The 57,671-nt window shown below is 39.2% G+C and carries 59 protein-coding genes, 1 other RNA gene and 2 other annotated features; of the genes, 55 read left to right on the top strand and 5 right to left on the bottom strand.

The window, feature by feature from the left end; genetic code table 11:
* Positions 1-292 precede the first annotated feature (292 nt).
* Positions 293-535 carry a hypothetical protein gene (locus ABHC48_RS12565; RefSeq protein WP_347505587.1) on the top strand — a complete coding sequence of 81 codons (243 nt, stop codon included), beginning with the start codon at positions 293-295 and terminating at the stop codon, positions 533-535.
* Between the two features lie 1,181 nt (positions 536-1,716).
* On the opposite strand, the gene ABHC48_RS12570 is transcribed toward ABHC48_RS12565, so the two are convergent.
* Together ABHC48_RS12570 and ABHC48_RS12575 are read right to left on the bottom strand one after the other, a co-directional pair.
* Positions 1,717-2,565 (bottom strand): zincin-like metallopeptidase domain-containing protein, encoded by an 849-nt coding sequence (locus tag ABHC48_RS12570; RefSeq protein ID WP_347505588.1) that lies wholly within the window; start codon positions 2,563-2,565, stop codon positions 1,717-1,719.
* A 141-nt stretch (positions 2,566-2,706) separates the two neighbouring features.
* Positions 2,707-2,910 carry an antitoxin gene (locus ABHC48_RS12575; protein WP_347505589.1) on the bottom strand — a complete coding sequence of 68 codons (204 nt, stop codon included), beginning with the start codon at positions 2,908-2,910 and terminating at the stop codon, positions 2,707-2,709.
* Between the two features lie 356 nt (positions 2,911-3,266).
* Here ABHC48_RS12575 and ABHC48_RS12580 point away from each other — a divergent pair, with 356 nt between their 5' ends.
* The 17 genes from ABHC48_RS12580 to ABHC48_RS12660 all read left to right on the top strand — a co-directional run bounded on the left by ABHC48_RS12580 (position 3,267) and on the right by ABHC48_RS12660 (position 9,975).
* On the top strand, positions 3,267-3,545 hold the full coding sequence (locus ABHC48_RS12580; protein ID WP_148462937.1) for a hypothetical protein: 279 nt from the start codon (positions 3,267-3,269) through the stop codon (positions 3,543-3,545).
* Positions 3,546-3,590: 45 nt separating this feature from the next.
* Positions 3,591-3,779: a hypothetical protein gene (locus ABHC48_RS12585; RefSeq protein ID WP_148462938.1), complete on the top strand. Its 189-nt coding sequence runs from the start codon at positions 3,591-3,593 to the stop codon at positions 3,777-3,779.
* 101 nt (positions 3,780-3,880) lie between these two features.
* Positions 3,881-4,048: a hypothetical protein gene (locus ABHC48_RS12590; protein WP_347505591.1), complete on the top strand. Its 168-nt coding sequence runs from the start codon at positions 3,881-3,883 to the stop codon at positions 4,046-4,048.
* Between the two features lie 74 nt (positions 4,049-4,122).
* Positions 4,123-4,443 carry a hypothetical protein gene (locus ABHC48_RS12595; RefSeq protein WP_347505592.1) on the top strand — a complete coding sequence of 107 codons (321 nt, stop codon included), beginning with the start codon at positions 4,123-4,125 and terminating at the stop codon, positions 4,441-4,443.
* 179 nt (positions 4,444-4,622) lie between these two features.
* Positions 4,623-4,865, top strand: coding sequence for a hypothetical protein (locus tag ABHC48_RS12600; protein ID WP_347505593.1), 243 nt, complete (start codon positions 4,623-4,625; stop codon positions 4,863-4,865).
* Positions 4,862-5,023 (top strand): hypothetical protein, encoded by a 162-nt coding sequence (locus tag ABHC48_RS12605; RefSeq protein ID WP_173770042.1) that lies wholly within the window; start codon positions 4,862-4,864, stop codon positions 5,021-5,023. Before ABHC48_RS12600 ends, ABHC48_RS12605 begins: the two co-directional genes overlap by 4 nt.
* A 16-nt stretch (positions 5,024-5,039) precedes the next feature.
* Positions 5,040-5,306 carry a hypothetical protein gene (locus ABHC48_RS12610; protein ID WP_347505595.1) on the top strand — a complete coding sequence of 89 codons (267 nt, stop codon included), beginning with the start codon at positions 5,040-5,042 and terminating at the stop codon, positions 5,304-5,306.
* Positions 5,307-5,324: 18 nt separating this feature from the next.
* Positions 5,325-5,480: a hypothetical protein gene (locus ABHC48_RS12615; RefSeq protein WP_347505596.1), complete on the top strand. Its 156-nt coding sequence runs from the start codon at positions 5,325-5,327 to the stop codon at positions 5,478-5,480.
* Positions 5,481-5,594: 114 nt separating this feature from the next.
* On the top strand, positions 5,595-5,846 hold the full coding sequence (locus ABHC48_RS12620; RefSeq protein WP_347505597.1) for a hypothetical protein: 252 nt from the start codon (positions 5,595-5,597) through the stop codon (positions 5,844-5,846).
* Positions 5,837-6,199 carry a hypothetical protein gene (locus ABHC48_RS12625; RefSeq protein WP_347505599.1) on the top strand — a complete coding sequence of 121 codons (363 nt, stop codon included), beginning with the start codon at positions 5,837-5,839 and terminating at the stop codon, positions 6,197-6,199. The genes ABHC48_RS12620 and ABHC48_RS12625 overlap by 10 nt, the downstream gene beginning before the upstream one ends.
* 7 nt (positions 6,200-6,206) lie before the next feature.
* Positions 6,207-6,386 (top strand): hypothetical protein, encoded by a 180-nt coding sequence (locus ABHC48_RS12630; RefSeq protein ID WP_347505600.1) that lies wholly within the window; start codon positions 6,207-6,209, stop codon positions 6,384-6,386.
* Positions 6,383-6,661, top strand: coding sequence for a hypothetical protein (locus tag ABHC48_RS12635; protein ID WP_148462943.1), 279 nt, complete (start codon positions 6,383-6,385; stop codon positions 6,659-6,661). The genes ABHC48_RS12630 and ABHC48_RS12635 overlap by 4 nt, the downstream gene beginning before the upstream one ends.
* Positions 6,658-7,170, top strand: coding sequence for an HNH endonuclease signature motif containing protein (locus ABHC48_RS12640; protein WP_347505601.1), 513 nt, complete (start codon positions 6,658-6,660; stop codon positions 7,168-7,170). Before ABHC48_RS12635 ends, ABHC48_RS12640 begins: the two co-directional genes overlap by 4 nt.
* A gap of 12 nt (positions 7,171-7,182) precedes the next feature.
* Positions 7,183-7,410 (top strand): hypothetical protein, encoded by a 228-nt coding sequence (locus ABHC48_RS12645; protein ID WP_347505603.1) that lies wholly within the window; start codon positions 7,183-7,185, stop codon positions 7,408-7,410.
* 84 nt (positions 7,411-7,494) lie between these two features.
* Entirely contained in the window at positions 7,495-7,731 is a 237-nt protein-coding gene (locus tag ABHC48_RS12650; protein ID WP_195409659.1) for a hypothetical protein, read from the top strand.
* Between the two features lie 176 nt (positions 7,732-7,907).
* Positions 7,908-8,516: a hypothetical protein gene (locus ABHC48_RS12655; protein ID WP_347505605.1), complete on the top strand. Its 609-nt coding sequence runs from the start codon at positions 7,908-7,910 to the stop codon at positions 8,514-8,516.
* A gap of 22 nt (positions 8,517-8,538) precedes the next feature.
* Positions 8,539-9,975, top strand: a complete 1,437-nt coding sequence (locus ABHC48_RS12660; protein WP_347505607.1) for a hypothetical protein — start codon at positions 8,539-8,541, stop codon at positions 9,973-9,975.
* A 100-nt stretch (positions 9,976-10,075) separates the two neighbouring features.
* On the opposite strand, the gene ABHC48_RS12665 is transcribed toward ABHC48_RS12660, so the two are convergent.
* Positions 10,076-11,095: a helix-turn-helix transcriptional regulator gene (locus tag ABHC48_RS12665; RefSeq protein ID WP_347505609.1), complete on the bottom strand. Its 1,020-nt coding sequence runs from the start codon at positions 11,093-11,095 to the stop codon at positions 10,076-10,078.
* Positions 11,096-11,691: 596 nt separating this feature from the next.
* Between ABHC48_RS12665 and ABHC48_RS12670 the strand changes: the two genes are divergently transcribed.
* From ABHC48_RS12670 to ABHC48_RS12720, 11 genes are all read left to right on the top strand, one after another.
* On the top strand, positions 11,692-11,955 hold the full coding sequence (locus ABHC48_RS12670) for a hypothetical protein (protein ID WP_347505611.1): 264 nt from the start codon (positions 11,692-11,694) through the stop codon (positions 11,953-11,955).
* A 66-nt stretch (positions 11,956-12,021) separates the two neighbouring features.
* Complete coding sequence (locus ABHC48_RS12675; protein ID WP_347505612.1) at positions 12,022-12,288, top strand: hypothetical protein; 267 nt, start codon at positions 12,022-12,024, stop codon at positions 12,286-12,288.
* Positions 12,285-13,352: a hypothetical protein gene (locus ABHC48_RS12680; RefSeq protein ID WP_347505613.1), complete on the top strand. Its 1,068-nt coding sequence runs from the start codon at positions 12,285-12,287 to the stop codon at positions 13,350-13,352. Before ABHC48_RS12675 ends, ABHC48_RS12680 begins: the two co-directional genes overlap by 4 nt.
* A gap of 65 nt (positions 13,353-13,417) precedes the next feature.
* Complete coding sequence (locus ABHC48_RS12685; RefSeq protein WP_347505614.1) at positions 13,418-13,606, top strand: hypothetical protein; 189 nt, start codon at positions 13,418-13,420, stop codon at positions 13,604-13,606.
* 67 nt (positions 13,607-13,673) lie between these two features.
* Positions 13,674-14,063, top strand: a complete 390-nt coding sequence (locus ABHC48_RS12690; protein ID WP_347505615.1) for a hypothetical protein — start codon at positions 13,674-13,676, stop codon at positions 14,061-14,063.
* Positions 14,053-14,577 (top strand): hypothetical protein, encoded by a 525-nt coding sequence (locus ABHC48_RS12695; protein WP_347505616.1) that lies wholly within the window; start codon positions 14,053-14,055, stop codon positions 14,575-14,577. The genes ABHC48_RS12690 and ABHC48_RS12695 overlap by 11 nt, the downstream gene beginning before the upstream one ends.
* Before the next feature lie 62 nt (positions 14,578-14,639).
* Complete coding sequence (locus ABHC48_RS12700; RefSeq protein WP_347505618.1) at positions 14,640-15,308, top strand: hypothetical protein; 669 nt, start codon at positions 14,640-14,642, stop codon at positions 15,306-15,308.
* Positions 15,309-15,356: 48 nt separating this feature from the next.
* On the top strand, positions 15,357-15,545 hold the full coding sequence (locus ABHC48_RS12705; protein WP_347505620.1) for a DUF5659 domain-containing protein: 189 nt from the start codon (positions 15,357-15,359) through the stop codon (positions 15,543-15,545).
* 4 nt (positions 15,546-15,549) lie between these two features.
* Positions 15,550-17,115: a DEAD/DEAH box helicase gene (locus ABHC48_RS12710; RefSeq protein WP_347505622.1), complete on the top strand. Its 1,566-nt coding sequence runs from the start codon at positions 15,550-15,552 to the stop codon at positions 17,113-17,115.
* A gap of 733 nt (positions 17,116-17,848) precedes the next feature.
* Positions 17,849-18,055: a hypothetical protein gene (locus tag ABHC48_RS12715; RefSeq protein WP_347505623.1), complete on the top strand. Its 207-nt coding sequence runs from the start codon at positions 17,849-17,851 to the stop codon at positions 18,053-18,055.
* Positions 18,056-18,311: 256 nt separating this feature from the next.
* On the top strand, positions 18,312-18,920 hold the full coding sequence (locus ABHC48_RS12720) for a hypothetical protein (RefSeq protein WP_347505625.1): 609 nt from the start codon (positions 18,312-18,314) through the stop codon (positions 18,918-18,920).
* A 20-nt stretch (positions 18,921-18,940) separates the two neighbouring features.
* Here the strand turns inward: ABHC48_RS12720 and ABHC48_RS12725 are convergent, their stop codons facing one another.
* Entirely contained in the window at positions 18,941-19,111 is a 171-nt protein-coding gene (locus ABHC48_RS12725) for a hypothetical protein (RefSeq protein WP_347505627.1), read from the bottom strand.
* A gap of 242 nt (positions 19,112-19,353) precedes the next feature.
* Between ABHC48_RS12725 and ABHC48_RS12730 the strand changes: the two genes are divergently transcribed.
* Both ABHC48_RS12730 and ABHC48_RS12735 read left to right on the top strand, forming a co-directional pair.
* Entirely contained in the window at positions 19,354-19,839 is a 486-nt protein-coding gene (locus ABHC48_RS12730; RefSeq protein WP_347505628.1) for a hypothetical protein, read from the top strand.
* Between the two features lie 76 nt (positions 19,840-19,915).
* On the top strand, positions 19,916-20,545 hold the full coding sequence (locus ABHC48_RS12735) for a hypothetical protein (protein ID WP_347505629.1): 630 nt from the start codon (positions 19,916-19,918) through the stop codon (positions 20,543-20,545).
* 254 nt (positions 20,546-20,799) lie between these two features.
* Here the strand turns inward: ABHC48_RS12735 and ABHC48_RS12740 are convergent, their stop codons facing one another.
* Positions 20,800-21,069, bottom strand: a complete 270-nt coding sequence (locus ABHC48_RS12740) for a hypothetical protein (protein WP_347505631.1) — start codon at positions 21,067-21,069, stop codon at positions 20,800-20,802.
* A gap of 272 nt (positions 21,070-21,341) precedes the next feature.
* Between ABHC48_RS12740 and ABHC48_RS12745 the strand changes: the two genes are divergently transcribed.
* The 24 genes from ABHC48_RS12745 to lepB all read left to right on the top strand — a co-directional run bounded on the left by ABHC48_RS12745 (position 21,342) and on the right by lepB (position 57,606).
* On the top strand, positions 21,342-22,370 hold the full coding sequence (locus ABHC48_RS12745) for a hypothetical protein (RefSeq protein WP_347505632.1): 1,029 nt from the start codon (positions 21,342-21,344) through the stop codon (positions 22,368-22,370).
* A gap of 6 nt (positions 22,371-22,376) precedes the next feature.
* Positions 22,377-24,272 carry a hypothetical protein gene (locus ABHC48_RS12750; RefSeq protein ID WP_347505634.1) on the top strand — a complete coding sequence of 632 codons (1,896 nt, stop codon included), beginning with the start codon at positions 22,377-22,379 and terminating at the stop codon, positions 24,270-24,272.
* A gap of 234 nt (positions 24,273-24,506) precedes the next feature.
* The gene (locus ABHC48_RS12755) at positions 24,507-24,716 is read left to right on the top strand and encodes a helix-turn-helix transcriptional regulator (RefSeq protein WP_347505636.1); all 210 of its coding nucleotides are present in this window, start codon (positions 24,507-24,509) and stop codon (positions 24,714-24,716) included.
* 3 nt (positions 24,717-24,719) lie between these two features.
* Complete coding sequence (locus ABHC48_RS12760) at positions 24,720-24,911, top strand: hypothetical protein (RefSeq protein WP_347505638.1); 192 nt, start codon at positions 24,720-24,722, stop codon at positions 24,909-24,911.
* Between the two features lies 1 nt (position 24,912).
* The gene (locus ABHC48_RS12765; protein WP_347505640.1) at positions 24,913-25,521 is read left to right on the top strand and encodes a hypothetical protein; all 609 of its coding nucleotides are present in this window, start codon (positions 24,913-24,915) and stop codon (positions 25,519-25,521) included.
* Complete coding sequence (locus tag ABHC48_RS12770) at positions 25,500-25,886, top strand: hypothetical protein (protein ID WP_347505642.1); 387 nt, start codon at positions 25,500-25,502, stop codon at positions 25,884-25,886. Before ABHC48_RS12765 ends, ABHC48_RS12770 begins: the two co-directional genes overlap by 22 nt.
* A gap of 1 nt (position 25,887) precedes the next feature.
* Positions 25,888-27,042 (top strand): hypothetical protein, encoded by a 1,155-nt coding sequence (locus ABHC48_RS12775; protein ID WP_347505643.1) that lies wholly within the window; start codon positions 25,888-25,890, stop codon positions 27,040-27,042.
* Between the two features lie 256 nt (positions 27,043-27,298).
* On the top strand, positions 27,299-36,535 hold the full coding sequence (locus ABHC48_RS12780; RefSeq protein WP_347505644.1) for a phage tail tape measure protein: 9,237 nt from the start codon (positions 27,299-27,301) through the stop codon (positions 36,533-36,535).
* Positions 36,536-36,668: 133 nt separating this feature from the next.
* Positions 36,669-37,946, top strand: a complete 1,278-nt coding sequence (locus ABHC48_RS12785) for a tyrosine-type recombinase/integrase (protein WP_347505646.1) — start codon at positions 36,669-36,671, stop codon at positions 37,944-37,946.
* 194 nt (positions 37,947-38,140) lie between these two features.
* Positions 38,141-38,409, top strand: a binding site (T-box leader).
* A 168-nt stretch (positions 38,410-38,577) separates the two neighbouring features.
* Positions 38,578-40,233: a 2-isopropylmalate synthase gene (locus ABHC48_RS12790; protein ID WP_347505647.1), complete on the top strand. Its 1,656-nt coding sequence runs from the start codon at positions 38,578-38,580 to the stop codon at positions 40,231-40,233.
* A gap of 466 nt (positions 40,234-40,699) precedes the next feature.
* Positions 40,700-41,629, top strand: a complete 930-nt coding sequence (locus ABHC48_RS12795; RefSeq protein ID WP_173715514.1) for a cell wall hydrolase — start codon at positions 40,700-40,702, stop codon at positions 41,627-41,629.
* Between the two features lie 218 nt (positions 41,630-41,847).
* A complete protein-coding gene (gene thrC, locus ABHC48_RS12800; protein ID WP_118578462.1) occupies positions 41,848-43,338 on the top strand; it encodes a threonine synthase in 1,491 nt (496 codons plus the stop codon).
* 74 nt (positions 43,339-43,412) lie between these two features.
* Positions 43,413-43,590, top strand: a non-coding RNA gene (gene ssrS / locus ABHC48_RS12805) — 6S RNA.
* 21 nt (positions 43,591-43,611) lie between these two features.
* On the top strand, positions 43,612-44,670 hold the full coding sequence (locus ABHC48_RS12810; RefSeq protein ID WP_118578461.1) for an aldose epimerase family protein: 1,059 nt from the start codon (positions 43,612-43,614) through the stop codon (positions 44,668-44,670).
* Positions 44,671-44,802: 132 nt separating this feature from the next.
* A complete protein-coding gene (locus ABHC48_RS12815) occupies positions 44,803-45,984 on the top strand; it encodes a SpoIID/LytB domain-containing protein (protein ID WP_347505650.1) in 1,182 nt (393 codons plus the stop codon).
* A 255-nt stretch (positions 45,985-46,239) separates the two neighbouring features.
* On the top strand, positions 46,240-47,235 hold the full coding sequence (locus ABHC48_RS12820) for a YihY/virulence factor BrkB family protein (RefSeq protein ID WP_347505652.1): 996 nt from the start codon (positions 46,240-46,242) through the stop codon (positions 47,233-47,235).
* 42 nt (positions 47,236-47,277) lie between these two features.
* Positions 47,278-47,497, top strand: a binding site (T-box leader).
* A 249-nt stretch (positions 47,498-47,746) separates the two neighbouring features.
* The gene (gene pheS / locus ABHC48_RS12825; protein ID WP_294423236.1) at positions 47,747-48,766 is read left to right on the top strand and encodes a phenylalanine--tRNA ligase subunit alpha; all 1,020 of its coding nucleotides are present in this window, start codon (positions 47,747-47,749) and stop codon (positions 48,764-48,766) included.
* A 90-nt stretch (positions 48,767-48,856) separates the two neighbouring features.
* Positions 48,857-51,274 carry a phenylalanine--tRNA ligase subunit beta gene (gene pheT, locus ABHC48_RS12830; protein ID WP_347505653.1) on the top strand — a complete coding sequence of 806 codons (2,418 nt, stop codon included), beginning with the start codon at positions 48,857-48,859 and terminating at the stop codon, positions 51,272-51,274.
* Positions 51,274-51,885, top strand: a complete 612-nt coding sequence (locus ABHC48_RS12835; RefSeq protein WP_347505655.1) for a histidine phosphatase family protein — start codon at positions 51,274-51,276, stop codon at positions 51,883-51,885. Before pheT ends, ABHC48_RS12835 begins: the two co-directional genes overlap by 1 nt.
* A 352-nt stretch (positions 51,886-52,237) precedes the next feature.
* Positions 52,238-53,860, top strand: coding sequence for a MotA/TolQ/ExbB proton channel family protein (locus tag ABHC48_RS12840; protein WP_173715520.1), 1,623 nt, complete (start codon positions 52,238-52,240; stop codon positions 53,858-53,860).
* A gap of 12 nt (positions 53,861-53,872) precedes the next feature.
* Positions 53,873-54,847: an OmpA family protein gene (locus tag ABHC48_RS12845; protein ID WP_347505657.1), complete on the top strand. Its 975-nt coding sequence runs from the start codon at positions 53,873-53,875 to the stop codon at positions 54,845-54,847.
* Positions 54,848-55,315: 468 nt separating this feature from the next.
* A complete protein-coding gene (locus tag ABHC48_RS12850) occupies positions 55,316-56,191 on the top strand; it encodes a methionyl aminopeptidase (RefSeq protein WP_148462611.1) in 876 nt (291 codons plus the stop codon).
* A 176-nt stretch (positions 56,192-56,367) separates the two neighbouring features.
* Positions 56,368-56,715 (top strand): 50S ribosomal protein L19, encoded by a 348-nt coding sequence (gene rplS, locus ABHC48_RS12855; protein WP_118578454.1) that lies wholly within the window; start codon positions 56,368-56,370, stop codon positions 56,713-56,715.
* Between the two features lie 252 nt (positions 56,716-56,967).
* Entirely contained in the window at positions 56,968-57,606 is a 639-nt protein-coding gene (gene lepB, locus ABHC48_RS12860; protein ID WP_334285451.1) for a signal peptidase I, read from the top strand.
* The last annotated feature ends 65 nt before the right edge of the window (positions 57,607-57,671 follow it).

Raw genomic sequence — 57,671 nt, forward strand, 5'->3', positions numbered from 1 at the left:
TACTTACTCATTGCCACTGCTGTAGGTGGGTCAATTTTCCTCGTTAAAACTGGGTCAGTTTTAAGTATAAATCAACAGACGAAAACGGTCTAAAACGTCCAAAAACACTGATTTTTGCTGAAATCCACATTCAGAATTCCTTATATTTACTGGGGGTTAAAGGGGTGATTTTCCCGATAAAATTCGGTTTTTATCGGTGTGTATTCTGCTGATATTTTTATGCAAATTTATACTCCATAATATCAAATTGTGCTATAATCAGCTTATATTTATGATCGGGAGGAAGGTACAAATGACAGTTGTTGAGCTTGAGAATAAGTTACGTGAAATGAGTGAGATTAAGAATGCAAAGAGAACAACTATGATACATCTTTTTGGTGTACTCTATGCAGATGAAATGAGGATAGCAGGAATATCCCCAGCAGCAGTGATTAAAGCCGCAGGAATACAACCGTCCTATGTGGTTGAAATTAATAAGGGAATAAATCTTGCAAAATACTTGGAGCTGAAACCGGAATATAAAGATCAGTTCTGATGTCTTAATTGTGCAAAAAGAAATCCCCAGACTGCCTATATCTGGGGAAATCCGTGTTGCTACTCATATACTCTGGCAACAGAGGGGAGGTGTCTTTGTTGGATAACTTTACATCTTTCTGTTGCAGTATAGCACATACGGTTCTAAGAATCAATATAAGAAATGGCGTTCCAAGTCCGTTATATCGTATCGGGCTATTTTTCCAGTTAGTGTGCAATTAAACCACATTCACCCCTTACGACAAAACCGAAACAGCGCAAAGATTAAAAGTACCCCCCACCCACCTATATCATACTAAAACACTAGGATATATCAGCAGCAACACACACAAGCCCAATAGACCACACAATCAAAGGATCATACACGACCAACAACATATATCAGAAAAAAGATTCTGCATAGCATCCAGACTGACAATCACAGAAAAAGACATTCCCACAGCCTACCCATATATAGCAGACTGTACAATATCAGCCCAGATCACCCAAACCAGATAACCATACATCCCACAGCAGACAAGAACCATATAACGTTATCATGTCAGAGCGGATCACAGTACAAGTCCCAGATTTTCACATAGTAAATCAGTCTTACCCATACAATCACAGCTCAACACACCATACAGCCAGATTATTACACAACCACATTCCCATTTTGGGAATCTGCTTAAATCTGGTATAACATTCTGCACTACTCAGTAATAAGCCCTACAATCAAACAAGATCCCACTCTTGGCAGAATACCACACATCAAATCATCATATCGCACCACAGCCCCTTTTTCATTCACTAGGATTTTCCCAGTGAGAAGTATCTTCCAATCTGACATAACAATTCGTTCTATCAGCTCATATTACCAGACACAGCTCACACCAGGTACACAGAACACCACACCAGATCACAGCCCGACACAATAAAAGCCATAGGACAATATAAGCCTATGGACTGTATAACTCATGGATCATTACAGATAACACCATGTCATTGTATTGTATATCTCTTGTTACGGTCTGCATCACATCAACAGTCTATCCCATAATATCACACCACATTCACGGCAGATAACACAATCATTTTCTTCTGATCCGACACAGCGCAAGCATAACAGACCAACACAACCGGAAGCTAACACCGGAAACCATAACGCAAAAAAAGAAGCGGTATATTTCAACCGCCTCTTTATCATTCTATACCCAGTATGTAATTGACTGCTTTTTCTGCTTTACTACTTGCAGATACAATAAACTTGTTATCGTTCCTGAGAACCTGAAGCCAACTTTCAATGTATGAAGCACTGTTTTGAAATGTTCCTTTTGTTTCAATTCCAAGATAGTTGAGAATAAAAGCTGAACCAATTTCTGCTACTAATTCCTCTTTGCTGTATGTCTCAGAACCAAATGAAGCAAGGTTACTTGTTTCTAGTCTGTTCAATCTGTTCTTACTGCCACTTGAATGTACCAATTCGTGAAAGGTAGTTCCGTACCATTCCGGCGTGTTCATAAACTGTTCTTTAAGCGGTACAACCACTGTGTCAATTAATGGGGCGTAATATGCTCTATTGCTTTTGCATTCATTGAAAACAAGTTGTTCCCGATCCACATAGTCTTTTATAACTCTGTCTGCTTCCTCAATCGGTTCGATTTTTGTATTGAGCTTTTCTTTCAGTGGCTCAACGCCTTCAACCTGTGAAATATGGAATACATTGTAATACCTAAGAAGTGGTAGCTTCTTCTTTTCAATCTCACCTTTATCATTCTTTTCTTCAACATCAATGATCTTCCAGAAAACTACTATTTCAGCTTTGGCACCTTTTTTAATGTGACCGCCTAAATCTTTCCACTGTTTGAAAGTTGCGTACTCGCCCGGTTTTTCCAATATAGCTTGATTTATAAGGCTATAAGGTTTTTTGCTAACTCTATTGAATGCACCAGACCGAACACCAGTCCAAGGTTTTTGCCATGGAATTGTTCCCTGTTCTAACTGTTTAATGATTCTTTCCGTTACCATTTCATATACATTTAAGCTTGCCATATGCTTGACCTCCTATTATGTGGTGCTGTAGTTCCTTTGTTGAGGTCAATTATATTATATGGGTACCCATATTACAAGACGGAATAATCACTAAAAAAGGTACCCATATTTTGTTTAATTTTATGGGTACCATACAAAACATTATTTTTCGCGTTTTATTTTTTCGTCTATTGCTTCATTTACAAATGCGTTTAGGCTCTTACCTGTTTTAGAAACAAAGTCCTTGATTTCTTCTTTCTTTCCTTTTGGGACTCTTATTCTTAAATCTTCATATTTGGTTTTTCTATATTCTTCTAATGATACATGTTGTCCATCTACAATATATGGTTTTTTATCTTCTGGCATTGGGTTCCTCCGTTCATTAAGCATTTTTTTCATTATAGCATAAAGGGATAATTTTGTACAGAGTGATGGTACCCATACAAAATGCACAAAAAATTATCCGAAAATGGTACCCATAATTGTTAAACATCCCATCTTGCAATATGGGTACCCATATCATATACTAGAGCCATAAACAAAACAGCAACACACAAACGAAGAACACAGCGAAGGGTGAAAACGAAGTAGCACAAGCACACCGGAGACACTAACATAACACCAGATAAGGGTAAGCAAAGACGCATAAGCAGTTGAGATTGGTTTAAGACCTACTGGGGCTGATGTTCTTCCATAAAGATGAATAACAGGAGGAAAAAGATATGTGTACAACAATGAACGAATTAGAAAAGGTCGTGGCAGATTACAGATCACTCAAGGCAATGAAAGAAGAGCTTGACGCACAATTAAAGGATGCAGAGCGTGAGATGATTTCTTACTTAGACAATAACAACAAGCTTTCAGAATCCGGTAAAGATTTCACTATAAAAGTTTCAACTTGCGAGCGCCGAACACTGGACAGTAAACAGCTTGAAGCTGATCTCGGATCACTGGCAGATTATCAGAGGGTTTCCCAGTACCGCAGATTATATGTAAGATAAATTTCTTATCCTTGCGGTGGAGGTCAACCGCAGAAAGGTGAGAACATGAAACTTCAGGATTTAACATTTGAAAGAATTGAACACTATGATCCTTTAAATTCAAGAGCTAAAAAGAACGGTACCGTTTCAGAGTGGGTCGCAAGAAATGATTGGGGTAATGCTGTAGCTTTTGGAAACACTAAAGCAGAATGCTTGCAGGATGCTCGTAGATACATAGCACTTCAGAATAGTTAATCATCAAAGTGGTCACAGCCACTATAAACAGGGCTTCAAGCTGTGAGCGTTGACCGTCAGAAATGGCGGTCAGGTAGTCAAACATAAGGAGGAACAACAACATGAAAGAAACAAAATATATCAGCTATGAAGAGCCGATAAATGGCAGAAGTTTTACATACGAGCAGATGCAAGAAGTGTACAGAGATCTTGCAGACAAAAAAGAATATCAAGATTTTGACTGTTGGTTTACCGATATGTTGAAATCTGGCGTGTTTGAAACAATTTAATAGTAACAAATGGGGCTGTCAATTAGGCAGTCCCGACAATATAAAATCAATCAACCAACAGGAGGAAAACAACAATGATGTATTGCGAGTTTATTGACATTTCCGAATACGGAGAAAACTATATCACCTTCACAGAGTACCAGGATTACGTGGAGCCTATTTACATGGAGTGTGACATGTCCAAACAGGATTTTGTAGCATTACTGAAAGAAACCATGCATCAAATGGTAAGTCCAGTTGTAGAAAGAGCAATCCATAGCTTACCTTTACCGGATAAGTTAGCAATCGCATTTAGTGACGAAGAGCCGGTTGAGCTTCTGGATCACATTGCAAAGATTGACTTTGAAGCGCGAAAACTTGTGTATCAGTATTTGAAGCTGATGTTGACAATCTAGTATTAAATAGCTGTCCTATCGGCTTATCGGGGAGAAAGGTGTAGCCCATGTACAGAGTATCATTTAGTAAGCCTGGTTGTGAATATACCAGATCTTTTGACACGGCGACAGAGCGTGATAAGTTCGCTGAGAGTATGAGAAAAGCTGGATATCATGTTACGACTTGGGAGGTGTAGCACATGAAGGACGCAATAAAGACCTTGTATGAACACTGGATAAACGTACATACCACATCTTTAGATGAACAATCAGCTTTTGAAGCAATCAATAAAGCTGCTAAAGGTCAAGCAGAACATGATCCGCTGTACACAGCCATTGTGGAGTATTCAGAAGTAATCCAGTATGAGGCTTTTAAAGAGGGTGTGCTTACAGCCTTGAGCTTATTGCACCCATTACCAGAACAGGGGGACAATAATATATGAAGGAATACGGTTTATCTGATGAAGAATTAAAAGCACTTGGAGAAAAAACAGTAGCGAGCGGAAAAAATCTATTGTTGGGTGGAAAGTCAGAGCCTAAGCAAGAACCGCAGGAAATGTGGGATGGAGATTTTGATTTCTTGATGGACTTCTGGTTTTAGAAAAGGGGGCAGAACAATGTCAGACTTAGGAAATAAATTAATGGAATCCATGTTTAATGCCTGGTGTGATGATGAATGCAAAGAGTTCACACCGGACCATAACGATTACAGTCATAGCTTACCAGAAATTGTTGATTATATAAGCGAGCTAACCGGAGCTTCCAGAGAGCAGAAATACCGCATTGAACATGAGCTTGAAGATCTTGTAAATCGGACAGAAAAGAACACTTTTGCAGATGGATTTTACATAGCTATGGCGGTAGCAACAGGAAAATTATTTTAATAGCGAGGGGGCAGAACAATGACACAGAACGTAAATATTGCAGTAAAAACAGAATCAGGACAGATAAAGAAAATAAGCCATGGTGTGATCTTCCAGCCTGAGACACAATTCAAGGGTGGATCTGTTAAATGGTTTGATGATTCCAAGTTGCTAAAACCAGAATACAGAAAATAAATAAGCTCGTCATGGCGAGGATAAAAAGGACTTCAGGCCATGAGCGTTGATTGTTGGGACAGATCCTGACAATCAGGTAGTCGGCTAAGTACATAAAGCAGGAGGAATACATAAATGTTAGCAGAAGCAAGGGAACTGTACAATTACACGGTTGGAAATGAACCATTCAGAAGCCAGATCGAAGAGATCAGAGATAATCATACAGATTATGTGATGGCAAAAATCAAGATCAGGAGCATTGTTTTTAGTGCTGATCTTCAGTATGGGAAAGATTACTGTTCACGTGGAAAGTCCTGCTTTACTATCCAGGATATTGATTCTGTATTTGTAAAGATTCTTGGAGATATGTATGACTTATGGTGGTAAGGGAGGATAAGGAAATGGAAGCAGTAAGGGAACCAGAGGTAATTAGACTGTACAGAGAAGACGAGGTTGTAGAGCTTGTAGCTAAATATCTTCTGGCCAACAAGAAACAGGAGCAGGAGAAACAGCATAAGCAGAGAGTAAGGCAGATTGTAAATCGACAGCGTAAACGCCAGCTGATAAGGGAACTGTTGATCTCATTACTGAAGCAGATCGCGGCTATTGTATTCATAGCGTTGTTCCCTTGGCTGATTTGCAAGGTAACCGGTGATCCAGAATACTATGGGATGTATCTTATGGCTGCACCGATTGCGCTAGGAATGATCTGGGACTTACTCAAGGGAAATTGGAGGTAGAAGAAAAATGAGTGATCTTAATAGATACTATGTCAAATTAAAATTAACCTATGAATATGAGGTTATAGCCACTTCATCAGAACAGGCAGAAGAGATTTCCAGAAGAAGATTTGACCACACCCCTAATTTTACTGTTAATGATGTTGAAGTAGAGTTTAAGGATATTGGAGGTAATAAGGCAAAATGAGAAGATTACATTGTGTATTTCAGGACGGATTGATTCTTGGAATCTGGATGTGTCCTGATGAAAGATTCTATTACCATATTGCAGAGGCAGACGCAACAGAACCACTCACAAAAGAAGAGATTTGGGAAATGCTTGATTATGCAGTGGCATTCCATAAGGGAACTGGTACAGTCAACTATTTCTGGGATATGATGGCAGAATTAGTAAAGCCTGAAGATTTACAGATATTAAAGGAACGAGCAGAAGCAATTGTTGAAGGGGGAGCAGACAAATGATAGTTATTACAAACGGAACAGAGTACATATATTTAGACGAAGAGCACCAGATCCAGAAGACAACAGATATAAGTAAAGCAAGGACATTTACATTCCAGGGGTGCAGTATTTTCATAAGGGAAAATGTTAAGGCAACCAAGGGTTTTTATGCCTACGATACGGAAACACAGCGTATCTGTTACAGACGAAAGAAGAAAAAGTGTTTCCCAAAGACCACAAGAATGATGATCTACAATCAGGCAGACGGACGTTGTGTATTATGCGGTAGAAAAATCAAATATGAGGACATGACAATAGACCATGTCAGACCTACGTCATTGGGTGGATCAGATTCAGTGGAAAATCTTCAGTGTACATGTAGAACATGCAACACCTTCAAAGATAAAATGCTCCCGGACACGTTCTTTGATCGGATCAATGAAATCTATCTGTATCAGATGGAAAAGAAGTATGGCAAGAAATTGAAATGGAAACTGGCGAATAAGTTAATTAAGAGTGTGGCACGGTAGGAGGACAAGACAATGTGGACGAGAGAGATTTTAGATTATATAGAGCAAAATAAATGGAAGGATGAAATGGTTCCCGAGCGTTTGAAGTGTTTCTTCACAACATGGACACATGAGTATATGATCGGGAAAAATCAGGACGAATGCGAGAGCTTATTGAAGAGAATTTATGAAAATGCAGAGGTGGCAGGATTTATGGACTACAAAGAGTTTAAGGAATATATGCTTCAGTTTGTAAATTAGGATTGCACAGGAGAGTAGAAATTATCGACTCCCCTATTGAACTAACAGACAGGTAGCAGGACATAATAAAGGAGCAGAAGCACAATGAGCGGAAAACTTGATAGACGAGATGAAGTCCGGTTTATTGCCTATCTGGAAGCAAACCATTATATTCCAGATAATAAAAAAGGCAGTGGAGGTAGCCATTACAAGTACATATCAATACTGACAGGATATCATGTAGAGATCAAGCACAAGCAGAATATTATGATAACCAAAAGGCTGATAAGGGAAGTAAGACAAGATTTAGAGCGAAACGGATACAAATGTATTCCGTACTAGATTTCATAATGTTGTAAAAATATTATATTATCATAGAAAAATCAAACAATTTATGCTATATTTTACTTATAATCATGCAATATGATGAGAATAGTGATATTGAAAATATTTGCATAATTATTAAAAAGGATTGCTTTGAAATTCACAAGTGAACAAGAAAGTTATGAGGTGTGTGTATGGGAAAGGAAAGTTTTACATTAACAGAAAAAGAGGAACGAGAAATAAAAGAATTATTGAAGCTTGCAGATAAGAGTTTATCCACGGATAAAGCAATATTGTTTGATGAAAAAGGATACAATGAGGTATTGGGTTATGATGCTATAAATTCAAGAAGAATAGATGACAGAGAGCTAGTGAAAGTGGAGGCTGTACCTAGTGGGCTGGGAAAGATATTGAGCATATTTGGAGGAGCTGCGGTTACTGAGAGTATAGGAACGGGGGCAGCCGCTTCTTTTGCTACTGGTGCAGGTATTACAATGGGTACGATTGTTTTACCTGTTGGAATTGCCGCTTTTTTGGGAGGAATTACGGTAGGAGCGGTGGCTCATTCTATAGCTTCAAAAAAAGATCCTGAAAGTAAGCGAAAAACTGCAAATTATTGTAAAGAGTTTAGTGAAAAAATGAATGAAATTAATAAGAAACATGAACAAAAAATAAAAGAAATGGAAGAACGTCATATTAAGGATCAAAAGGAAATTTATGAGGATAAAAAGAAGATTGCTGAGTATGAGGCAATATATGCAGCTATGAGAAAGAAATATGGTCCTATGGCAGATCTTTTCTAATAATTAATGAGGGAGATTATTAATGGTAGATCATTTTTATGATGTGCAAAAAATGCTTCAAGATGATGCAGACGATTTACTCAAGCGGTCGGATCAATTATTAGACAAATGGGAAAAGGATCAGGAGAACAATGAGCGTTTGTCGGCGCAGTCAGATAAGGAACTTGCAAAAACTGAAGCTTGGTTAGAATCAATTGGTATTGACGTTGCTTCTATAAAAAAAGAGGCTGCGATAAAAGGAAAAATAGAAGCGGATAAAATGATTGCTAAGAATGAAAAAGAGGTAGCTGCATTTCTTGCAAAAGCTCCGGCAGAAATTGTTACATATGATGATTTGGTAGAGAGAGCTATAAAGCGTGGATATACCAATACCAGCATTCAGGATTTGCTGACGGAAGATGAAATTAGGATTGCAGATGAACGTCTTATTGCAATAAACAAGGAATTTTCCAGGGAAACAAAGCTAACAAAAACGGATATTATATTCCTTGCTACAGCAACGGCCCTTCAGGTTATTCGTCAATATGTACTTGATCCATGGCTCAAAGAACAACGAAAGAATGCAAAGAGTAATGATGAAAAAGCACATGGAAAACAGGATTCTGGCTGGTACTGGGTTGATACAGATAAAATTCTTATTAATACAGTTCCATTTGATGTAAATAGACGTGGAAATTATGAAACAGTGCAGGATTTTTTGAAAGGTCATAAAAATCATAGAGAAGCTACATTGGGACATGATCCTATACTCGGTTGGGTTTTCGGAACAATGAATATTATGACTGGAACAATCACCAATTCAACATTTCAGACCGCACATGTAAAATATGTTCCAGGAAAGGGCAACGTCATTCATTCTATGGCAAGTACTGGTACAATGGTAATGAAAGTACAAGATAGAGTTTTGAATGATGGAAAAGATGGAAAAATTGCATTGGGATATGCGCTATTAAGAGAAGCTATGCACCTAAAATCAGATGTAAATACAACGCATGGTTTACCGTTGCCTCTTATTAATGCAATTAATCCCAAAATGGGAGAAACTTTAGCTAAGTATGGAATTGATGCTGCAAGTGTGGGGACAGAAGTTGCATTTTCTGTATTAATAAATATGATTATTTCAATGGTACATAGAATTATAAAACCTGAAGGAGAGGACGAAAAGTTATACGAAGTCAGAACCAGAAAAATATTGTTGTATTCGAATCTCATAGCGTCTACAAGTAATCTGGTTGCAGTAGGAGTCGGAGCAGCAGTTGGTACAGTAAGTGAAAATCCAGATCTTGTAAAAAAGTCTATAAGTTATCTGGATGTTGGAGGCTTAATTGTTACGATAGCCAGACTCTTTTCTGATGTAAGGTTCATAACGAAGGTCAAAGAAGAATTTATTATGAATAAATTAAATGAACAACTTCGGGATGAAATTGCACAGCTGGACCGTATGTTGGAAGAGATGTAAAAGTATATGTCTAACGCTGGCGAAGATATTCGAAAATAGGGATTGAGAGAGCACAAAAGAGGGCTGCCGTGTTGATCGGTAGCCCATGGGAAGAATACGGCTATTGAATAGTGGAAACCTCACGAAGTAAATGAATTACTCTCATATATGTTGAAATTTGTTCTCGGGTAGGTGGCGATAGGTTGTAGTCATCTTGTAGCAAAATTAGTAATTTAGAGCAGTACATAATTAGATCACAAAAATTATCGCCGTTTTTAATTTCGTTAATATCTGGAAGCTCATTTTTTAAGTTATCAGACACAAGTCTTTTGAGAGATTCCACAATACTTGAATAAAACATATTTAAAAAATTAAAAAGGTTATTATACTGTCCATTTACTAGTTGATCTTTAAGTAGTGATAGTAGATTATAATAATTAGTGTTCACTTGTTGGGCGGTTTGATAATTTTCTTCTTCAAGTTGTTTATTTATATTTTCTTCGATATATAGTTTTTGACGAATATCTTTTCTATTTGCAAAATCATTATATTTTGCAGCTAATGCTGTCAAGTCATTAATGCAAGTACAATATTCATTAGAGTTCTCAGAATCTACCCCAAAAAGTGGAATATTAATTAAAGCTAAACTAAGCTCTGGATTAAAATATACTGATCGGCGAAAAGTTTCCAATGCATTTAATGCAGCTTTTTGGTTCTCTTGGGGCTGATCTGAAATTATTTTGAATAATTGTTGTTTTATGTTTGAAAATTCGCTATTAATTACAAGTTTTAATTGCTCTGGTGAATGAGACTGAGGAATATATTTGTTATGAAGTATATTCGATTCTTGTACTGAATGTAATTGATACCATGATGTATCGGAACTAAGTGGCTGTTGTATAATTTGTTCAATATATGGTATAACAGCGGAATCCTCATTTTTATTTAATAGAATACTATAAATAGACAATAAATCTTCTTTACTTATTTTTTGGGTTTTACCATTTTCAATATTAGGAAGCCAATATTTTGAGTGACCACTTTTTTCAGATAATTCATAAGCGGAGAGGCCATTTTTTTTCCTAAGCTCAACAATATTTTGGCGTAAATTATCAGTAATTAAAAGTTTATCCATTTTCATATAATTCACCTGCTTTCTAATGATGTTAGTGTAATATAAAAAATGAAGAAAGTCAAACAAAGAATAAATAAGTAAAAAAAATACTTATTAAGTATTGACACAAGTTATTAGGTGTGATATTATGCTAGCCATAGAAACAAAAAAAGAGATCAAAGCTCCTGGCAGAGCAATGACCTCTCAATATGCACAGATCATCAAGAATGAAGAATCCATACATAACCTTCGACAAGTTAAGTATAGTCTATTTTTCATTTCGTGACAATCCGAAACGTTTGTTCGAATATTCTGTCATATTACCCAATACATAAACACCTATATTAAATAGGAAGAAACAGCAACAAGCAACACAATCAATACCAGTACCATGACAACTTTATACCTGCATCAGCAACACAGCCCACAGGACTATTTTTATATCTTTCAGTGAGACTGCTTTATTTTTTGCACCCTTTTTTAAGAAAAACAGCAATATGTATTTTACAGAATGTAATTCCTGAGAAATCGGAAGTAGAGAATGAACCAGATCACCATATTTTTTTACACATTGGGTTACAGCTGAGATAAAGGTAGACAAAAACTTAATAGGGAGGAACTTTATGGAATTATCGAGATCAGATTTTCAAATCCTGAACGTGCTGAAAGAACATCAGTGTACGAATTATCAGGAAAGCATGACATTACAGGAGATTATACCAGAGTTACCATTTTCCAGGGTTACTGCTTACAAACGTTTGAAGAAACTATGTGATATGGGATATACCGCAAAGGGCTGTCAGGCGGAGCAAGCCGATACTTATTACATCCTGGACAAGGGTATCAAAGCGGTGGACATAAAGGATATGGCAGACTTGGAAGATTGATACGTCAAAGATAAGTCCTGATAGCATCAAGTAAAAATGAAGATATAGAAAGGAATGATTACATATATGTCAGATACATTGAACAGGTCGGATTACCTAGTTCTAAGCACACTGCATGAACTGGATATGACAGATCAATTTCACGGCATGACAATCGCAGAGCTACTGGAAGAGTCACAGAATGCTCTGGGTACACGAATGACGGTATATCGGATTGCCAGTAAGCTTGTGAAAATGGGATATCTTGCAACAGGTGTATTGGACAACCATGCAAACACGTACTACTTATTAGAAAAAGGTCGCAAATTATTCAAGGAGGATAAAGCAGAATGAAGATCAGAGAGAATTGTTACATGTTAGGGATTGGAAGCACCGGAGGAAAAATCTACAAAGAATTTGTACAGCGTCATTATAAAGGAGTTGCTGCAAATGGTAGCGAACAGGATCACAAAGCGCTTGGAGACGTACCAAACAAATATACCTTACAAGGCTTTGATGGATTCGGTGGACATCGGGAAAGAGCTATGGATTGTCTGGTTGGAAACGAAGATTTCATCAAATTTGTTGAAGGAATCAAAGAAGACATTGTGTTTATTCTCTTTGCCGGAGGAGGTTCTACTGGATCAGGCTGTGCGCCAATTGTTGCAGAAATGCTCCTGGAAGAAAAAGACGAAGAGGGTAATCCGGTGAAGACGGTGTGTCCGGTGATTGCGTTACCTGCATCTGGTGAATCTCTGGCAAAGCATAAGAACGCCTATGAGACGGTGCAGGAGCTTCAGGAGATTGAGGGACTTGGAGCCACATTCTTTTTGAATAATGACAGCAACGAGAACTACGATTATATAAATAAGAATTTTGCAAATATGCTGGATGAATTTCTTTCGAATGAGAGCTACGGCAGACAGAACAATTTTGATGAATCGGAAAGATTGGAAATGCTGAAGGATAGCGGAGCAATGGTTCTGAGCGTAACAGGAGATGGAACAGACAGCAAGATCAAGCTTGAAAAGCTGACCAAGAGTGGAATTTTTGCACCAATCGAGGACAACTACATCTGCGAGAATATCGGTGTCATTCATTCAAAAAATGATAAGTCAGATATTGATTCTGAGGATGTAATTGCAGAGGTCGGAAAACCAGATAATGTGTTTGAAGGTTTCAACGGCAGGAAGACAATCATTGCTGCAAGTGGCTTGGATTATCCGGTATCTCATGTAAAGAAGCTTGGCGAATTGGCTGTAAAAGCTAATGCGGAACGTATGAGAAATAAGAAAAGCACCAGAGCAAAGCTTGGTTCACTGGAATTACCGGAAGTAGATATAACAGAGCAGAAAGAAGAACCTACAAAGAAGAGAATGACAAAGTTGGAACTTCTGAAAAAGAGAAGAGGACAGTAAAGGTTAAGTACATCTTATGTTATGTCAGAGAAAAGTCATGTATCAATGGTGAGGATAAATGGGATATGGAGAAGCAGCATAATGACTTAGTTGTGTTACAAGCTAACGGTTTAATTCATCTGGTCGGCAAATCTGAAAATAGAATGCCAGAATCAAGATTCGTAGGCGGTACAGTTCCATGGTTTGATGACAGCAAACTTTTGAAGACCAACCGAACCGGAAAGTCAGCCAGAGGGTATGAAGTAAACAAATAATCGGATTCAGGCAGTAGATATAAAAGCTACTGCCTGGAAGATCAAAGAAGAGAAGGAGAACATGGATATGAGTAACAAATTAGTGAAGAAAAACAGATTTGAGAACATTACATTTACAGAATTAGGACTTGATGAAGATTTTAATTTCTTAGAGGCACCATGCTGTGGATGCGGTAACAAAATGACTTTTGAAACAGATGATATTCAGCAGTTTTGCGGTGATATGTTGTATGAGGATGAATGTGATTGGTGCGGACTTTTTGTAATTAGATTAAATGGTACAGTTTTGGTGACATTGAAAACAGGATGTACTGAAGAAGATATTAACTTTATGGAAATGAAAGTACCACATGGAAATTATAAAAATATTGGAGATATTTTTGACGAGATGGAATTACATAAGTATGGGCTTCTGGTTGAGGTGAGAAAAGGTGAATATAAAATAATTGAAGAATGAAACAGCTACAAAAATAGAAGTAACCGGTGAACAGGAAAACGGCGGTGGAAAATCTGCCGCCGATAATGATAAGGAGAATATGAAAATGAGTAAGAAGAAAATTGATTTAGAGTATTGGTTTTGTGTTAAAGATGGCTGTGTAACATATGAACTGTATAGAAAGGTTCTTCGGAAAATTAATGGAAAAACTGTAACCATGTTAAGAGATAATATGGGACAAGAAATGCCTATAAAGTACTTCAAAAAAAGTCTGACTGATCGTGAAAAGAAGACAATGGTTAAGCTCTATAAAGAGCTTTACATTGAGGATGCTAAGTTTAGAGCTTTTAAGGATGGAAATATTAAAGAAGCTGATCCTGAGGTCAAGAGATTAAAAACTATAAGTGTGGAAGAATACTACAAGGAAATCCTGGAAGATACACATAATACATATAGCTATTTGTTTGAATATCCACAGACTATTGAAGATACAGAGTTTTTACTTAAATCCGAACAGGAACAATTTCCTATGTAAATAAAAAATAACCCACACGGCGGTAGACTTACCACAATCTACCGCCAGAAAGGAGAGAGTGCATGAAACCACCAAAAGAATACCTGAAGAACCTAAAACACCACACGATCACTAAACAGATGTTATCAGACTGTCTGTTTAGCATAAACAACAGAGCACTCAACAGCCGTGATAATGAATACAAATACACACATTACATTCCTGATCCATACGGCAATGCAAATAAGTACCGCAAAAAGAAACAAGAATACTACGGCATGAAGAAAGTCCTGTTATCAGTCCTGGAACCGTCCCATATCCAAAAGGGTGAAGTTCTACAACGCAAGCGTACATATGATTATGAGGAAGGTTACGAAGATATATTAAAATCTGGAAACTACGTCAACAACAGTGGCTTCTACGATCCAGACAGAAAGGAACACGTTGAGTTCGTGGTGCAGATGATTCCAGAGACAGTCTATTATTTGACATACACACTAAGTAACCGGACATTTCGTGTACCACTGGAAGAATCTGAGATTAAACAGTATCCAGATTTAGAAGTAGTAGATGTAGGACGGATAACGCCAGTATACGGAGATATTACCGCAGATATGTTATCGGTTCAATTTGTGGAGAAGATTCTGCTGCTGATAAAGAACAGAAACTACACGCTGATTTTTGAGAATAACACAGAACAGGAAACAGAAGTAAAAGATGAACTGGCAGCAGAACCGGTTAGTGTTGAATGAAACGGCGGCCATGCTGGAAGAATAATTAAGAATGAGAGGAAAACAAACATGTATAAAGGACCAAAGACAAAAATGTATATTGTACGTTCACTGAATATGGTGAACTGGCTGTGTAGCCACGGATTCAAAATCTTAAAAGTGGAAGATTCTGAGAAAGATGAAAAGTTAAAGGTGTTCTTTTTTGAAGAATCTCCGGCCTTACACCACACAATGATGATGTATCGAAAGGAAGTGTGATTGTATGGCAAACGGCAAAGCAGCAATTAGTCAGTATTTCTCAGAACTTATCGGAGATTCATATAAAACCTGGAAGAATACAAAAATCGTCATGGACGGTGGTACTGGTACTGGAAAAACATTTTTCAATCTCAATATACTTGGAATATACGCAAAAGATCAGAGAAAACGTGTACTTTATTTGTGTAATCGAAAGGGGTTAAAACACCAGATTATCCGTGAAGTACGTGCTTTAGAGTTAAAAGAGACAGTATATGTAATGACATATCAACAGCTGGAAAGTTTTATAAATTCTAATACAATAATTGGTGATTTTGATTACATTATTGCTGATGAATGCCATTATTCCACGAATGATGCAAGATTCAATGATTACACGGATATATCATACAATTTCCTGAAGAACCAGACCGGGAATGTAGTTATCTATGTAAGTGCTACCGCAAAGGTATTTTTTAATCATTTACTGAAAGAGAAAGTTTCACCGGATCATTATTTTAACATTCCTAAGAAATATGACTATGTGAAGAAATTCTACTTCTATCAAAAGAAGGCTTTAGTAAAGAAGGTTGAAGATATTCTGGCACAGGAAGAAGATAGTAAGATTGTGATATTCTGCAATGCCTATGACAGAGTATTGGAATTATATAAGGTGTTCGGAGATAGAGCTTCTTATTGTGCTTCCAAGAATGCAAAAAAATTGCAGGCCATTATAAATGAAAATGTAATCTACGAGCATGAGGATGGAACAGTAACATTTGATAAGAGAATCCTGATTACGACAAAGGTACTGGATAATGGTATTGATATCAAAGATAAAATGGTGAAACACATTTTCAATGAAATTTTTGATGCAGATTCAGCTATTCAGGCATTTGGAAGAAAACGTCCGGTAGATGCAGATGATACTTGTACATTTTACCAGAAACTTTATACCAAACAGGCAATCCAAAGTATGCTGAATACTGACAACAACTATGTGAAGCAGATTGATTTGTTTAAAAATGATTACGACCAGTTTTATAAAATCTACGGAAATAATCGTAGAGTGATGCAAAGAAATCCTATCTTTTACTGTAATTTTGGCAAAAACAAAGCTGATGGTAAACCGGACTATCATCATATGAGATATAACAAATACAAGATGGATATTGAAATTTACGATGACATGAAAAAAACGTCATATGAAGATGTGATTCTAAATTTATTCGGTGATGATATCCGATCCAAGGCTGAGTGGTTGGATATATACATAAATGAGAAGGATGAATTTCTGGATTACCTGCATACTCTGGAAGGAAGATGGTTATTTGCAGAGGATCGCAAGGAGCTTGTGAAGTGGTTTGAGAAAATCGGAGTGAAACTTAGACGTGCAGGAATTAATACTTTGAACGGTGCACTGCAAGATTATTATGGTAACAAGTATAAATTCAGATTCCGGAATAAGCAGCTAGACGAGAATGGAAAACTCACTAAGAAAAATCTAGTGGATAAAAGAAAATTATTGTCGGATGGAACAACTAATCCACATAGAGATAAAACTTATTGGGTATTAGAAGAAATTAACTGAAAATCGTCTTGGGGGGAAGAATGGCATTTTACTAAATATTATAGTGAAGTGTCAATCTTACCCCCAGAAGAAAATATTTGTATTATCAACATATAAGTAATAATTGGATTCAAGATTGTTATGTCATTGAAAAAGCAGCCTGAAATAAAAATGTGCAAAATAGGGTTCAAAAAATGCACATTTTGATTTTTAAACCCTTTATTTTATTGGGATTGTAGGGGCGTTCCCTAAAGAAGAGAGATATGTAATTAATAGATGAAGATAAAACTCAAAAACATCAAAAATGTTAATATTGTTATAATTACATAATAAATCAACAAACAATCAATTTCGAACGAACAAGCTGTGAAGCTTTAGCGGAACAGCTTGTGAAGTGATGACAAGCATCTTTAGATGCGCGGCAGGAATCTGGTGGAACACCAGGCAAGTAAGATAAAAAATACTTAACTTATCTGTCGTTCCGACAGAGGCTGACGCATTCACTACGCCAAAGCTACGTTCATTTGTCATCACTTCTGAATTTTTCGCTAAAGCTTCAAAATTCATTCGTTCTAATCAGATTAACTCTCAAAATAATAAGTTGTAGAAAATAAAAATGTGCAAAATGATGAATAAAAAATGCACATTTGAGTCTGGAAAGCCGCATAAACACTGGGTTTCTGAGCTTTTTTCGTAAAGAAGAGAATAGGGGAATATAATCTGTTGTTCTGTGTGTGCCGGGAAGTAAATTTGTGTGTTTTCACTGAATGATTTATCTGATCTGCAAGGAGCTTCTAAAACTAAGATACCTATACATATTGATTGTTTAGATGGGGAGTCAATTCAGTGGACACCCATATATCAATCTTCTATGACAGGATTAGCGGTAGCAACTATTACTATAGCAATGACTATTTTGCATGAAATCGAGGTAAAAACAGATGATGATTTTCTAGACTGACAATTTAGCACTGCTTGATATTTGGGCGAAATTTGTGTTGAATTGATGGGTATGTGCGCTTACTGAGAAAGTAAGAATTTTGAGCTGCTGACAGAATCATGTTGGACTTTACGGTGCAATTTTCGCTGTGAGATTTTGCAGAATAAATGAAAAACTGAATAAGAAGAACTGTATGTAACTGGATGAATGATCTTTACTAGGAAATTCCCAGTGAAAAATAAACCACAAAAATTTAAGATCAAAGGAGAGTAACATTATGGCAAACAAAAACTTACAAGGAACAATCGAGTATTACATCAAGGGGCAGTACGGACTTATTAAAGGTGAAGACGGTAAAGAGTATTGCTTCGGTAGAAAGGCGGTAACTGCAAGAGCGAAACTTTTCAATGGTGATGTTGTGAGATTCACAGTAGATCAAAAGCACCATATTCTTGCTTCAAAGGTTACATCTTACGTAGCTGTGAGATCAAAGATCAGGAAAGCATTGGCAAATAAAGGATATAGCTTCCAAAGCGAAAAAGGCGGTAAGTGGAGCATCATTGTAAAGAATGGTGATCGGAAGATGGTTCTGGAAGAATACGGACATATGACTTTACCAGAAGTTGCAGAATGGGTGAAAAGTGCTAAGAAACTTACTACGGAGGATATTGATAAGATGTTTGTAAAGAATGATATGAAGAGCAATGTGAAAAATGATGACTGTAAGATTGGTGGACACGTTGTACCGGATGATATGGCAAAGAATTTTGGGGTACCGGATGATGGTACAGATATACCAGTTAAGAAGTCATTGGAAGAAGCTGCTAGTGAAGCAGACGTAAAAGTGGACACAGAAATTATCCATGTCCACCGTTACTTTGCTTGATTTGATGATTGACTAACCTTTTATTTGCTGATCAGCTTTTGGTATTGCTCGTCAATATGCTCTGAACTGATTTCTGGATCATCCTGTTCCAAAGTAGCATTCAGGCAGAGTTGATTGTATACAGCAATTGCTATGAGCTGATCGGCAGAAAGGTTAAACGCTTCCTCATCTGTGATTTCAATGAATTTCATATTTAGTTTTCCTCATCCATTATTTTGTGTTGATACTACATATATTATACGAATGAGACTCGTTGAAATCACACGAAAATTGAAAAAAGTTCGAATTTTTTTGAAAATAAATTATTTTTCTAATGAGAAGTAGTTAAGGATGGGACGAATGATAGGTGAAGCCCCTATTCCATCAATACATATTTGTGGGGATTGGCGAAAGGCTGGTTCCTGAATATTAGAAGTCTGGGAGAAAATACATTATGATGAAAGCTGAAATAAAGAAAAGCAGTCAGGAAATTATTGGATCTTACAAAATGGATGCAACCTACAGAGAACCGGAGTTTGCAGATTTTGTGACACGTAGGGAATTTATCAACAGAACAGGGGTGTTCGTTTCACCGGAGTATTTTTTACATATCTATGAGGACTATAAGAAAGCCGGTGTTTCGCTTAATGAATTTCTGGATCACTTTGAGAAATACAATTTTGAGATTGTAGAAATGCCAATGTCAGGCACATTCAAGTATTGTGTTTCTGATGATAGTGTGAGCGGATGCGGTATGTATAAGGAAGAGAACCATGAAGCAAATGTAGTAGAAGCCTTGAATGCTGCTGTACTGAGCAATTATCACAGTCGGAAGTACGCAGATAGCATTGTTGAAAAATACAAAGATCATATGGACAGAGAAGAAAAGCATGTGCAAGAAAATGTATTACTGAATGCAATAAGCAACGGCGTACATTAATTCTTGATGATGTGGCAGGAGAAATTATCTTCTGTCATTTTCAACAGTAAACTTTGAACAGAAGGAGAAAATTTATATGCAAGAAAATGATAATAATTCACTAGCTGAGACACTGGTAAATTACGAAATGCTTATTGAGATGATCCCTGAGTTGGGAGAAGTTGTTTACACTGGGATGGTAACGTTGGATGCAGCAAAAGCGGTATTCCAGGAGTTGTCAGAAGTAAATCAAATTGATTTCGTGGAATCGTTGGACTGTGTGAAACGGATGTTGCAACAACGTGATAGTAGAATCAAAGAGATGGAGAATGATATTGCTGCAAAGACTGTTGTGGAAACTCCGGCTGATTATATACCCTTGCAGAAAGCTAACAGAGACATGGAACGTCAGAATGAATTTCTCGAAGCAAGGATCAGAAAATTGGATAAGGAGAACGGACAGTTGAAACGTCAGCTTGCAGAGCTTCAGAGAAAGCAAGATCCAGAACAGGAACGTTTGAAGAAGATCCATGAGGCTGTGCAGCTGTTCAGCGGAAAAACAGAAGTCTATCTGAATGATATAGATAAATACGCCTGGTTGCTTGATGATTTGCAGAATATTCCGGAAGAGGATTTGGAAGAATATGTTAGATCAATTAAGGCTGTAAAGAGTTGGGCGGTTAGCATGGACCAGAAAGTTGACGGATTGATGGACAAAGTTGGATGATTTGTGCTGGTGACACTCCGGGAGGATGAATTTTGTCCTCTTAGGGGTGTTTTGACCGGATTTTACTCAAAATTGGCAAAAATGCAAAAATGGCAAATCGTAGAACCCTTATAAAATAAGGGTTTTTCGGGGGTCGATTTTCCAATGAAACTATAATTTTATGGAGATAATTTTCAAGAAAAGTTATAGGTATTTATAGGAGATTTTTTGCGGTAAGAAGCCCAGAGGAAAATGTCTCCCCTGGGCTAATAGTCTTACTTGATGGATTGGAGAAATTCTAAGCAATTTTCTTTGTTGACAGTTGCTCTCAGTTGGACGTAAGGTGTCCAGTTGTCTGTATTATCTGTTGAAATGCTGTAAAATGCTTTTTGCTTCCAGAATTTTAAAAGACCAAGTTTTTCAAACTCAGCTTCATGAGCTTGTATTTCTTGCGTAGAATATTCAGCAAGAGAATTTGGATAGTAGGGATATCGGTTAGGCAAATAAACTTCTTCCAAAAGCAGTCGTGTTAATGTTGTATTCATTGCGTCACCTCCTTTCTTTTGGGTTAGGTTTATTATACAACAGACCAAGGGTATCATTCAGTATCATCAGGTATCAAGTTTTGTTTTTTTATAGATTATATTAAAAGGATGGGGGATGTATCATAAGTACGAAATTGGTAGAAACACAAAATCTAAACATTAATTGGCTGAAGCAGAATGAAGATGGAAGTTATACAAATGAAATTGTTCTATCGGAGTCTAAAGAACAATCCACTAGGAATCTTTCTAGTGAAAGTGAGCTACACCGGATTTTGAAACATATATATAAGAAGGAACACGGTCATATTGAAGTAAATGAAGCTGGTCGGGAGATTATTCCATATCTAATTACATTGGAGATTGGCAAAAACGTAAAGCGGTACGATGTGCTGAAAGAACATGGTGGAATCTTAAAAGTGACCCGGGGTGAGGTGACTACTGAATATGTATCTGAATTTTGCGGTGCTTCTCATTCCAGGACTCAGAAAAATCTATTTGTGGATCGTAGCATTAAAGACAAACTGGATGATATCCTGCTATGCGGAATTCCAAAGAACACAGATTATCCAAAGCCATCCAAATGGAATGCTTACTATGCACTTGTGACAACGAACAGTAAGTCAGTATCAACACCGAATATTGTTGTAATTGACGATTTTGAGAAAGCAGTTATGGAAACTGTAGATGTGGTAAAGGTTACTGGAAGCGGTGAGCAGAAAGAATATCAGGTATTATCGCCTACAGAGAAAGAGATTCCAATATTGCCTTTTGATGGTGCAGGACTTGTTACACCTGAATGTGCGTCAAGGTGGGCTGAAGAGTTAAACTGTAGAAGTAAACGGACCGGCAGAAGATACATTCCGTCATGTTTCCAATTCAGATGTTTGCCAGCGTTGAAGGGTGAAGCTTTTACATTTGATCTGAGAGCGTTTGCCAGAGAAAAAGGAGTAAGCAAGATTATTGATCTTGGCGGTAGAGAATGGGATATATTCACGGATCAGATTGATATGATTGTCACGAAATCTCAGTTTAAATTCTGGAATCTGTATCTGGATAATGTAGGACTATTTGACTGCCAGAAATGGAAGAGTGCTTTTGAGGAAGAAGTACATGGATATAAACGAACTTTCAATATAGCAAAATACGCAGATGCACCAGAAGATTTGAAGAATACAAGTCTATTGAGCTACCAGCCGTTGCAGACACTTAACTTTACTGCGGATGAAGCGGAACAGCTGGTATTGGACAGTGTGAAAGCATATCAGAAAATCACTTTCAGCGTAGATGAATTTTTAAAATAATGTGGTGTGTCTGAAGATGCAGAATATATCAAGCCTTATTACCAAGCATTGCAGTATAATCACAATCTGGCAAATGATGAATATGTCCGGGCAAAGATGCAGAATGATATTAAATGTATGAAGAATGAACTGTTAAGCGGTAAACAAAGAGTCCACGGACACTATGAGGTATTTTGTCCCGATATTTACGGTCTGGCTGAATATGCTTTTAGTCTGGAAGTAAAAGGATTGCTGCCTAATCCATGGACAACCTATTCAAAATACTGGTCTGAGCATGATGTGTCTAAAGTAGATGTAATTCGAAATCCGCATATTGCTATGGAACATAGGGTGTGCCAGGTGGCAACCAGTGCTGAGATGCAAAAGTGGTACAAGTACCAAGAATGTACAATTGTGTCCAGTATATATGATACATTGGCATTGACGTTATCTGGGGCAGATTATGACGGAGATACCGTTTGTACTACAGATTGTCCGCAGATTATTAATGCTGTGAAACGTGAGATTGAATCTGGAAATGGTAATCTGATTGTAAAAGATGGAGAGTCCGGCAAAGAATTAAAGTCAGTGATTATATCAGATGTGCCGGGACTTATGGAAGTTAATGCCAGAGGTTACAAGAATAATATAGGTAGTGTGATCGACAGGGTTACGGATCTATGGACATTATCGGAGCTATATCCCGAATGTCGTAAATATATTAAGATTGGTACAATCGTGGGTGCCGAGACTATAGATTTTGCTAAGACTGGGGAGAATGCATCTTTTCCAGTAGAAGTATTGAAATTTCTGAAGGATAAGAAAAAGGGTTACTGGATGCGCTATCTTGAAAAAAATCTGGCAGCAGCCCAGGACGAAGCTTTGTCTATGAGTAATGCAGAATTTTTTGGTGGTGATCCAGATAAGAAGAAGCGGTTTGTGGATTACGATTGTAACATGAATAGGTTGTGCCACCTTGCTGAACAGAAGATTGCTGAGATTGACAAGCAGACTGAAGTTGTGTCAGAAGAAGACTTTGATTACAGGACTTTGTTATCGGGAAATGTTCATGCGAACAGAGATGTATATAGGAAAGTGCAGATTTTACAGGATAAATATAAAAAGCTGGCTGATGGTATCAGAGCTTCATATAAGAGCAAGGACAAGAACGAAAAAGCCAACATTTCTTTGAGATACAGAATGTTTTATGAGAAGTGCCGTGCAGAGCTTCTGTATATTGTACCGGATATAGACAAGCTGTTGGATATGCTGATCCTAATTTATTATACAAAGAGAGACTTTAGGGATAACCAAAAATCCAAAGACTTATTATGGAATGCATTCCCGGAAGAGATGATTGCTAGAGCAAAGAGTGAGAATATCAATAAACAGGTTGATTTTAAGAAGTTATCAGTGAAGCACCATAAGAACAATCTGGCTGAGAGCAAGAAAAAACGCACAGGAAAAATCACGATTGCTTCAATTGATAGGTCGGATTGTGCTGATAATGAGGTGATCTTTTATAAAGAAGATCGTGAGGAAATCCGCAAACTGATATTGAAACATAAGATTGTGAAGCGTAGTGACAATCAGGTGAAGTATGAAAGATTGATTGCGGTGTTATTGTATCTGAGCCGAAAGATGAATATACAGACATTGACTCTGAGAAATAATTGTCCGGGAGAGTTATCTTATCAGAACATTGCAATATTGGCTGGTGTAAATAATGATTTTATCAAACCTGCGCTGAAGAATCTGAAGGAATGTTGTGCTATTAGTATTGAAACTATGCAGAGTGGTGATCTGAAAATTGATGTATTGTATTATGGCAAACCGTTTGGTGAGATATGGTTCAGTACGGAAGATTATAACCAAGCCGGGGTGAAGATAAGGGATTACTTCAGGCTGGATAAGGCTGCGTGAAAATATTTTTCAGTTATCGTGAAAATGGAAGTTGATTTGTAACATATTTTTTATGTTATCATCAAAGGTCGAAATTTAAGAAGTCGAATCCCTATAATGGAAAAAGAGGAAAACACACAATATCTGGTATGATAATCGAAAAAAACTATATAACATAAGGAAAAAAACTGGAACCAGTGCCTAATAGGGGTGCTGGTTTCTTTGCGTGAAAAAATAACGAAAGGAGCAGAAACAATGAGACTAAATGAGATTGTAACAAGGTATTTAGAAGCTAATGGAATTTCAAAGAAATATCTCTCTGAATGTATCGGCTGTGATTTAGCTGTGACTTACAAATGGTTGAATGGTGAGATTAAGACTTTGCCAGCGGATAAGTTAAAGAAAATTCATAGCTTCTTAAATGGTGAATATTACAAGTCTATTGAGAGTGTGATGGAGGATTAAAGGATGGAGAGAACGGTTAAGTTGGATGAAGCTAATTATGGATTCCTGATTCAGACGTTACAGGAAAAATATTATTCCACTGTGGATATCGAGGAACTACGAAAAATTAATGAAATATATAAGGCTCTGGGCTGTAAGTCGGAAACATGGCTATCTATGATGGAGCCGAAGAAGAATCAGAAGGAGAAAAACTGAAATGAACAACAATTTTGAAATTAATGACTGGGTGAAAATCACCATGAAGAACAAATCAGTAATCTGCGGTCAGGTTGCAGCACTTGGCAAAAAGCTTGTAGATGGTGAAGAGCATGACTTCTACCAGGTACGTGTATTGGATGATCGTGAGACTACAGTATTTGATGTGCAGATGCAAGCTATTGAAAAGGTGTATACGAATGTGGAACTGCAGGACTGGGTTATAGAAATTGCTGCTAAATATGGAATATATGTAGGTGATAATTTGGATTTGAGAAGAAAATTAGCAAATAGCGTGATTGGACTTGCAGGACACTGGGCTGAACTTTCTGAAGATGAGAAAAAGATATTTGGCTATTTTGCGGCTAATCCATCAATGGTTATGGCAATTATGGGAATGGCTAATACATATATGTCTTGCTATATGAGTACACAGGCTGATTTTATAGAATATATAGAAAAACAAGCCGAAAAAGATAAAGCTGAACAGGACAAGGGTATAGCTGGTTTTATGGAAAAATACTATCCAAAAAGTGATAATTCCCCTTTGTCTGGGTATGGATTATCTGGTTATGGAGGAGAAACATCATGGCAACGTATAAATCACTAGAATCTCTGAAATCTGCCATTCTTAAAGAAGTCCGTTCCGCTGTAGATGCAGCCGCGCAGGAATCCAAGAATGTACTTCAGAAGAATGTGGATGAATTTTATACCATTCCGGAAGGGCGTTATCACAGAATTGGAATGCTTCAGGCAGCGCCGCAGCTTGATACTGTGTTTGAAACCAAGAATGGAGCTATTGCACAAGTTTCTATTAACACAGGTACACAATATGATCCAGCTGGAAGAGATACGGAGACAATCTATGGTTATGCGGAGGCTGATGGTCTGATTGGTAAAGGTGGATTCTGGGAAAGAAGCAAGGAAGAAATTCCGAAGATACTTGAAGAAGAAATTGAGAAGAGGCTGGGCTAAGATGAAAATTGCAATTATTGACGCTGATCTGATTGGAAGATCAAAGCATAGATTTCCGAACCTGGCATGTGAAAAAATATCTAGTTATTATAAAGAGCTTGGAAATGAAGTGGTATTGAAGTTGGATTATGAGAATTTGGAAGAATATGACCGTGTATACATATCAAAGGTGTTTACAGATACAATAGTCCCTGATTGGATTAGTGAAAATGTAAATACGGAAACTGGTGTGGTAAATCTTCCAGAATATTATTATATTGGTGGAACTGGATTTTTCTTCGATAAAGCTCCGGGACTTCCTGAAGAAATAGAACACCATATGCCAGACTACCATTTATATGACGAATGGATAGAGAGCAAATGTGTTGATGCAGAAGAGGACACTGTGAAGCAAGGCAAGGTGTTTGATCGGAAAGCATATTTAAGAAAATTTAAAGAGTATACGGATTACAGCATAGGATTTATGACACGAGGCTGTTTTCGTAAATGTCCATTCTGTGTCAATCAGAAGTATGATAGAGTATTTTTACATAGCCCATTAGAAGAGTTTTATGATCCTGAGAGAAAGAAGATATGTCTATTGGATGATAACATATTGGGCTGTCCCGAATGGAAATCTATACTTAATACATTGATTGGGACAGGAAAGCCGTTCAAATTCAAACAGGGGCTTGATGAACGAATTCTAACAGATGAAAAATGTGAAATGCTTTTCAATGCTAATTATGATGGAGAATATATATTTGCATTTGACAATATTGCAGATTATGAGCTGATCCAGAGAAAACTTGAAATGATTCGCCGCTATACAGATAAACGAATAATGTTCTATGTATTATCTGGCTTTGAAAGCACAGATGTTGTGGATATTGAAAGTATCTTTAAACGGATTGATCTATTGATGAAATATAAATGTCTTCCATATATTATGCGCTACCAAAATAAAAACGAAACACCATGGAAGCAATCTGAAATGAGGGGAATGTATATTTCGTTGGCGCGTTGGTGTAATCAACCAAGCTTATTTAAGAGAAAGTCGTTTCGGGAATATTCACAGATGAAGGGCAATGAAGCTACTGCAAGGTATCTGGCTGAGTTTGAAAAGAGATATCCACAGATAGCCAAAAAATATTTCGATATAAAATGGAATAAATAAAAAATATAAAATAATACTCAAATAAATATATCTATAAACACATCAAAAAGCCATATATTATCGGCAAAATTCACACATTTATTAAACAATAAATATATATAAAAATATAATAATACTCATTTATTTATATTTATTATCTTATGAAAACTCAATGATTTTATAACAAAATAGCATAAATATATATTTATATATCTTTTGCTTTTATGAAAAATATAAATATATTTACAAAAAAACAGAATAAAGGAGGATGCAAAAAATGAGTGACTTCGTTATGCAAATTGGAGCTGACCTGGATTTATCTAAAGTCCAGGAGCAGCTTGATTCTATAAAAAAACAAAAAGTAACATTAGACGTTGAAATCAAGGGGAATGACGATGCACACAATCTTGCAAAGAGCATTGAAAAAGGACTGAAATCCACAAAAATTGATACGTCCGGACTGAGTAAGCAGTTAGCTGACGCTTTTAATATTACGGACAAGTCTGCAATCAGTAAACTGAAATCCCAGATCAACAGTGTAATGTCAGAACTTGGAAAGACTTGGAATGGCAAAGAGTTCAATCTACAGGGTGGCAAGGGTAACGCTTTTATATCTGGTTTGAGTGATCTTGCAAACAGTGTAGCCCAGAATGCCAACATCATCCAAGGAAAGATGGGGATTTACGACCAGTTCTACAGCTATTTCAAAGATAAGAAAATCTATGTATCAGATGATCTGAAGAAAGCTTTGTCCGGTGATGATTACAAGGAGCTTCTAAACAATAATATAGGTCACATTGTTAAAGATGCAAGCAAAGGTGTGTCTATTGACTCCATTTGGGGCGAAATGACAAGCATGTTCCCGGAACATTTTGCGGATAATATTACCAACCAGGCGGATCAGATTAAAAGAGCCTTTGAAGTATTAGCACAAGCACGACAGGACATGACGCAGGTTATATCTGCACAAGATATGTCACCGGAACAGGCAGCTGGGATTAAATCAGATGCATTTGACAATGTAATAGCAATGGCTAACCAGATGCGAGAGAAGCTTCAGCAGAATATTGAGAGTGCTTCAGAAGAAGTGAAGAATACATATGACCTTGATGTTGATATAAACACAGAGAAAATTGTATCTGACATAAGGAATGCTATTCAATCTGCTACTGGTTCGGAAGATGCAGTAAAAATTAATGTGAAGATCAATGATGAAGAGTTGCTGTCTCAGATGAGGTCTGCTATTAGTCAGTTAGCCACTGGGGACGAGCCAGTTCAGGTAGATATCCAGATTAACAAACAAAGTTTGGAATCTGATCTGGAAGTTGCGTTGAAGGATATTGAGTTACCTATTAAATTCAAGATTGATGCAGAACAGATTGCGGCAGACATTCAGGCAGCTCTTAATCAGATTACAGACGTAGAGATTAATTTAAGGGTTAATACGGATGATGTGAAAAGTACAATCCAAGATTCTGTAAAAGTCGGAGCAACACAGACTGTTGATACATCTGGAATGAGTGAATTACAGAATATTCTTAATGGTCTTAATAACGCAGGTGTTCAGGGACAGAGTGTGTTCCAGAGTTTTGGCAATACATTGAAAGAGGTATGCGCTACGTTTACTGTATTTAATTTTCTTACAGATGCCATATATAAAGTTGGTGACGCAGCGAAAGAAGCTGTGAGTACGGTCAAGTCATTAGACGATCAGATTGTTTCACTCCAATTAGCAACAGGAAAATCTTACAATGTTGTAAGCGGTATGATGAAAGATTATGTATCGCTCGGAGCGGATCTTGGCGCTATAGGCGAAACGGTCTCAGAGGGTGCCACGGCATGGCTTCGTCAGGGAAAGAGCATACAAGAAGTTAATGATTTGGTAAAGTCTTCTGTAATCTTTTCAAAAGTTGGTGACATGTCAGCGGAGGATGCAACAAAATATTTAACTGCAAGTTTAAATGGATATAAATTGCAGACGGATGCTGCTCAGTCGGTTATTGACGCCATAAGTGCGATTGATTTGTCAGCTGCGGTAAGTTCTTCTGATTTGGCTGAAGGTATGTCAAGGGTTGCAGTTCTGGCGGATCAATCAGAAGTTTCCATGAATAAACTGCTAGGCTATTTAGCTACTATGTCTGAGGTACAGCAAGCAGGTGGCGCAAAAACTGGTAGTGCAATGAAAAGTATTCTAAGTAGGATGTATAACATCAAAACAGGTAAGTTGGAATTGGTTGATGAGGATGGAACTACTGAGAAATTATCTGATGTTGAGACCACACTAGCAAATGTAGGAATTAATCTTAGAAAAACTATGACGGAATACAACAGTGCTTCTGATGTATTAGATGCTCTTGCTGCAAAATGGGACACTCTGAACCAGGCACAGCAGAAGGCCATAAGTGTCAGTCTAGCCGGAAAAAATTATAACAACTTTTTCAATTCGCTCATGGAGAATTATGATCGTGTACAAAAATATACTGATGTAGCTGCTAACTCGGAGGGAAGCGGTGAGCAAAAATTTGACTTGTATCTTGAAGGATTGGAAGCTAAGACTAATTCCTTAAAAGCTTCCCTGGAATCTTTATCATCTAGTGTGATTTCTCGTGACCTATATGCTGGATTTCTGGATGGATCAAAAGCAGTTGTATACTTCACGGAGAAAACAGGACTTCTAAAAGGAGCATTGGCAGGACTTGGAACAGCTGGTGCTACATATGCTCTTAGCCAGTTAGTAAGCATGGCTACAAGTGCAACAAAAGAATTTTCTAATCTGTCAAATGCTCTGAAGATGGTAAAAGCAGCGGAGTCCGCAGGAACATTTGATACATCTAACATGGCAAGTCTTATAAATCTCACGAAAGGTCTTTCAGAATCACAAACAAAACTTGTATTATCCAGTACGGCTTTATCAGATGCACAGAGAGTAGCAGTGCTGATGGGGCAAGGCATGACTGAAGCACAGGCGAGTGCTGCGGTTGCTTCTATGGGATTAGCAAGTGCTGAAACGACTGCTACCGGAGCAACAGTTTCATTGAGTTCTGCGCTTTCTGGGTTAATGTCAACGTTGTTAGCAAATCCTCTGATCTTAATTGCTGCAAGTGTAACAGCTGCCGTATCCGCTTTTTCCGCATATAAAAGATCAATTGAGGAAGCAGTGGACAAAGCACAAGAAGCCGGTAATGCTTGGGAAGACAATAATACCTCATTACAGAGCAATATTGACAAAATTACAGAGTTACGTACAGCTCTTGATAATGGTACACTGACTGAAGAAGAGGCTTACCAGGCGAAATCTGATCTGTTGGAAATCCAGGATTCCTTAACAGAGAGTTACGGTAATCAAGCGCAAGGCATAGATTTAGTGAATGGCAGCCTTCAAACACAGATAAATAAACTCAAAGAGTTATCTACTGAAGAATCCAAACGGTTCCTTAATGAGAATAAAAAAGGTGTTGAAGAAGCTGAGAAGCAGATAGAGAAAGAACGCCATGCTTATTTAGGACAATATTCAGACAATGGATCTGATGAGTCAAACGCCATCAATAAAGCAATCACAAAGCTGAATAAGAAATATGGTGATGATGTATTCAATCTTCAAGAAGGAATGGAAGGAACAGGTAATTTTGAAATTGAGTTCACGGCAGACGCTTCTACTGCTAAAGATGCACTGAATGATTTTATGAATGAAATAAGATCAATTCAAGAGCAATATGGTGAAAGTGATGTGCTGACAAGTTTATCTAATTATGCTTCTGGTGGTTTGGAAGAAGCCAATGATATTTTGACAGAATATCAGGATTTGTATAATCAGGCGAAACAAGCTGAGTTATTTTCCGATAAACAACAATACTCTGGTAAGACTGCGTTGGAATGGCTTAATAAATATGAAGACGCTGTAAATAAATACAATGATGCAATATCGGGTGGGAACGCAGACGAGATTGCAGATGCAAAGCAATATTATGATGATATCAACAAGAGTGTTCAGGTTCTTATGAACACAGATGCCTCTAAGTATTCCTCACAATTTAAAGAGATCGGAGATCAGCTGAATACTGCGGCTATTAAGGCTAATGAGTTCAACCAAGCTTTATCCGGTGAGGGAGAAAATGGATTCCAGAAACATTTACAGAGTGTGGCTGAAGAAATCAAGAAATTAAATATGGATGATTCAGACTTTAAGGCAGCTGTAGCTTCAGGTGATGTGGATTCCATTAATTATCTTGTAGAAGCTGCTAAAAATGCAGGAATCATTACTGGAAAATCTGCTAGTGAGATTCAACCTTTAATTACGGCATTGGGAAATCTGGGTTATATCAGCAATATGTCCGCAGATGAATTGAATAATGTAGCTGATAGTGCAAACAATGTGGATATGTCTTTCTCTGATCTTGCAAAAGAGGACAGTTCGAGCCTGTTACAGGAAATCAGTGCTGTACAAGGGGCTTTGGATTCTCAGTCTATTGGCGTATCAGTCAGCTATGATGATTTTAATTCTGACGCTCTGGCTGATTATAGGGATTGCCTTGAATATGTGAATGAAAGTTTAGTTCTAAATGAAGAGAATGTTAAAAAAATAACAAAAGCAAAAGTAGAGGAACAGGTAGCTACAAATAACACTGCAAAAGCACAGAAACAGCAAGAATATCTGGAAAATGCGAAACAGATTGAGGAATTACGCCAGAAACTCATTGACAATACGGACGCAACAGGTAAGAGCGCAGAGAGCATTCAGGAACAAATTGACGGATTACTGGCAAGTAATGATGCAATTGTTGAGCAGTGCGGACAACTTGATTTGTTAAATTCTTCATTGATGGAGTCCATAGGAATTTATCAGCAGTGGAAGGATGCTCAGAATGCTTCTGAATCTGGAAATATGTTTGATGATGCAATTACGGCATCTAAGCAGATAGATGATGTTTTAAATAACACAGACTCAGATATTTATGGTAGAGTTGGACGTAAAGATTATCAAGCTTCTTTGGATTTTCTTATTCCTGATACAGTTGATAGCACAGATGAAAATGCAATCAATTCCTATTTAAGCAGCATTGACAATCTGTTTACCCACAATGAAGATGGGGAAAGAGCTGGACTTAATATAGAAGAGTTCTGCAAAAATGCAATGGATAAAGGTCTTATGGTACTTGATGAAGCTGGTGAAAACTACCAGGTAGCAGGTGGGAAGACCATGGAAGATTTTGCAGAAGGTATGAATCTTTCAATGCCTATGGTTCAGGCAATGCTTGGTGAGATGCAGGAATTCGGAGCCAACTTCGATTGGTCGGATGAAGGAATCCAAACAATGGGCGATATTGCTGTGGCTGCCACTGAAGCTTCAGAAGCATTGCGTAGTGTAACAGGTAATGAAGATCTGAAGATCAATCTTGATGTGTCTGATTTGGAAACTACGGAAGAAAAATGCTCTGCATTGGATGATACCATATCAGAGATGAACAGTGTTAAAGCAAAGGTCGGTGTGGATTCATCAGAAGTAGACCAGGCGAATACAATTATTCAGTATTGCGTTGCTCAGAAACAACAATTAGAAGCACCAGCTGTAATGAATGTTGATGTAAGCCAGGTTTCCGGTAAGATTGGAGAAGCTGTTGGATTACTTCAGGAATTCCAAACTGCTCAGAACACATTGCAAATGCAAGAAACATTAGGAATGGACACATCAGAAGCCCAGGCAAATGTGGAAGCTGTAGCGGATAAGATTAAAGGGCTTGATACGAATGTAAAAGCAACACTTTCCATTGATGATTCCTCTATTGATACAATCCAGGACAGCATTAGTAATAAGCTTACAAATGAAGTCATGGTAAAAGCCGGTATAGATGATTCTGCTATTATTGGATTCCAAGAAACAAAGCATGATGCAAAAGGTGAAGTTGACTGGGACAACGATACGACAAAAGTTGATGCGTATGCTGCTGCCGAGAAGAACAGTAAAGGTACGGTGCTTTGGAGTAATGACGAGACTCTGGTTAAGAAAGAGTTCACAGCAGTTGGACACATTAATTGGGGAAATACCTCTGCGCCTACAAGTGGTAAGGGCAGTGTAAACGGAACTGCTCATGTATCTGGTACAGCGAAAGTATCTGGAAATGCCAAAGCTTCAGGTGACTGGGGCAATAAACACCCTGGTAAAACATTGGTAGGGGAGTTAGGAAGAGAACTCTGGGTCGATATCCGCACCGGAAAATGGGAAACGATCGGTAACAATGGGGCAGAATTCCGGGACATTCCGCAAGGTGCAATCGTATTTAATCATGTGCAGACTGAGGAATTGTTAAACAATGGTTTCACAGCTTCAAGAGCAGTCGCGTTAGCATCCGGTACAAGTCCTGATATATCCGGTAAAGCTTTTGTATCAGGTAATGCCATGGTAACAGGTGGAATCAGTGTTAAGCAAGCACAAAAATCTGTTGTATCTGGTGGTAACACTGCAAAGGCTACCAATGCTACCAATACAGATACCAAAGCCACTCAAAGCCATACCAAAGCAACAAATGATTCCACAAAAGCCACCAAGAAATCTAAGAAAACTCTTGATTGGGTAGCTGAACGGTTTAAAGTTTGGGAGAAAAAGGTCAAGAAAATATCAGATCAGATTACGGATTACATTACGTCTGCATTAAAGACCTCTTTGTTGAAGAAACAGATGAAAACCATGAACTATGAGATGAAAGCTAATACCAAAGGCGAGTTGGCTTACATGAAGAAAGCCAATTCTGTTGCTGAAAAATACACTTATTACAATAGTGATGGTGGAGAAATAAATGTATCAATTCCTAAGAAATATCAAAAATTGGTACAGTCCGGTGCTTATCGTATTGAAGATATGGACACTAGCACAGATGAGGGTAAGGCTTTAGCAGAAGCTATCTCAGAATATCAGAGTTGGTATGACAAGGCACAGGATTGTAAACAGGCTGTTATTGATCTGAGAAATGAACAACAGAAGTTGTTTGAGCAATGGGCTAACATGCCTACCGAAGCTGCTGAGAAGAAGATTGATCGTCTGACTACCGGTTACAATGGTATTAATGCTGTGTCTTCCAGGTTAACAGCTGCCACAAAAGGTGGTTCAACTCAAGCAGCTCTTGCTGAGACAATGAAATCTGATCTGACGGATGCCGAGAATCAGAAGAAAGCGGATAATAAAACATTAAAGGCTGCAAAAACGGCTAATAAGAAAGCGTCTACAGCAAAGAAGAAAGCAAATAATAAAGTGAAATCCACTGCAAAATCCTTATTGAAAACAAATCTTACTGATGAACAGAAGAAACAGGTTCAAGCTGGTAAGAAAATTGATTCTACTGGTATGTCAGGTTCCCAGAAGAAAAAAGCTGACGCTTATAATAAGGCTGTGACAAACAAGAGCAAAGCGAATAAGAAAGCCACATCTGCAAAATCTAAATTATCTACGGCAAAATCTAACTACAATTCATCCAATTCTACATATAAATCCATGAAGTCTAATGTGAATACAGCGCTTAATGCTTATGATTCCGGTGATTCTCTTTCTTACATGAATGGTCTGGTTGACGAACAAGTATCTGGGAAGAAGGCTGAACAAGAAGCAAGAAAAGTTGCTGTGGAACAAGCAAACGCTAATTTGACTACGACTAAGAAGCAGAAAACAACGTCTGACAAAAAGCTTGCAAAGCTTCAGAAGAAATATAAAAACAGTAAGAATCTTACAGCAGCTCAGAAAAAGAAGATTGCAGCTGGCAAAGAAATTGATACAACTGGAATCACTGATGCAAAGCAGTTGAAAATTCTGACCACCTACAATAATGCCTTAGCAGACAGTAAAAAGAAGAAAGAGAATGTAACTATTGCCACAAATGCTCTTGCAGAAGCTAATGAAAATCTTATGACTGCCGAGGTGGAATCTGCTCAGGCTACAGTGGAAGCGGTATCTACGAAATTTGATAATGCAAAGACGTATTACGAAGCACTTCTAAGTTACCAAGAGCAATTGAGTAAATATCAGGAAAAGAATATAGACCTGGCAAAAGCTCACGGAGATTACGAAAAATCTTCTGACTATGATGTTAAGATAAGCAACACTCAGGATGAGAGGGCAATTAAACAGAATGAGCTTGATGAACTGACGAAACAGCTAAATGATGGCGTTGAGGCTGGAACAATCGTGGAAAATTCACAAGAATGGCTGGACATGCAGACAAAAATCAAAGAAGCGCAAAATGCTGTGGCAGACTATGACACACAAATTGAGGAATTGAAGCAATCTCAGATTGGTGTTTATTACGAAGAACAGTTTGAAAGAGCTGCAGAAAAGGTTGACAGGTTCCGTGATAAGTTAGACGGTTTGAAATCACTTATTTCTGATGATATGAAAATTGATAAGAACACAGGACTTCTTACAGAATCAGGTGCATTGTCAATTACGTTGGATGTAGATGATATCAATGCTTCTACAGAAAATCTGAAAACCTATATAAAGGAAAGACAGCAGATTATTAATGATTATAATGCAGGAAAATTCGGAGAGGATGAATATAACCAGAAGCTCAAGGATGTTGATGCAAATATCAAGAGTACCACTGCAAATATTTATTCTTCCAGGAATTCCATTTTGGAGCTGGTGAAATCCCAATCTCAAGCTGAGTTGGATGTGCTGAACAAGGTCATTGATAAGAGGAAAGAAGCTTTGTCAGCCAAGAAAAACTATTATGACTATGACAAAACACTGAAGAACAAAACCAAGGATATTGAAGTATTGGAGAGACAAATTGCAGCGTTGGAAGGCTCCACTAGTGCTGAAGATAAGGCAAGAAAAGCAAAACTGCAAGAACAGCTGCAATCCGCAAAAGATGATCTGAATGACACAATTGTAGATCATGCTTATTCTATGCAGACTGATTCACTGGATAAGCTGTCTACTGATCTGAGTGAGGATCTTGATACATGGATTAACAAAATCAGCTCTAACATGGAAGATATGACTAATGCTATTAATGGTGCAATTAGCAATGCAGGACTTAGCACAGCAAGTACAATTAATGCGATATCTTCTATTTTAAGGCACTACGGATTATCAGATAGTGAGATTTCTCAGTCTGGATTAACTGATATTAAGGGTTATGCTTCCGGAACCGATTATGTGCCTAAGTCTGGAATGTACCGTGTAAACGAAAATGGTATGGAATCCGTACTGTCAAGGAAATACGGTACTCTCACATTCTTAAATCAGGGCGATAAAGTATTTACAGCAGACTTCACGAAACAATTGTTAGATAACTCAACTATAGCCACCCAGAAAAACATGCCTGATTATGCTGGAATGGCGAAAGCTATAGAAAAGAATATCCAAAATATTCAGAATTTAAGTGGAAACACTTATGTAAATAATTTCTATATTGATGGTGCACAAGATACAGATTTTATTTTGAAAGAAATTGATAAACACTTGGATAAGAAAATCCAGGCACATGACAAGAAACAGGTAAGAGATTTCAGAAGTTTGCATTGAAGTGAAATGCTGCATGAGTGATTTTTGAAGGATGTAATTTTTTAGAATTAAAACAAAGAGCTTTTAAGAAGAAATTACTGCAACTGGTAATGGCTTCTTGGAAGCTCTTTTTGAATATATTGAGGTAATTTTTATGGAAATAACAAATTGTGTAACACAGGAAACAACAAATGCAGCAGTAATGGGACTTGGATCAAATGAACAGGAAATGTTGAATTTTGCAATCAAAAATGGTATCATCGACTTACCACATTTGCAGGATCAAGTTGAGACGATGAAGAATGCTGAAATTTTACAAAATCATCAATATAAGATTTGGCAAGGAAATAATCAAAAGTGGTATACATATTTACCAGATGGCAAAGATGGACGTAAACAGGTGAAAAGGTCTACAAAGGCAGCCATTGAAAAAGCAGTGATTCAATATTACCGCCAAAATCCCAAAAAAGAAGAACGCAAGATAAAAACTTTTAAAGATGCCTATAACCATTGGCGTAGTGTTCAAGATTCTCTGGTTTGTCATAATACCGTATGTAAATATAATACAGATCGCAAAAGGTATTTTGATGGTACTTCATTTGTAAAAAAGAATATTCAGGACATGACGGAAGAAGATATAAAGGTTTTTATCGTAAAAACAGTTAAAGAAAAAGAACTATGCAAAAAGGCTTGTAAGACTTTATTCAGTTATATCAAGAATACAATCTACAGTGCAAGAGTTAACAAAGCCATTGTTGGTGATCCTATGGAATTCTTACATGCAAAACAGTTCTATCAATATTGTGTAGAGAAAGAAAAGCCTTTAGAGCAGAAAATTTTTTCTGATTTGGATTTGAACAGTCTACATGAGAGATTTGATCTTGACCATGAGAAAAAACCAGATTATATCCCTACATATGCAGTACAGTTAGCTTCTTTAACAGGGATGAGGGTAGGAGAAATTGTTGCGCTTAAATGGGAAGACATTAAGATGGATTATATTGTCATTAACAAGTCTGAAAAATACGATAGGATTACAAAAGAGTATTTCATTGATAAGACTAAGAATAAGAAAGACAGAGTTTTCCCAAAGACTAAAGAGATTGAGAAGCTGTTTAACACAGTAAAATATGTTGAACAGATAAATGGATTTTTGTGCGAATGGGTGTTTGCTGATAAAGATGGTAGAATTCATGCTCCAAAAGTATCTTCTTGTATTAAGAACAAATGTAAGCAACAAGGGATAAGGAACAGAGGAATTCATTCTTTTAGAAAGACAGTAAATTCTAAATTGAAATGCAATGGAGTCTCTACAACTGTAGCAGCTTCTCTACTTGGTCATACTGAAGAAGTAAATGAAAAATATTACACTTTTGATACAACAGATTTAAAGTATAAGACAAAAATTATTGAAGAAATTGAAGTAAAATAACAAAAAGTAATCAAGGTAATCAAAATTATTTTACTATCAAACAAATAAAATGCTTGATTTTTAAGGAATTATAGGGTATAGTAAGGAAGTCATTTGGGGGCCGTGAGGTCGCAGGTTCAAATCCTGTTGCCCCGATTAGTCATTGACAAGTGACTTGAAAAATGTTAAGGTAATAACCACAAAGAACATATAAGAGAAATGCTTTGATAAGGAGTAGTACACAGGTACCGGAGCGCAGAGAGTCATCGGGTGGTGTGAGATGACGGAAGGAAACTGTAGAACTCGCCTTGGAGCAGCTGTCTGAAATTACTTCGAATGATTAGAAGAAGCGAGAGTAGACACAGCCGGATTCCACCGTTACAGGGAAAGGATATAAGGAGTAATCCCGTATCCGATAAGTGTATGGATTCTATTCATGAAATAAGAGTGGTACCGCGTAGGATGTATGTCTTCCGTCTCTTGCACCTGTATGTGTGCAGAGCTGGAGGGCTTTTTTTATGTGATAGTAATTCCATTGGAATTTAATACCACATAAAGCTGCGTTATCAGACTGAGCTCTGACCCAGCAGACAAAGAATCCTTCCGTCACAGAAAAGAGAAAAATTAAATTTACAATATGGAGGAATAAAAAATGATGAATGTAAGCAAATACAAAAAACAGTATTATCTTCCACCAGAAATCTGTATGGACTGGGCAAAAAAGGACTATATTGACAAGGCACCTGCATGGTGTTCTGTAGACCTTCGTGACGGAAACCAGGCACTTGTCATCCCAATGAGCCTGGAACAGAAGGTTGAGTTTTTCAAACTTCTTGTACAGATTGGGTTTAAAGAGATTGAAGTAGGATTTCCAGCTGCTTCCGAGACAGAGTATACGTTCCTTCGTACCCTGATCGATCGCAAACTGATTCCTGAAGATGTTACGATCCAGGTACTGACTCAGGCAAGAGAGCATATTATCCGTAAAACCTTTGAAGCCGTAAAAGGTGCGCCCAAAGCTATTGTTCACGTATACAATTCCACATCTGTTGCACAGCGTGAACAGGTATTTAAGAAATCCAAAGAAGAGATTTTAAAGATTGCCGTAGAAGGTGCGAAATTATTAAAAGAACTGGCTGAACAGACAGAAGGAAACTTCCAGTTTGAGTATAGTCCGGAGAGCTTTACAGGAACTGAGCCGGAATATGCCCTTGAGGTCTGCAATGCAGTTATCGATGTATGGCAGCCAACTCCGGACAATAAATGTATCATCAACCTTCCGGTAACAGTGGAGCATTCCATGCCGCATGTATATGCAAGTCAGGTTGAGTATATGTGCAAGCATATGCTTCACCGTGAAAATGTAATCGTTTCCTTACATCCTCACAATGACAGAGGTTGTGGTGTGGCAGATTCTGAAATGGGAATTCTTGCCGGAGCAGACCGCATCGAGGGAACTCTTTTTGGAAACGGAGAGCGTACTGGTAATGTTGATATTGTAACACTTGGAATGAACATGTATTCCCAGGGAGTAGATCCGAAGCTTGACTTCTCCGATATGCCTCACATCTGCGAGGTGTATGAGCGTTGCACGGGAATGACAGTTGGAGAGAGAAGTCCATACAGTGGAGCACTTGTTTTTGCAGCATTTTCTGGTTCCCATCAGGATGCAATTGCCAAAGGTATGCGCTGGATCGAGGAAAAAGATCCGAATCGCTGGACAGTTCCGTATCTGCCAATTGATCCCACAGATGTTGGACGTAATTATGATGCAGATGTTATCCGTATCAACAGCCAGTCTGGCAAAGGCGGCGTAGGCTACATTCTGGAAACAAAATACGGTCTGAACCTTCCGCCAAAAATGCGTGAGGCAATGGGTTACGCAGCCAAGGGTGTTTCTGATCACCTTCATAAAGAGCTTCATCCAGATGAAATCTTTGATCTGTTCAAAAAGACTTTTGAGAATGTGGGACAGCCGTACAGCATTAATGAAGTGCACTTCCAGCAGACGAGCGAGGGAATTACAACTAAGGTAACCTCCACATTTAATGGAAAAACAATTACCACAGAGGCTGTGGGAAATGGACGTCTTGACGCAGTGAGCAATGCTCTGAAGAAAGCATACGAATTGAAGTATTCTCTGGAAGTATACCAGGAACATGCGTTAGAGCGCAGCTCCAGTTCTAAGGCTATAGCATATGTTGGAATCAAGAAACCTGACGGAACTATGGCGTGGGGAGCAGGCGTAGACCCGGATATTATCCGTGCTTCCATTGATGCACTTGTAACAGCAATTAATAACCGCTGAGAGATTTGTTTAAACCTTATTTATAATAAGAAGCATATTTGATAACAAAAAGACAAACCACCGCAAATCAGTTCATAAAAAAGACTGTGCGGTGGTTTGCTGCTTTGAAAGGTAACGGCGCTTTTTGTCAGAATTCGGCGATAAAAAAGGTTTGACGAACAGAAAAAGAAAAGCTATAATAAAATCCATAAGAAGGGGAGAAATAACCATACCTAAGAATAAAAGGGGACAAATAGAAACAGGGTAAATTTATCAAAAATATTACATGATTTTTGAATGAATCATCCTATTTCTTTCTTGTTGCCTTTCTTTTTTTACCTGTTTTTAGAGAAAAAAGCTATAGAAAGCAAAAAAAACTTGACATTTTGGAGTTTATTAAATATAATTTTCCTATAAATTACAGAAATGTTACAGAATAAATAATAAAAGAAATCAAAACATAACAGAAGTGCAAGGAAAGAAGAATATGAAATTAAAAAGAAGTTTACAACATGTAACAACTTGCAAGAGCGATGCCCAGAAAAAAAAGAATGGAAATGCTCTTGTACATAATTTTGTAGCTCTTAGCGCCTGCGCCACGTTGGCAATGATTTTGGCAGTTGGAACGAAGGTGGCGGAGTTTGGTCCACGGAGCCAGGTATATGCAGCTTCGGACAAAGAGAACAGATCCGCGGATGCCTGGACTGACCTTGGAAGTGTAGAGTATGATCTGCCTACCGGAATTGCCGGTATGGTAACCAGTGTTGCAGATACTCCTTCAGCAGGAACATCTGTAACAAGAATTGGAACTTCATGCGAGAGAGTCATGGTAGGCCAGCGCGTGAAGCAGATAAAAGGAAACGTGGATGAGCTGAATGTAGGGGACTCTATGGCTGATACAGTTGCGAGCCTTGATGCAGCTGCAGTATCCATGTCTGCAAATCCGAAGATCATGTCGGACACAGATTATGATAACCTGCTTCATATAGTAGAGGCAGAGGCGGGCACAGAGGACATTAAAGGTCGTGTACTGATTGCAAATGTAATTATGAACCGCCTTTCCCATGAGGAATTTCCAGATACCATTACAGGTGTTATTCTGGATCAGAGAAATGGAATTCCTCAGTTTTCACCTGTTTACGATGGTAAGTTTTATGAAGTAACGGTAACAGATGAGACCAGGGAAGCTGTGAAACAGGCATTAGAGGGAACTGACTATTCAGAAGGAGCTCTGTTCTTTGTTCAGCGTTCTGCTGCGGACAAAAAGAACGTGTCCTGGTTTGATAAGGATTTAAAAAAATTATTTAAATATGGTGTTCACGAGTTTTACACCTACCCGGATGAAGCTAAGTCACAGAACACTGAGAATGAAACCTCAGAAGATGACACAAATGTTGTTCAGATGGTGAAAAAATAATATTTTAATAACAGTAACATTCTGTAATAAAGAGATATAAGCCGCCAGGAAATTACAATTCCAGGTGGCTTTTTCAAATTGGGTGTTGATTTAGCACGGTGAAGTATGTATAATACCTGTAAAGTTAAAATATGATAACAAAGAGAGGATGACTGTCGGAAGGTTACAGATTCCGGAATGTGTACCTCATAACAATAAGCGAAAGGCAGGAATAACAAATGCAGGTAATGTACCAGAGCACCAGAGGAAAAGGAGAACCGGTAACCGCTTCCCAGGCTATTTTAAAGGGACTTTCTGAAGATGGAGGACTGTTTGTACCAACACAGATTCCGGCACTTGATGTTTCTATGGATGAACTTTCCAGAATGACTTATCAGGAAACTGCTTATCAGGTAATGAGCCGCCTTCTTACTGACTTTACAGAAGAAGAGCTGCGCACTTGTATCAACCGAGCATATGACAAGAAGTTTGACACAGATGTGATCGCACCTCTTAAGGAAGCTGACGGGGCATATTATCTGGAACTTTTCCATGGTCCTACAATTGCATTTAAAGACATGGCACTTTCCATTTTGCCATATCTTATGACGACTGCAGCAAGAAAGAATAATGTAAAAAATGAAATCGTTATCCTGACTGCGACCTCCGGAGATACTGGAAAAGCAGCACTTGCAGGTTTTGCCGATGTTCCGGGAACCAGGATTATTGTATTCTATCCGAAACATGGCGTAAGCCCGATCCAGGAGAAGCAGATGGTAACCCAGAAAGGTGCCAATACTTACGTTGTGGGTATCACAGGTAATTTTGACGATGCCCAGACAGCTGTAAAGAAAATGTTCAATGATAAAGAACTGGCAGCAGAGCTTTCCCAGGCTGGATTCCAGTTCTCTTCTGCAAACTCCATTAACATTGGACGTCTTGTTCCCCAGATCGTTTATTATGTATATGCATATGCTGCGCTGGTGCGCCAGAACAAGATCGAAGCCGGACAGGAAATCAATATAGTAGTTCCTACAGGAAATTTTGGAAACATTCTGGCAGCATTTTATGCAAAACAGATGGGACTTCCGGTGAACAAGCTGATTTGTGCTTCTAATGAGAACAAGGTTCTGTTTGATTTCTTCTCCACAGGTACATACAATAGAAAGAGAGACTTTATCCTTACCAGTTCTCCATCTATGGATATTTTGATTTCCAGCAATCTGGAGCGCCTGATCTATCGCATTACAGGCGGAAATCCTGAGGAGTGTGCAAAACTTATGGAAAATCTTTCCAAGGGTGGTGAATACACTATTACACCTGAGATGAAAGCCCAGCTGAAGGATTTCTATGGAAACTACTGTTCCGAAGAAGAGACGAAGGAAGCTATCCGCGAAGTATATAAGACAAGTGATTATGTGATTGATACACATACTGCAGTTGCTGCTGGCGTATACAAAAAATATGTGAAAGATACCGGAGATAAGATTCCGGCAGTTATTGCTTCTACAGCAAGTCCATACAAGTTTACCAGAAGTGTTATGGATGCAATCTCCGAGGGACATGAGAATCTGGATGATTTCGGGCTTGCAGACGCACTTGAGAAGCTTTCCGGGGTGGCAGTTCCGAAGGCAGTCAACGATATCCGTACTGCACCAGTACTTCATGACCGGGTAGTAGATGCAGAAGATATGCCTGCAACTGTGAAAGAGATTCTAAAAATCAGTTAAAAATCAGTAAAAAGAATTTGTGCATTTTCTGTTGAAAAACAGTATATACTAGAGTATAATTATTTTTAGAAAAATGAATCCTGGGATGTGCGAGGCCCCTTTTATTTTTGAACCTACATTGACATCAAGGGAATCCAATATCGCAGTGCGGATGTCAGACCTCTCGTTGTGGTAGGCAGAAGTCCTGTTGAGGATACCCACCTAGCGGTTAGCTAGGCGTCAAAAGAAAGGGAACGGCATTCTGGGATTTTTTAGAACAGGGAGGCAGGTAATATGGGTGTTACAGCAAAGAAATTTGGAAACTTAACCTCTGGGGAAGAGATTACTTTATACCATCTGGAGAATAAATCCGGTGCATATGCAGAAGTGATGGATTACGGTGCCATTCTTGTGAAGCTTTGCGTTCCGGACAAAGATGGGGAGCTTACAGATGTAGTGCTTGGTTATGACGATGTTCAGCAGTACGAAGTAAATGGCTGCTTCTTTGGTGCGATCATAGGAAGAAGCGGAAACCGTATCGCAGGTGCCAGATTTTCCCTTTATGGACAGGAATACCAGCTTGACAAGAATGAGAATGACAATAATCTTCACAGCGGCCCCAATGGCTTCGAGAAGAAGATTTGGACTGTTAAGAATACAGATTCTGACAAAAATGCCATTACTTTTTCCAGAATCAGCCCGGATGGCGAGAATGGATTCCCGGGAGAATTCCAGGTGTCTGTTACATATGAATTTACAGAGGACAATACCCTGCAGATTTACTATAGCGGAATCAGTGACAAGGCGACACTGGCAAATATGACCAACCATTCCTACTTCAACCTTACAGGGGAGGGAAGCGGCAAGGTTCTTGATACATATCTTACGATCCATGCCAGAGATTATAATCCGGTGGATGAGTTCTCTATTCCTACAGGCGAATATGCAGCAGTAGAGGGTACTCCTATGGATTTTAATAAGGCGAAAAAGATTGGCCAGGAAATCGAGGCAGACTTCCAGCAGCTGAAGTACACTGGCGGATATGACCACAATTATGTGACTGACAATTACGCGAAAGGCAGTCGGAGAACGGTTGCAGTTGCTTACAATGAGACCTCTGGTATTACGATGGATGTGATTTCGGATTGTCCATGTGTGCAGTTCTATGCCGGTAATTTTGTTATTGATGAGAAGGGTAAGAATGGACATGTTTACAACAAGCGTGAAGGCTTCTGCCTTGAGACACAGGTTGAACCGAATGCAGTAAATGTGGAAGCATTCCATTCACCAGTACTTGAAGCTGGTGAGAAGTATCAGTCTTTTACCGCATATAAATTTGACGTAAGAAAATAATTACAATACAGATATTTTTGTCTGGTTTTCTTCATATACTTTTGTATGAAGAAGACCAGATTTTTTTATGGATTGAATTATTTTCTGATTGTACTGCTGGGCTGGCTGCTTTTGTTTGGAAAAGCCGCAGAAATGAACAAGAGGAGTGAAGAAAGTGCCAAAAGGGAGCAGAAAGAAAAGAAAAAGGAAACTGACGAAAACAAGGTGCAACAACGAGAGCCTTCCATTCGCGTTCTGCTCACAGACTCGTCCTGGCAATCCTGTTATCACCAGTCAGTAACCATAGAACAAAAAGGAAAAGAACATACCTACACCCCGGATTCACGGGAGCTCCAGAATGATAGTCTGCTTCTGGACGGGGGAACTGATGGCATTGCGATTCCCTCTATTGAAAGAGCTCAGAATCCTCCTGTTTATTATGGAACTCTGGAAATTAAAAAGACAGCGCAGGGGCTGCTGATTATTAATGAATTGTCCCTGGAAGCTTATCTGGAAGCTGTAGTCCCAAGTGAAATGCCTGCATCCTATGAAGAACAGGCATTGATGGCCCAGGCAGTATGTGCCAGAACCTATGCAGTTTGCCAGATACAGGAAAACAGTCTGGAAAAATATGGGGCGGATGTAGATGACAGCGTGAATTATCAGGTTTACAACAATTTTGGGGCAGATAAAAGAACAAATAAAGCAGTACAGGATACAAAAGGTCAGATCCTATGCCAGAATGGAGAACCGATCACGGCTTATTATTTTTCTACATCAGCAGGCAGGACAAGCACAGATGAGATATGGGGAGCAGACAGGTCAGCAGCTTATCTGAAAAGTGTAGAATGTGATTTTGACCAGAATATGCCATGGAGCAGCTGGAGCGTGGAAATTCCCTGGGAAACTTTAGAGAAACGATCGGGAAATCTGGAAGGCAGCGGGGAATTTATAGGGCTTCAGGTTATTAAAAAGAATATCAGTGGTGCAGTTACGGGAATGGAGATTGTGACGGAAAATAAAAGTATACAGCTGGAAGGCGAATATGAAATACGGCAATTTCTTTCCCCGGCAGGGTGTTTGATTACAGAAAAAGATGGAAGTATTGTGAACGGCAGTAATCTTCTGCCAAGCGCCTATTTTGAACTGAACGTGAAATCCGGTAAGGCAGTACAGATTCAGGGGAAAGGGTATGGACACGGTGTGGGAATGAGCCAGAACGGGGCAAATGAAATGGCCAGGGAAGGCTATGGCTGGCAGGATATCCTAAATTATTTTTTTAAGGATATTACGTTGGAAGTGGTGGGGAATAACCTGTCAAAGCGGGAAACATGACATTTTGCAAGGTATTTTTGTGAACAAAGTTCACAGAAAACCCGAGAATTAAGTTTGCGCAGCAAACGCTGCTGTTTGTGCTTGTCACAGGAAGGTTCGTCTTTTTGTGCATCGCGAAGCGTTTACTGATTATGGAGTGAACAGTAATTGTTGTTGTGAACGGAAAGAACAGTAACACCAGGAAAAAGTAGACAGAAAGCATGTTTCGTGATATGATACAAAAAATGATTACGAAAATGTAACAGGAGCAATCATATGGATAAGAAGAAAGAAAAACAGAGCGTTCTCCAGCTTCTGTTCGGTTTTATGGACAGGGCAAATGGAGACCATGTGGGAGCTTATGCGGCACAGGCAGCATATTTCCTGATTATGTCTTTTATTCCGTTTATTCTGTTTCTCACGACTATAATTCGATATACACCTTTAACATACAATATGGTCAGCGAAACCATCCGGGCATTTGTGCCCCACAATATACAGAATTTTGTGCTTACCATTGTATCAGAAGTATATGGCAGAAGCACGGCGGTAGTTCCGATTTCTGCTATCATGGCATTGTGGTCTGCAGGAAAAGCCATGCAATCCCTTACGAACGGACTGAATAGCATTTATCACGTCCATGAGACCCGTAACTGGCTGATTACCAGAATGTATGCAGTTGTTTATACATTTCTGTTCAGCATTGCAATTATTGCAAGTCTTCTGCTTCTGGTTCTTGGAAATCAGATTCAGATTATGGCAGGAAAGTACGTTCCATTCTTTGGGAGAATTATCGGAAAGATCATTGGAGCCAGGACGGCGCTTGTATTTGCCGGACTGTTTCTGATCTTTCTGATTTTGTATAAAATGCTTCCAAACCGTAAAGCTACTTTTAAAAGTCAGGTGCCGGGAGCTCTTCTGATTGCAGCAGGTTGGTCCCTGTTTTCCTATTTCTTTTCTATTTATTTTGACATGTTTCCAGGCTTCAGCAATATGTATGGAAGCCTGACTGCGTTGATCATGGTGATGCTGTGGCTGTATATCTGTATGAATCTGCTGCTGTATGGAGCAGAGATCAACGCTTATTTTGAAAAACAGTTCAGAATGGCCCAGGCATCCATGAGGGAAATGCTCAGCCGCGAGCGCGATGAGGCGGAAAAAGAGCTTAATAAAGAGAAGAAAAAATATCTGGAAAAAGAGAATGAGAGAAAGAAAAAGATTGAGATGAAAGCTTCAGCTGAGAAAAAGAAGGAAGAGCAACAGACAAATTAACCTCTTGACAGATTCACTCTGATGTGGCATAGTTATAAAAGAGAAAAAGCCAGGAAGGTGTTTTTAGGAAATTATTTTCTTTCAGAGAGAGGAAGCCACCGGCTGTAAGCTTCCTTAAGTTCAGATAGTTTCTGAGTTTCGCACCGGAGCCGCGTTTCTGAAATTTCCAGTAGGAAGCGACGTGAAGCTGCGCGTTAAGCGGCGGGAGAGCCTGTATATACAGGAATCAGGGTGGTACCGCGGAATATGCTTCGTCCCTTTTGTTGGGGACGGAGCTTTTTTATTTTCACGAGCAAGAGTCAAAGTCCACGCTTGGGTGAGATCTTGGTGACTGCCGCGAAAATGTAGGAAATACGCAAAGCGGGTTTTTCGCATTGTAAAGTCCTTGGAGCGCGAGCGCGGAACAATCCGCTTTACGAAAGAAAAAATCTGCTATGTAGATATTTTCTTACCTTCCTTCCCCCCCCTCATCTGGCAGATTATAAAAATAAAGGAGAAATGAACCATGGATATGAAAGAAAGACTTCAGGAACTGGCTGAGAACGCCAGAGTACGGATTGAAGAATCCGAAGGCCTGGATAAATTAAATGATGTGCGTGTGGCATATCTTGGAAAAAAAGGAGAGCTTACCGCAATCTTAAAGGGAATGAAGGACGTTTCCCCGGAGGAGAGACCGAAGATTGGCCAGCTTGTAAACGAGACCAGAGCTAAGATCGAAGGTCTTCTTGAAGAGTCTAGACAGAAACTGGAAGAAGCAGTCAGAGAAGAGAAGATGAAAGCAGAAGTAATCGATGTTACCCTTCCTGCAAAGAAATCCAGAATCGGTCATCGTCATCCCAACAGCATTGCGCTGGAAGAGGTTGAGCGCATTTTTATTGGAATGGGCTATGAAGTTGTAGAAGGTCCGGAAGTTGAATATGCAGATTACAACTTTACCAAGCTGAATATTCCGGAGAATCATCCGGCAAGAGACGAGCAGGATACTTTCTTTATCAATGATTCCATACTTCTTCGTTCCCAGACATCTCCGGTTCAGGCACGTGCCATGGAAAAAGGCAAACTGCCGATCCGTATGATTGCACCTGGAAGAGTATTCCGTTCTGATGAAGTAGATGCAACTCATTCTCCATCCTTCCATCAGATTGAGGGCCTTGTAATAGATAAAAATATTACGTTTGCAGACCTGAAAGGAACTCTTGAAGTATTTGCAAAAGAACTTTTCGGACCGGAAACCAAAACAAAATTCAGACCACATCACTTCCCGTTTACAGAGCCAAGTGCAGAGGTTGATGTTTCCTGCTTCAAATGTGGCGGAAAAGGCTGTCGTTTCTGTAAAGGATCCGGCTGGATCGAAATCCTTGGCTGTGGAACAGTTCATCCCAATGTACTTCGCATGTGTGGAATCGATCCGGAAGAGTACACTGGTTTTGCATTTGGCGTAGGTCTTGAGCGTATTGCGCTTCTGAAATATGAGATTGATGATATGCGTCTGCTTTATGAAAACGATGTCCGTTTCCTGAAACAGTTCTGATTTCTGGGCGTCGCGAAGCGTGTAACTGTGAAGATACTGAACAGTTACCTTTCATAATATAAATATTAGAGTGAGAAGAGGATTAAATAAATGAATACTTCATTATCTTGGATGAAAATGTATGTGCCGGATCTTGATGTAACCGCACAGGAATATACAGATGCAATGACATTGTCAGGTACAAAGGTAGAAGGCTTCACCAGGCTTGACGCTGACCTTGACAAGATTGTGATCGGACAGATTGAGAAAATTGAGAAACATCCGGATGCAGATAAGCTGATCATCTGCCAGGTGAATATCGGATCTGAGGTGATCCAGATCGTTACTGGTGCTCCAAACGTAAAAGAGGGAGACAAGGTTCCGGTTGTTCTTGACGGAGGTCGTGTAGCCGGAGGACATGATGGAAAAATGACTCCTGGCGGAATCAGGATCAAAGCCGGAAAACTTCGCGGAGTACCGTCCAACGGCATGATGTGCTCCATCGAAGAGCTGGGAAGCAACCGGGATATGTATCCGGAAGCCCCAGAATATGGAATTTATATATTCCCGGAAAACGCAGTTGTAGGTGAAAGCGCTATTAAGGCTCTTGGACTTGATGACGTTGTATTTGAATATGAGATCACATCCAACCGTGTTGACTGTTACGGTGTTCTTGGAATTGCAAGAGAAGCAGCAGCTACTTTTGGTAAGAAATTTTACCCTCCGGAAGTTAAAGAGACAGGAAATGATGAAAAAGCTTCTGATTACGTAAAGGTAACTGTAGAGAAACCGGAGCTTTGCCCACGTTATTGTGCAAGAGTTGTAAAAAATGTTAAGATCGGACCATCTCCGAAATGGATGCAGCGTTGCCTGGCTTCCAATGGAATCCGCCCGATCAACAATCTGGTAGATATCACCAACTATGTAATGGAAGAGTTTGGACAGCCAATGCATGCTTACGATCTCGATACGATTGCAAACCATGAAATTGTTGTACGCTGTGCGGGTAAAGATGAGAAATTTGTCACACTGGATGGTCAGGAACGTATTATGGACGAGAACGTCCTGATGATCTGCGATGGTGAGAAACCAGTTGGAATCGCAGGTATTATGGGCGGCGAGAACTCCATGATCACAGATGACGTACACACAGTTCTGTTTGAGGCAGCCTGCTTTGATGGAACAAACATCAGACTTTCTTCCAAGAGAATCGGACTTCGTACAGATGCTTCCGGCAAGTTTGAGAAAGGTCTTGATCCGAATAATGCAAAGGCTGCAATCGACAGAGCCTGCCAGCTGATGGAAGAGCTTGGTGCCGGTGAGGTTGTTGGCGGTATGGTTGATATCTGCAATAAGGTCAGCAAGCCATCCCGTGTAAAATTTGAGCCAGACCGTATCAACGGTCTTCTTGGAACAAATCTTTCCAAAGAAGAGATGCTTGGCTATCTTGCAAAGATCGAACTCACCTATGATGAGGAGACAAATGAAATCGTAGCACCGACTTTCCGCCAGGATATCCACTGCATGGCAGATGTTGCAGAAGAAATTGCACGTTTCTACGGATATGACAAGATTCCTACAACTTTGCCATCCGGTGAGGCTACTACAGGAAAAATGCCATTCAAGCTTCGCATTGAAAATATCGCAAGAGATATTGCAGAGTACTGCGGATTCTCAGAAGGTATGACTTACTCATTTGAGAGCCCGAAGGTATTTGACAAACTGAGAATTCCAGAAGATAATGTACTTCGTCAGGTGATCACCATCAGCAATCCTCTTGGTGAGGACTACAGCATTATGCGTACCAGTACACTGAATGGAATGCTTTCTTCTCTGGCAACTAACTATAACAGAAGAAACAAAGACGTTCGTCTTTATGAGCTTGGAAATGTATATCTTCCGAAGGCACTTCCGCTTACCGAGCTTCCAGATGAAAGAACCATGTTTACACTTGGAATGTACGGAAACGGTGATTTCTTTGATATGAAGGGCGTTTGTGAGGAGTTCTTCGAAAAAATCGGTATGAAGAAGAAAATGGAGTATGATCCGGCAAGCGGAAAACCATTTCTTCATCCTGGAAGACAGGCCGATATGGTATACGAGGGAACCGTTGTAGGTTACCTTGGAGAGGTACATCCGCTGGTTGCAGATAATTATGGAATTGGGGAGCGCGCATATATCGCAATGATCGATATCAAGAGCGTTCTTGAATTTGCAAATTTTGACCGCAAGTTTACCGGAATTGCAAAATACCCGGCAGTAACCCGTGACATCAGTATGCTGGTTCCGAAACAGGTGCTTGCAGGTCAGATCGAGGACATTCTTGCTCAGAGAGGTGGAAAGATCCTGGAGAGTTATCAGCTGTTTGATATCTACGAAGGAAGCCAGATCAAGGGTGGCTACAAGTCTATGGCTTATGCGCTTGTATTCCGTGATCACGACAAGACTCTGGAAGAAAGCGAGATTTCTGCGGCAATGAAGAAAATTTTAAATGGTCTGGAAGGACTTGGAATCGAGTTGAGAAGCTGATGCTTTTATATATTGTAAGACACGGTCTGACGCCCTGGAACCACCTTCATAAGGCTCAGGGTTCAGCAGACATTCCTCTTGCTCAGGAGGGAATTGATCTTGCCAGAAGAACAGGCGAGGCTTTGATGGATGTAAAGTTTGATATCTGTTTTACAAGTCCTCTTACCCGTGCGAGACAGACTGCGCGGTTGGTTCTGGGTGGCCGTGATATTCCTGTGATACCGGATAAAAGGATTCAGGAAATTAATTTCGGGGTTCTGGAAGGGCACATTATGAGAACTGGAAATACTATGGAGTCCAACTGCAAAGAATTTGATCTGTTTTTTAAGGATCCTCTGAAATTTCCGCGTCCGGAAAACGGAGAGAATATACAGGATGTCCTGGATCGTACCAGAGAATTCTGGCTTGAAAAAACCTCAGATCCGTCTCTGGCAGACAAGACGATTTTGGTGTCTTCCCATGGATGTGCAGTGCGGGCTCTTCTCCAGAACCTGTACAAGGATCCTGAGCATTTCTGGCATGGATGTGTGCCTCCTAACTGCAGCATTAACCTGGTAGAAGTGAAGGATGGTAAGGCCAAATTCCTGGAGGAAGATAAGGTTTACGCCTGAAAATATGAAATATGATATAATACCCCTGGCTGTATGAAAAAGGTGTGAAACGATTACTGTGAAGGTCGTGAGCAGTAACAGGTAACGTTTTTCATTAGGCAAGGGGTATGTTTTTTCTTGTTATTATTAGAAAATTGTGATATTATGATAAAAAATGTACCATTATTAATGGAAAATTCACAAAATGCACCAATTTATTACGATGAAAGCCCTGGGGCGTTCAGATTGCGGGAATGATTTTTTAAACAGCTCTGCAGATGCTATAAGCGCAGAGTAGTTGGCATTCATATATGGTGATGCCGTCGACAGACGGCATATCTATTTTGTGAAAATACAAATGGGGAGGCAGACAATGAAGAAAAAAATCACACATTCTGTATTGTTTGTTGCGGTTCTTGCAGGAACCACTGCTTTGACTTTATTTGCCGGCAGGGGGAACTTATCATCTACGATCTACAATTTCGTATTTCTGGCGGTGATCGCAGTCCTGTATCTGATCGCAATGTTTGGCGGAATGTTCCGTATGAATAATCTGAGTACGGCATTCCACAGAGCAGTAGAGGAGCTGAACAGTATGTTCAAGACTCCCGGGAAGACAGATCCCAGGAATCTTACATATTTAGGCGAGCTCTTCGATGATAAATATCTGGATCAGAAGATGGACAGCTTTACAGACAGCATTAACAATAGTAAAGAAGGTCTTGGGGATATTGAGGAATTTATTAATGAAGATGAGCTGGATATCCATGTTCATAAGAAGCTTCTGGAAATGGTTCCGGATATCTTTACCAGTCTTGGTATTTTAGGTACTTTCCTTGGTCTTGTCTGGGGTCTTCGCGATTTCCAGCCTACAGATTACAGCGCCATGACTTCTTCTGTAGAAGCGCTGGTGGAAGGTATTAAAGTAGCATTCCTTACCTCTATTTATGGTATCTCTTTTTCCATTATTTATACCTTTGGGATGAAGGGAGAGTATTCATCCATGACAGAGGAGCTTCAGGGATTCCTTGAAAAGTTTCATTCTTATGTAATGCCTACAGCGGAGAATGAGTCCAGAAATCTGCTGCTTGCAAGCCAGAAGCTGCAGACAAGCGCCATGAAACAGATGGCAGAGCAGTTTTCCGTTCAGATGGCAGACAGCTTTGAGAAGGTTATCACACCTACCTTCCAGAAGATGAATGATTCTCTGGATATGCTGGTTTCTTCTGTAACCAGATGTCAGGAGGATGCTATTCGTGAAATATCGGACGAATTTTTAAAACAGATGAACAATTCTTTCCATATGCAGTTCCGTGATTTCAACGTGGCACTGGATCAGCTGAAAAAGGCACAGAAAGAGAATACAGCTTATACTTCTGCCATGTACCAGACTATGAGCCAGAAGCTTTCTGAGACCTATGACAAGCAAGACAAAGCCATTACAGATATGGTAAGGGAGATGGGAGGTATGCAGACCCGCTACATGTCTACTGCCAATCGTATCCTTTCTGAGAATCAGGAGATCCAGAAGATGCAGCAGCAGGATTATCAGCATATTGTGGATTATCTGAAGGATGCCGAGAAATCTGCAGCTAAGTTCTGGGTTGCCTGCAACCAGGCAATGCAGAAATATGTTGAAACAGCAGCTTCTTCTATTGAGAGAGTAGGGGCTACAGGTCAGGCAAGTGCAGATCTGATCCAGGCAAACAGCAAGATGGCAGAGCAGTTTACGGCCCAGATGGAGGATTTTGCCCAGTATCAGAGACTTTCCTATAAAACAATGGAACAGGTCCGCAAGCTCCTCAGTGAGGTGACTGCAGCGAATACCAGAGATGTATCTCTGATCGCAAGCGGAAGAAATGATTCTGTAGAGAAGCTGGGCAATCTGATTGCTCAGCAGAATGAGGGACAGCAGGCTCTTCTTGAGGAAATCAACAAGAACATGAAAGAGCTTTCCAAGGCGGCACAGAAAGGAAAATTTGGCTTATTCAGATAAGAGGAGATAGACATGCGCAAAAAAAGAAAATCAGGGGATGGAGGCTTTAATATATGGCGCTCTTATTCCGATGTTATGGCCGGCGTTCTGCTTCTTTTCATACTGATCATGTCATTGACGCTTTTCCAGGCTCAGAAGAGCTACGACGAGAGTATTCAGGAGAGAGATGAGAAGCTGGCTCTGCAGGCAGAGTATACGGCTGATCTTCTTGCCAAGCAGAATACCATTGAAGAACAGGAAGGAACTATTAAGACCAAAGATGAGAAGCTGACTGCACTGGCACAGACTCTGGCAGAGCAGGAAGCCAAGTTAAAAGAGCAGCAGGCTCTTCTGAATCAGCAGCAGACGGATCTGGATGAGAAGACCACGCAGCTTAGTGAGCAGCAGACAAAGATCGATAATATTATTGGTGTCAAGGCTGAAGTTGTGGAAGCACTTCAAAAAGAATTCCAGAAAAATAATATCAATGTAAATCTGGATTCCCAGACTGGTGCATTGACACTGGATGCCAGTGTATTGTTTGATGTTGATGAGTCGGAGCTTACAGATGCTGGTAAGGAAGCACTCCGAAACGTACTTCCGATTTACTGTAAGGTGTTGATGGAGGATACTTATAAGAATTATCTTGCTGAGATCATTATTGACGGTTATACAGATACAGATGGTGATTATGCGTATAACCTGGAACTTTCCCAGCAGCGTTCACTTGCAGTGGCGCAGTATCTTCTTGATATTCAGGGGGAGTTTCTGACTGAGGACCAGAGCCTGAATCTGCAGGATTACCTGACTGTAAACGGACATTCCATGGCGAATCCGATTCTGGATGCAGATGGAAATGTAGATAAAGAGGCTTCCCGTCGTGTTGAGGTCAAATTCAGACTGAAGGATGACGAGATGATCGAAGAACTGAGTAAGATCATGGCGGGAAGTGAAGAGAGTGCAGCAGATACTGCCACAGAGGCAGGCGCAGATGCTACAGCTAATTAGTTACATATAATTTTCAAAAGCAAAAGAGTATTTCAAATTCTTAGATCAGAGAAAATGAAATACTCTTTTTGCGTTTGAAACTTTTTTAACTGTTTGCGTGGGAAAATGAAAACAGTTGAAAAAATATGAACAATTACTGTTCGCTGGGTGAACAGCAACATGAATGTTACTGTTCATTGGTAACGTTCCGCGAGGTGTTTTTTGTGAACAAAGTTCACAGAAAACCCGAGAATTGCGGCGCGAAATCATGCGAATGCATGATTTCTGTGCATCGCGAAGCGCGTTACTGGTCACGGAGTGAACAGTAACACATGAATTGCAGGAGGTAGAGCCTTCTATAGAAAATTAGTTGCAATTTATCTGTTTCAAGTATAAAATGAGAAACAGAGTGAGTTTATATCATGTTTTACAAAAGAAAAAGTACTGCTGTAGCATTCGCAGCAGTCACAGATAAAAGGAGAGAGTGAAATGTCAACAAAAATCGGACGTAATGATCCATGCTGGTGCGGCAGTGGAAAGAAATATAAAAAATGCCATGAGGCTTTTGATGCGAAAGTAGAAATCCTGCGTCAGAAAGGATATCCGGTTCTGGATCATAAACTGATCAAGACTCCAGAGCAGATTGAGAAGATTAAAGAGAGCTGTCGAATCAATGTTGCAGTACTTGATTATGTGGCAGAGCATATTAAAGCTGGTGTATCAACAGAAGAAATCGATCATTGGGTACATGAGGAAACTGTGCGTCATGGAGGAATCCCGGCACCGTTGAATTATGAAGGGTTTCCAAAGAGCGTGTGTACTTCTGTGAATGAGGTGGTATGCCACGGAATTCCATCTGAGGATGAGATCCTGAAGGACGGTGATATAGTGAACGTAGACGTTTCTACAATTTACAATGGCTATTTTTCTGACTCATCCCGTATGTTTTGTATTGGAAATGTAAGTCCTGAGAAAGAAAAACTGGTCCGCGTAACCAAAGAATGTGTGGAAATCGGTATTTCCAAGGTAAAACCATGGGAACCTATTGGAAATATGGGTCACGCTGTTCATATGCATGCACTTGAAAATGGCTACACAATTGTAAAAGAAATCGGCGGACATGGCGTTGGCCTGGAATTCCATGAGGATCCCTGGGTAAGCTATACTTCCGAAGAGAACAGCGGCGTGATCATGGAGCCGGGAATGATGTTTACCATTGAGCCTATGGTAAATATGGGAAGCGATGAAGTATATACAGATGAGGAAGATGACTGGACAGTACGCACTGAGGACGGTATGCCTTCTGCCCAGTGGGAAGTAACCGTACTGGTAACAGAGGATGGCTGCGAGGTTATCTGTTGGTAATGGTTTTGGAAGGTTGTCTTTGAAAAAAATTTGTGACTTGTTTTATGGGCTTTTTATAAAAATAATGGTTGCAAACAGAAAATAATTATAGTATAATCACTTATGTTGTGAAAAAAGATGGTCCGCTGTTACCGTGATGGGTATTAAGAACATCCAGAGAATAAGGAGAGAATAAAATGAACGAAATTATTAAAAACATCGAAGCAGAACAGCTGAAAAAAGACGTACCGCAGTTTAACGTAGGTGATACCGTAAGAGTACACGCACTGATCAAAGAGGGTAACCGTGAGCGTATCCAGATCTTCGAGGGAACTGTATTAAAGAAACAGGGCGGAAGCACCAGAGCTACTTTCACAGTAAGAAAAGCTTCCAACGGCGTTGGCGTTGAGAAAACATGGCCGCTTCATTCCCCACACGTAAAAGAAGTAGAAGTTATTCGTCGTGGTAAAGTTCGCCGTGCGAAACTGAACTACTTAAGAGACCGTGTAGGTAAAGCTGCTAAGGTTAAAGAGCTTGTTAAATAATTTCAATCGAAAATTGCTGATTGCTGTTCACTGGTGATGTTCCGCGAAGTGCTTTCGTGAACGAAGTGAATACGAACAGTGACATTTGCTGCGCAGATGGCCGTGATGACTGTCTGGGCAGCATTTTTTTGATTATTTTTTCTTTTTCTTTTTCGGGATATGTGATAAGATAATAAAGTATCTGGCCTGAGATGAAAAAAGTGTTTTGGAACCAGATGTAGGACATGCAATTATGACACGAATGGAGTAGATATGAGCGACAGAAGAAATAAAAGAGAAAAAGAGCAGTTGTTCAACATGCCGGAAATTGCAAAACTGGAGAAAAAATCTTTTTCTGGTACCATGGAGAAATTGGAAGACAGTAAACTGAAAAAAGTTTTGATCTGGGTATTCGAGATCGCAGTTACACTAATCTTTGCAGTGCTGACCTCCATGATGCTATTTCAGTCTGTGACGATGCAGGAGAGCTCCATGGAGCCTACTCTGGCAGTTGGAAGCCGGTATTTTGTAAACAAGCTTGCTTATAAAGCATCCTCGCCGAAACGTGGCGATATTATTGTATTCCGCACAAATGCAAGTGATGATGCGGCTCTTCATATCCGCCGTGTGATTGGACTTCCAGGTGAGACCATTCAGATTGTGAATGGAAGAATTCTGATCAATGGAGAGACATATAAAGAAGGCAAAGATTTTCCCACGATCAACAATCCGGGAATGGCAGCCAATGCCATTACACTGGAAGCGGGAGAGTACTTTGTCCTGGGCGATAACCGTAATAACAGCGAAGACAGCCGTTATGGCGATATCGGACGAGTGAATAAGAAATATATAACTGGTAAGCTCTGGTTCCAGATATCCCCGAAGAAAGACATAGGGCCGTTGAATAATTAAACTGTGAGACTTTTATAAAAAATAAGTGATTGTTCAGCACGTTCGCGGTTACACGCTTTGTGGAA

The sequence above is a fragment of the Ruminococcus sp. 1001136sp1 genome, from assembly GCF_039841815.1.
Classification (GTDB): Bacteria; Bacillota; Clostridia; order Lachnospirales; family Lachnospiraceae; genus Blautia_A; species Blautia_A faecis.

Bases quoted from the DNA above. Each gene is read 5' to 3' on its own strand.
- ABHC48_RS12585 (WP_148462938.1), top strand. From the start codon at position 3,591: ATGAAACTTCAGGATTTAACATTTGAAAGAATTGAACACTATGATCCT.
- ABHC48_RS12725 (WP_347505627.1), bottom strand. From the start codon at position 19,111: ATGAAATTCATTGAAATCACAGATGAGGAAGCGTTTAACCTTTCTGCC.
- ABHC48_RS12605 (WP_173770042.1), top strand. From the start codon at position 4,862: ATGAAGGAATACGGTTTATCTGATGAAGAATTAAAAGCACTTGGAGAA.
- ABHC48_RS12670 (WP_347505611.1), top strand. From the start codon at position 11,692: ATGGAATTATCGAGATCAGATTTTCAAATCCTGAACGTGCTGAAAGAA.
- ABHC48_RS12755 (WP_347505636.1), top strand. From the start codon at position 24,507: ATGAGACTAAATGAGATTGTAACAAGGTATTTAGAAGCTAATGGAATT.
- lepB (WP_334285451.1), top strand. From the start codon at position 56,968: ATGAGCGACAGAAGAAATAAAAGAGAAAAAGAGCAGTTGTTCAACATG.
- ABHC48_RS12815 (WP_347505650.1), top strand. From the start codon at position 44,803: ATGAACAAGAGGAGTGAAGAAAGTGCCAAAAGGGAGCAGAAAGAAAAG.
- pheT (WP_347505653.1), top strand. From the start codon at position 48,857: ATGAATACTTCATTATCTTGGATGAAAATGTATGTGCCGGATCTTGAT.
- ABHC48_RS12735 (WP_347505629.1), top strand. From the start codon at position 19,916: ATGCAAGAAAATGATAATAATTCACTAGCTGAGACACTGGTAAATTAC.
- ABHC48_RS12770 (WP_347505642.1), top strand. From the start codon at position 25,500: ATGGCAACGTATAAATCACTAGAATCTCTGAAATCTGCCATTCTTAAA.
- ABHC48_RS12565 (WP_347505587.1), top strand. From the start codon at position 293: ATGACAGTTGTTGAGCTTGAGAATAAGTTACGTGAAATGAGTGAGATT.
- ABHC48_RS12795 (WP_173715514.1), top strand. From the start codon at position 40,700: ATGAAATTAAAAAGAAGTTTACAACATGTAACAACTTGCAAGAGCGAT.
- ABHC48_RS12580 (WP_148462937.1), top strand. From the start codon at position 3,267: ATGTGTACAACAATGAACGAATTAGAAAAGGTCGTGGCAGATTACAGA.
- ABHC48_RS12835 (WP_347505655.1), top strand. From the start codon at position 51,274: ATGCTTTTATATATTGTAAGACACGGTCTGACGCCCTGGAACCACCTT.
- ABHC48_RS12600 (WP_347505593.1), top strand. From the start codon at position 4,623: ATGAAGGACGCAATAAAGACCTTGTATGAACACTGGATAAACGTACAT.
- rplS (WP_118578454.1), top strand. From the start codon at position 56,368: ATGAACGAAATTATTAAAAACATCGAAGCAGAACAGCTGAAAAAAGAC.
- ABHC48_RS12655 (WP_347505605.1), top strand. From the start codon at position 7,908: ATGGGAAAGGAAAGTTTTACATTAACAGAAAAAGAGGAACGAGAAATA.
- ABHC48_RS12700 (WP_347505618.1), top strand. From the start codon at position 14,640: ATGAAACCACCAAAAGAATACCTGAAGAACCTAAAACACCACACGATC.
- ABHC48_RS12570 (WP_347505588.1), bottom strand. From the start codon at position 2,565: ATGGCAAGCTTAAATGTATATGAAATGGTAACGGAAAGAATCATTAAA.
- ABHC48_RS12720 (WP_347505625.1), top strand. From the start codon at position 18,312: ATGGCAAACAAAAACTTACAAGGAACAATCGAGTATTACATCAAGGGG.
- ABHC48_RS12685 (WP_347505614.1), top strand. From the start codon at position 13,418: ATGGAGAAGCAGCATAATGACTTAGTTGTGTTACAAGCTAACGGTTTA.
- ABHC48_RS12635 (WP_148462943.1), top strand. From the start codon at position 6,383: ATGAGAAGATTACATTGTGTATTTCAGGACGGATTGATTCTTGGAATC.
- pheS (WP_294423236.1), top strand. From the start codon at position 47,747: ATGAAAGAAAGACTTCAGGAACTGGCTGAGAACGCCAGAGTACGGATT.
- ABHC48_RS12810 (WP_118578461.1), top strand. From the start codon at position 43,612: ATGGGTGTTACAGCAAAGAAATTTGGAAACTTAACCTCTGGGGAAGAG.
- ABHC48_RS12625 (WP_347505599.1), top strand. From the start codon at position 5,837: ATGGTGGTAAGGGAGGATAAGGAAATGGAAGCAGTAAGGGAACCAGAG.
- ABHC48_RS12785 (WP_347505646.1), top strand. From the start codon at position 36,669: ATGGAAATAACAAATTGTGTAACACAGGAAACAACAAATGCAGCAGTA.
- ABHC48_RS12645 (WP_347505603.1), top strand. From the start codon at position 7,183: ATGTGGACGAGAGAGATTTTAGATTATATAGAGCAAAATAAATGGAAG.
- ABHC48_RS12710 (WP_347505622.1), top strand. From the start codon at position 15,550: ATGGCAAACGGCAAAGCAGCAATTAGTCAGTATTTCTCAGAACTTATC.
- ABHC48_RS12730 (WP_347505628.1), top strand. From the start codon at position 19,354: ATGATGAAAGCTGAAATAAAGAAAAGCAGTCAGGAAATTATTGGATCT.
- ABHC48_RS12630 (WP_347505600.1), top strand. From the start codon at position 6,207: ATGAGTGATCTTAATAGATACTATGTCAAATTAAAATTAACCTATGAA.
- ABHC48_RS12780 (WP_347505644.1), top strand. From the start codon at position 27,299: ATGAGTGACTTCGTTATGCAAATTGGAGCTGACCTGGATTTATCTAAA.
- ABHC48_RS12790 (WP_347505647.1), top strand. From the start codon at position 38,578: ATGATGAATGTAAGCAAATACAAAAAACAGTATTATCTTCCACCAGAA.
- ABHC48_RS12840 (WP_173715520.1), top strand. From the start codon at position 52,238: ATGAAGAAAAAAATCACACATTCTGTATTGTTTGTTGCGGTTCTTGCA.
- ABHC48_RS12690 (WP_347505615.1), top strand. From the start codon at position 13,674: ATGAGTAACAAATTAGTGAAGAAAAACAGATTTGAGAACATTACATTT.
- ABHC48_RS12705 (WP_347505620.1), top strand. From the start codon at position 15,357: ATGTATAAAGGACCAAAGACAAAAATGTATATTGTACGTTCACTGAAT.
- ABHC48_RS12595 (WP_347505592.1), top strand. From the start codon at position 4,123: ATGATGTATTGCGAGTTTATTGACATTTCCGAATACGGAGAAAACTAT.
- ABHC48_RS12775 (WP_347505643.1), top strand. From the start codon at position 25,888: ATGAAAATTGCAATTATTGACGCTGATCTGATTGGAAGATCAAAGCAT.
- ABHC48_RS12620 (WP_347505597.1), top strand. From the start codon at position 5,595: ATGTTAGCAGAAGCAAGGGAACTGTACAATTACACGGTTGGAAATGAA.
- ABHC48_RS12680 (WP_347505613.1), top strand. From the start codon at position 12,285: ATGAAGATCAGAGAGAATTGTTACATGTTAGGGATTGGAAGCACCGGA.
- ABHC48_RS12820 (WP_347505652.1), top strand. From the start codon at position 46,240: ATGGATAAGAAGAAAGAAAAACAGAGCGTTCTCCAGCTTCTGTTCGGT.
- thrC (WP_118578462.1), top strand. From the start codon at position 41,848: ATGCAGGTAATGTACCAGAGCACCAGAGGAAAAGGAGAACCGGTAACC.
- ABHC48_RS12575 (WP_347505589.1), bottom strand. From the start codon at position 2,910: ATGCCAGAAGATAAAAAACCATATATTGTAGATGGACAACATGTATCA.
- ABHC48_RS12640 (WP_347505601.1), top strand. From the start codon at position 6,658: ATGATAGTTATTACAAACGGAACAGAGTACATATATTTAGACGAAGAG.
- ABHC48_RS12660 (WP_347505607.1), top strand. From the start codon at position 8,539: ATGGTAGATCATTTTTATGATGTGCAAAAAATGCTTCAAGATGATGCA.
- ABHC48_RS12665 (WP_347505609.1), bottom strand. From the start codon at position 11,095: ATGAAAATGGATAAACTTTTAATTACTGATAATTTACGCCAAAATATT.
- ABHC48_RS12740 (WP_347505631.1), bottom strand. From the start codon at position 21,069: ATGAATACAACATTAACACGACTGCTTTTGGAAGAAGTTTATTTGCCT.
- ABHC48_RS12850 (WP_148462611.1), top strand. From the start codon at position 55,316: ATGTCAACAAAAATCGGACGTAATGATCCATGCTGGTGCGGCAGTGGA.
- ABHC48_RS12650 (WP_195409659.1), top strand. From the start codon at position 7,495: ATGAGCGGAAAACTTGATAGACGAGATGAAGTCCGGTTTATTGCCTAT.
- ABHC48_RS12845 (WP_347505657.1), top strand. From the start codon at position 53,873: ATGCGCAAAAAAAGAAAATCAGGGGATGGAGGCTTTAATATATGGCGC.
- ABHC48_RS12765 (WP_347505640.1), top strand. From the start codon at position 24,913: ATGAACAACAATTTTGAAATTAATGACTGGGTGAAAATCACCATGAAG.
- ABHC48_RS12675 (WP_347505612.1), top strand. From the start codon at position 12,022: ATGTCAGATACATTGAACAGGTCGGATTACCTAGTTCTAAGCACACTG.
- ABHC48_RS12610 (WP_347505595.1), top strand. From the start codon at position 5,040: ATGTCAGACTTAGGAAATAAATTAATGGAATCCATGTTTAATGCCTGG.
- ABHC48_RS12590 (WP_347505591.1), top strand. From the start codon at position 3,881: ATGAAAGAAACAAAATATATCAGCTATGAAGAGCCGATAAATGGCAGA.
- ABHC48_RS12760 (WP_347505638.1), top strand. From the start codon at position 24,720: ATGGAGAGAACGGTTAAGTTGGATGAAGCTAATTATGGATTCCTGATT.
- ABHC48_RS12615 (WP_347505596.1), top strand. From the start codon at position 5,325: ATGACACAGAACGTAAATATTGCAGTAAAAACAGAATCAGGACAGATA.